Annotated in this window: 30 protein-coding genes (1 of these 30 cut by a window edge); 18 read left to right on the top strand and 12 right to left on the bottom strand. The window is 53.2% G+C overall.

Annotated elements, in window-relative coordinates:
- Window positions 1-241 precede the first annotated feature (241 nt).
- Entirely contained in the window at window positions 242-1,441 is a 1,200-nt protein-coding gene (locus AB1483_09925; protein MEW6412776.1) for an acyl-CoA dehydrogenase family protein, read from the bottom strand.
- Between the two features lie 170 nt (window positions 1,442-1,611).
- Here AB1483_09925 and AB1483_09920 point away from each other — a divergent pair, with 170 nt between their 5' ends.
- The 5 genes from AB1483_09920 to AB1483_09900 all read left to right on the top strand — a co-directional run bounded on the left by AB1483_09920 (window position 1,612) and on the right by AB1483_09900 (window position 5,076).
- Window positions 1,612-2,094, top strand: a complete 483-nt coding sequence (locus AB1483_09920) for a GNAT family N-acetyltransferase (GenBank protein MEW6412775.1) — start codon at window positions 1,612-1,614, stop codon at window positions 2,092-2,094.
- A 33-nt stretch (window positions 2,095-2,127) separates the two neighbouring features.
- Window positions 2,128-2,979: a 3-hydroxybutyryl-CoA dehydrogenase gene (locus AB1483_09915; GenBank protein ID MEW6412774.1), complete on the top strand. Its 852-nt coding sequence runs from the start codon at window positions 2,128-2,130 to the stop codon at window positions 2,977-2,979.
- 61 nt (window positions 2,980-3,040) lie between these two features.
- Window positions 3,041-3,826 carry an enoyl-CoA hydratase-related protein gene (locus tag AB1483_09910; protein ID MEW6412773.1) on the top strand — a complete coding sequence of 262 codons (786 nt, stop codon included), beginning with the start codon at window positions 3,041-3,043 and terminating at the stop codon, window positions 3,824-3,826.
- A gap of 127 nt (window positions 3,827-3,953) precedes the next feature.
- A complete protein-coding gene (locus tag AB1483_09905) occupies window positions 3,954-4,589 on the top strand; it encodes a LysE family transporter (protein MEW6412772.1) in 636 nt (211 codons plus the stop codon).
- A gap of 7 nt (window positions 4,590-4,596) precedes the next feature.
- On the top strand, window positions 4,597-5,076 hold the full coding sequence (locus AB1483_09900) for a GNAT family N-acetyltransferase (GenBank protein MEW6412771.1): 480 nt from the start codon (window positions 4,597-4,599) through the stop codon (window positions 5,074-5,076).
- Here the strand turns inward: AB1483_09900 and thpR are convergent.
- From thpR to pgsA, 4 genes are read right to left on the bottom strand one after another with little or no spacing between them, the layout of a single operon-like run.
- Window positions 5,068-5,628 carry an RNA 2',3'-cyclic phosphodiesterase gene (gene thpR, locus AB1483_09895; protein ID MEW6412770.1) on the bottom strand — a complete coding sequence of 187 codons (561 nt, stop codon included), beginning with the start codon at window positions 5,626-5,628 and terminating at the stop codon, window positions 5,068-5,070. The two genes, AB1483_09900 and thpR, sit on opposite strands and share 9 nt — an antisense overlap.
- Window positions 5,625-6,866, bottom strand: a complete 1,242-nt coding sequence (locus tag AB1483_09890) for a competence/damage-inducible protein A (protein ID MEW6412769.1) — start codon at window positions 6,864-6,866, stop codon at window positions 5,625-5,627. Before AB1483_09890 ends, thpR begins: the two co-directional genes overlap by 4 nt.
- 30 nt (window positions 6,867-6,896) lie before the next feature.
- Window positions 6,897-7,358: a phosphatidylglycerophosphatase A gene (locus tag AB1483_09885; GenBank protein ID MEW6412768.1), complete on the bottom strand. Its 462-nt coding sequence runs from the start codon at window positions 7,356-7,358 to the stop codon at window positions 6,897-6,899.
- A 13-nt stretch (window positions 7,359-7,371) separates the two neighbouring features.
- Entirely contained in the window at window positions 7,372-7,959 is a 588-nt protein-coding gene (pgsA, locus tag AB1483_09880) for a CDP-diacylglycerol--glycerol-3-phosphate 3-phosphatidyltransferase (protein MEW6412767.1), read from the bottom strand.
- An 833-nt stretch (window positions 7,960-8,792) separates the two neighbouring features.
- On the opposite strand from pgsA, the gene AB1483_09875 reads away from it, so the two are divergent.
- Window positions 8,793-12,443, top strand: coding sequence for a vitamin B12-dependent ribonucleotide reductase (locus tag AB1483_09875; GenBank protein ID MEW6412766.1), 3,651 nt, complete (start codon window positions 8,793-8,795; stop codon window positions 12,441-12,443).
- Window positions 12,444-12,592: 149 nt separating this feature from the next.
- Here the strand turns inward: AB1483_09875 and AB1483_09870 are convergent, their stop codons facing one another.
- A complete protein-coding gene (locus AB1483_09870) occupies window positions 12,593-13,066 on the bottom strand; it encodes a GNAT family N-acetyltransferase (GenBank protein ID MEW6412765.1) in 474 nt (157 codons plus the stop codon).
- Window positions 13,067-13,384: 318 nt separating this feature from the next.
- Between AB1483_09870 and AB1483_09865 the strand changes: the two genes are divergently transcribed.
- Genes AB1483_09865 through AB1483_09850 form a run of 4 tightly spaced genes read left to right on the top strand, consistent with a single transcriptional unit; the run spans window position 13,385 to window position 17,724 of the window.
- Entirely contained in the window at window positions 13,385-14,485 is a 1,101-nt protein-coding gene (locus tag AB1483_09865; GenBank protein MEW6412764.1) for an efflux RND transporter periplasmic adaptor subunit, read from the top strand.
- A 30-nt stretch (window positions 14,486-14,515) separates the two neighbouring features.
- Window positions 14,516-15,751, top strand: coding sequence for an ABC transporter permease (locus tag AB1483_09860; GenBank protein ID MEW6412763.1), 1,236 nt, complete (start codon window positions 14,516-14,518; stop codon window positions 15,749-15,751).
- A 5-nt stretch (window positions 15,752-15,756) separates the two neighbouring features.
- A complete protein-coding gene (locus AB1483_09855) occupies window positions 15,757-17,004 on the top strand; it encodes an ABC transporter permease (GenBank protein MEW6412762.1) in 1,248 nt (415 codons plus the stop codon).
- A 33-nt stretch (window positions 17,005-17,037) separates the two neighbouring features.
- The gene (locus tag AB1483_09850; protein MEW6412761.1) at window positions 17,038-17,724 is read left to right on the top strand and encodes an ABC transporter ATP-binding protein; all 687 of its coding nucleotides are present in this window, start codon (window positions 17,038-17,040) and stop codon (window positions 17,722-17,724) included.
- Window positions 17,725-17,818: 94 nt separating this feature from the next.
- Here AB1483_09850 and AB1483_09845 read toward each other — a convergent pair whose 3' ends face one another.
- The gene (locus AB1483_09845; GenBank protein MEW6412760.1) at window positions 17,819-19,300 is read right to left on the bottom strand and encodes a T9SS type A sorting domain-containing protein; all 1,482 of its coding nucleotides are present in this window, start codon (window positions 19,298-19,300) and stop codon (window positions 17,819-17,821) included.
- Window positions 19,301-19,611: 311 nt separating this feature from the next.
- Between AB1483_09845 and AB1483_09840 the strand changes: the two genes are divergently transcribed.
- The 8 genes from AB1483_09840 (at window position 19,612) to AB1483_09805 (ending at window position 27,244) form a co-directional block, all read left to right on the top strand.
- Window positions 19,612-20,142: a hypothetical protein gene (locus AB1483_09840; GenBank protein ID MEW6412759.1), complete on the top strand. Its 531-nt coding sequence runs from the start codon at window positions 19,612-19,614 to the stop codon at window positions 20,140-20,142.
- A gap of 215 nt (window positions 20,143-20,357) precedes the next feature.
- A complete protein-coding gene (locus tag AB1483_09835; protein ID MEW6412758.1) occupies window positions 20,358-20,837 on the top strand; it encodes a hypothetical protein in 480 nt (159 codons plus the stop codon).
- Window positions 20,838-20,907: 70 nt separating this feature from the next.
- Window positions 20,908-21,402, top strand: coding sequence for a hypothetical protein (locus AB1483_09830; protein ID MEW6412757.1), 495 nt, complete (start codon window positions 20,908-20,910; stop codon window positions 21,400-21,402).
- Window positions 21,403-21,571: 169 nt separating this feature from the next.
- Window positions 21,572-22,138, top strand: coding sequence for a hypothetical protein (locus AB1483_09825; GenBank protein ID MEW6412756.1), 567 nt, complete (start codon window positions 21,572-21,574; stop codon window positions 22,136-22,138).
- 330 nt (window positions 22,139-22,468) lie between these two features.
- Window positions 22,469-23,023, top strand: a complete 555-nt coding sequence (locus tag AB1483_09820; protein MEW6412755.1) for a hypothetical protein — start codon at window positions 22,469-22,471, stop codon at window positions 23,021-23,023.
- 24 nt (window positions 23,024-23,047) lie between these two features.
- Window positions 23,048-23,602, top strand: coding sequence for a hypothetical protein (locus AB1483_09815; protein ID MEW6412754.1), 555 nt, complete (start codon window positions 23,048-23,050; stop codon window positions 23,600-23,602).
- Window positions 23,603-23,791: 189 nt separating this feature from the next.
- Window positions 23,792-24,598: a hypothetical protein gene (locus AB1483_09810; GenBank protein ID MEW6412753.1), complete on the top strand. Its 807-nt coding sequence runs from the start codon at window positions 23,792-23,794 to the stop codon at window positions 24,596-24,598.
- A 45-nt stretch (window positions 24,599-24,643) separates the two neighbouring features.
- Window positions 24,644-27,244: a hypothetical protein gene (locus AB1483_09805; protein ID MEW6412752.1), complete on the top strand. Its 2,601-nt coding sequence runs from the start codon at window positions 24,644-24,646 to the stop codon at window positions 27,242-27,244.
- A gap of 71 nt (window positions 27,245-27,315) precedes the next feature.
- Here the strand turns inward: AB1483_09805 and AB1483_09800 are convergent, their stop codons facing one another.
- The 5 genes from AB1483_09800 to AB1483_09780 all read right to left on the bottom strand — a co-directional run.
- Window positions 27,316-28,740, bottom strand: coding sequence for a hypothetical protein (locus AB1483_09800; protein ID MEW6412751.1), 1,425 nt, complete (start codon window positions 28,738-28,740; stop codon window positions 27,316-27,318).
- Between the two features lie 365 nt (window positions 28,741-29,105).
- Window positions 29,106-32,528, bottom strand: coding sequence for a dockerin type I domain-containing protein (locus tag AB1483_09795; protein MEW6412750.1), 3,423 nt, complete (start codon window positions 32,526-32,528; stop codon window positions 29,106-29,108).
- Between the two features lie 713 nt (window positions 32,529-33,241).
- Complete coding sequence (locus AB1483_09790; protein MEW6412749.1) at window positions 33,242-34,840, bottom strand: FlgD immunoglobulin-like domain containing protein; 1,599 nt, start codon at window positions 34,838-34,840, stop codon at window positions 33,242-33,244.
- A 19-nt stretch (window positions 34,841-34,859) separates the two neighbouring features.
- Window positions 34,860-37,643, bottom strand: a complete 2,784-nt coding sequence (locus AB1483_09785; GenBank protein MEW6412748.1) for a FlgD immunoglobulin-like domain containing protein — start codon at window positions 37,641-37,643, stop codon at window positions 34,860-34,862.
- A 388-nt stretch (window positions 37,644-38,031) separates the two neighbouring features.
- Window positions 38,032-40,565, bottom strand: the 3' portion of a protein-coding gene (locus AB1483_09780) for a FlgD immunoglobulin-like domain containing protein (protein MEW6412747.1). 175 nt of this gene lie beyond the right edge of the window; only the last 2,534 of its 2,709 coding nucleotides appear in the window; its start codon lies beyond the right edge, outside the window; the stop codon is at window positions 38,032-38,034.

The raw sequence follows: 40,565 nt of genomic DNA, 5'->3' as shown, positions 1-40,565 counted from the left end.
CTACGACGAAAGGAAGAAAATGCTTATAAAACCAAAAGTCACGAGAAGGAAACAACATTGATCTTTAACCCAAAAAGTGTTACCCATGTGGTGAGTCTATTCTGTTACCTATCTAGTGAAACGTTCAGCGGTTTAGTCAATCCCACCTAAAAGGTGGGGCACCCTTTGCGAATTTGAAGGGGGATGATAACATTAAGGCGGGTTCGAAGACGGACCCGCCCTACAAGATATTTATGTCTGTCTACTGCTCGACTACCGGCAAATCGCGTTCGAGGTCTTTGTCGGAGCGGAAGCCGAGAGCATAGTCGGCCTGCATGAGCGTGTGCACCTCGCGGGTGCCCTCGTAAATCGATGCACCCTTCGAGTTGCGATAAAACCGCTCGACCGGGTACTCATCGGAGAAACCATAAGCGCCGTGCACCTGCACAGCATTGGCAGCGGAAGCTTCAGCCTCACGACAGGCAATCCATTTCGCCATTGATGTCGCCCTGGTCGAACGCTTGCCCTGGTTCTTGAGCCATCCGGCCTTCATCCACAAATAGGTCGAATACTCATACCCGGCTTCCATGTTGGCGATCATCTGCTTGACCAACTGGTGCTGCTCGATATTGACGCCGAAAGTCTGACGCTCCTTGGAATACTTCACGCAGGCATCGCGGCAGGCTTTGATAAGACCGCAGGAACCGGCGGCCACGGTGTACCGTCCCTGATCCAAACAGAACATGGCAATCTTGAACCCGGCGCCTTCTTTGTAGACCAGATTTTCAGCCGGGACCTTTACATCCTGGAAGGCGATATAGCCGGTGTTGCCGGCGCGGACGCCCAGTTTGCCATGGATCGTGCCGGTGGAGACACCCTCCCAGCCTTTCTCGACGATAAAGCAGGAGAGGCCGGTGTGGTCGCGTTTTTTCTTTTTGTCCAGATCGGTCCAGGCAAAGACAAGGAAATAGTCGGCGACATCGGCGAGCGAAATCCACATTTTTTCGCCGTTGAGAATATAATGTCCGCCGCTTTTGACCGCCGTGCACTGGATACCGACAGCATCACTTCCGGCAGCCGGTTCGGTCAGGCCGAAAGTGGCGATTTTCTCGCCTTTGGCGGCCGGGACGAGGTATTTCTGTTTTTGTCCTTCGTTGGCCCAGGTAAGCACCGGCAGGGAGAACAGGCCGATGTGGACCGAGAGGATAACGCGGGCGGCGGTGTCGCCGTATTCGAGCTCTTCGGAAGCCAGCCCGAGCGAAATATAGTCCATGCCAAGGCCGCCATACTGCTCAGGGATACAGAACCCCAGCAGGTTAGCCTCGGCCATGGCCGGAAGCAGTTTGGGGTTCATTTTCTGGGCGCGGTCGTACTCGATAATGTCGGGGATTACTATTTTTTGGGCTACTTCGCGGGCCATATCGCGGACGGCCAGATGGTTTTCAGTCAGTGAAAAATCTATCATGGAAGCTGCGCTCCTTTTTGTTTTCGGGGTTTCGGCAATATATAGCCAAATACGGGGTTAATGTCAATTCGAACTGGACCGGGGCGGGCGAAAATGTACTTTCGCATTCGCGGCAGTTGCCCGCAGGCGCAATATTGACTATATTGCCGGTCCTAAATTATGAGGATATGAGATTGAGCGGCCAGTCGCACTCCAAAGCGGACATCGTTCCATACACCAAAGAGTATTCGGCCACCGTTCGGGGTTGGATCGACTCGGCCGAGGTTTTTCGTGATGTTTGCCGGGGGAAAGAATTCCCGCCCCCTCAGGACATTGTCGATAGCTGGCAGCGCAAGGATGTAAGCTCGTATCTTCTTTTCCGCAGCGGGAAGCCGCTGGCCTACGCCGAGTTGTGGAACCGTCCCAACGACCTCGCCGTTGAAGTTGCCCACCTGATTGTCGATCCGGTCCGCCGCTCGGAGGGTTTCGGTACCCGCCTGGTCGAACTTTTGTACGAGCAGGGGGCGGCGAGAATGGATGTCGCCAAAGTTATGATCAACATGTACAACGAAAACGCGGCTGCTTTGTCGTGTTTTCTGAAGGCGGGGTTTGAGCTGACCGGGGTGACATCATACACCCAGGGTCTTAGGCTGATTCGCTTCGTAAGATAGCTGTAATCGTTAATATAAAACCGGGAGAGTCAGATGATAAAGAAAGTCGGTATTGTAGGGTTCGGACAGATGGGCTCCGGGATAGGACAGGTGTCCGCCGCGGCTGGTTATGAAGTGGTCGCGTGCGAAATTTCCGACGAAGTGTTCAAAAGAGGATTGGGATATATCACCAAGTCGCTGGACAAGGCTATCGAGAAGGGAAAAGCCACCGCTGAGCAAAAAGACGGCATTCTCGCGAAAATCAAAGGCACGGCGCATTTGAATGATCTGGCCGATTGTGATCTTATCTGTGAGGCTGTCGTTGAGAATATGCAGGTGAAAAAAGAAGTCTATGCCAAGCTGGACAAGATCTGTAAGCCGGAAGCTATTTTCGCCTCGAATACATCATCGCTCTCAATCGGCGACATGGCGGCCGTGACCGGTCGCCGGGATCGTTTTCTCGGGCTGCACTTTTTCAACCCGGTTCCGATCATGAAGCTTTGCGAGGTGGTCAAGACACTGGATACATCGGCAGCCACTTTCGACGCCGCATTCGCCTTCGCCGAATCTGTCGGCAAGACCTGTGTGACCGCGAAAGACTCACCGGGGTTTATCGTCAACGTTCTGCTGGTGCCATATCTTCTCGATGCTATTCGTCAGCTCGAACGCGGGCTGGCCACGCGCGATGATATCGATAACGGCATGATGCTGGGATGCGGGCATCCGATGGGTCCGCTGACGCTGACGGATTTTATCGGGCTGGATACGATTCTGTATATCGCGGATATCATGTTCGAGGAGTTCAAGGACTCGCATTATTCGGCCCCGCCGCTTTTGAGGCGGATGGTCAACGCCGGGTATCTTGGCCGTAAGGTCAAACGCGGTTTCTATGATTACAACAAATAGGCATTCGCGTTGGAACTGCACAATAGGATGTGTTAAATAGATTCGAGTAAAGGAAGATTTTATGGCTGATTATAAGAACCTCTTGGTGGAGAAGTCCGACTCGATTTTGGTCGTGAAGATCAACCGTGAGCGCGCTCTCAACGCTCTCAACCGGGAAGTAATCGCGGAGCTTCAGCAGCTTTTCAGCTTTTACTGGTCGGATGAGGCGATTCGGTGTGTCATTATCACCGGCGCGGGGGAGAAGGCATTCGTGGCCGGGGCCGATATTACCGAGCTGGCCGATGTTGACGTGCGCAGCGGGACCGAGCTTGCGGCTCGCGGGTTGTACCTGATGAAGACGATCCAGAATTTCCCGCGTCCTGTAATCGCCGCTATCAACGGCTTCGCGCTGGGCGGCGGATGTGAACTGGCGATGGCCTGCGATATTCGTCTGGCTTCGAAAAAAGCCAAAATGGGACAGCCCGAGGTCAACCTGGGGATTATCCCCGGCTATGGCGGCACGCAGCGTTTGCCGAGATTGGTCGGACGCGGCAAGGCGATGCAGATGATTTTCACCGGCGATATGGTCGATGCCGCCGAGGCGCACCGGATAGGGCTGGTTGATGAAGTCTATGAGCCGGAAGAGCTGATGGACAAGGCGATGGCAATGGCAAAGACGATTGCCAGTAAGGCGCCGATTGCCGTTTCGCTTGGCAAGGAATGCATCAACCGCGGACTCGATGGTACCCTTACGGCCGGCTGTGACCTGGAGAAGGCCAACTTTGGCCAGATCTGCGGAACCGGTGACAAGAACGAGGGCATGGAGGCTTTCTTAGAGAAGCGCAAACCCAATTTCACCGGTCATTGATAGGCCGGGTCTAATTTATTGATTATCCGTTAAGGGGTGTCGTTATCGGCACCCCTTTTGAACGATGGTCGCGATAGAAAATTCAGGCTTGGAACTTTGGGGTAATGGTTGCATTATATACGTTAGTATGGAACTGCCGCTTCTGTTTTTCAACTCGTTTATGGTCGGGTTTTCCGGCGCGATGATGCCCGGACCGCTTCTGGCGGTCGGTATTGCCGAGACACCCCGTCACGGCTGGCAGACCGGACCGATCATCTCAATCGGACATGCCATTGCCGAGATTTTCGTCGTGGTCGTCCTGTCGCTCGGACTGGCTGCCCTGGCGCAGGATCCAATGGTGGCGGCAATAATCGGAATTGTCGGGGGAGTGGCGCTGATTCTGATGGGTGTGCAGATGGCGTATGAGATCCTGAAAAAGAAGATCGATTACGAAATTGTAACATCAGACAAACAGTCGAGCCACAAACTGGCCGGTAAAGGAATCACGGCGACGCTCTCGAATCCGTACTGGTTTGTCTGGTGGGCGACGACGGGGCTGGCGTTTCTGGTCAAGTCGCTCAAGTTCGGGGTGATCGGACCGGTGGTTTTCTACTTCGGGCACATCCTTTCCGATTTCGTGTGGTACTCGGTGGTATCGGTACTTCTGTGGATGGGTAAGCGGATTATCATGGGGAAGGCCCTCAGGGTGCTGATAGTGGCGTGCGCGATTTTCCTCGTCTATCTCGGCGCGAGTTTCATCTACGACGGCGTGCGGGCCATATAGACTCATTATGGAATTATCAATTCATCCGGTAGAAGAAAAAGACAGCACCTACGTGCTCGAGGTCTTTCGCGGCTGGGGAGCGGATTTCGTGGTAAGCCGGGGACGGAAGGTATATCCGGACGATTTGGAGGGTTTTGTCGCGAGAGATGAATCAGGCAGGAATGTGGGGTTGGTTACTTACGAGATTGACGGTGACCAGTGCGAGATTGTAACGCTGGACGCGTTCACTAAGTTCTCCGGTATCGGCACGGCGCTCGTTGAGGCTGTAAAGGACAGGGTGAAGCAGACCTGTAAGCGGCTGTGGCTGATTACTACCAATGATAATCTTGACGCTATCCGGTTCTATCATCACCGCGGGTTCACGATCGCGGCGCTTTATCCGGGTGCGATTGAGAAGTCGCGAAAGTTGAAACCGACTATACCCATGGTCGGGTGTTATGGCATTGCTATTCGTGATGAGATCGAGTTCGAGACGATGTTAGACTAACAGCATCGCTTCGTGCAAGCGCTCGTATATGGGGCCTTGCGGGGTGAGGGTTGATTTGAAAAGGACAATCCGGTCAAAGTGCGCCGGGATTTCGTCGAGCTGATACTCCTGAAGATAACTGAATAAGTGTTCATTGCCGCGCGGCTCTCTGACTCTCGCGAGAGTGAGGTGGGCTTTGAACGGTTTGCTTTCTTTCTCGAAGCCAAGAGTGCGGATTTTCAGCTCCATCTGACGGGCCATTTTGGAAAGCGCTTCGATTTCTTTTCCTATGCCCACCCAAATCACACGAGGACGGCTAAGGTTGGGGAAGCCGCCGATGATGCTGATCGAGGTTGTCACGGGAGCATGACCGGATGCGACGGCATCGATCTCGGACTTTATTCTCGGAAGCAGTTTCTCATCGGTTTCGCCAAGAAAACGAAGAGTGAGATGCGTGTTGTCCGGTTTGACCCATTTGACCGAACCGCCTTTTGATTTGAGTTCGGCGATTATTTGGCCGAGGCGGTCTTTAACCGATTTCTCCAGAGGGAGAGCGATAAACAGGCGCATCATTTTATGTCCAGAATGTCTCTCCGCAACAGTTCAAGGGCGGCATAGGTGGCGCGGGCGCGGGTTGATTCGCGGGTGATACCGAGGACGAATTTGTGGGCGTAACAGTCGTGCGTCGACGCCAAACCGATGAACGTGGTGCCGACCGGTTTTTCCTCGGTGCCGCCATCGGGGCCGGCAATACCGGTTATCGAGAGGGCGTACTCGCTTTCGAATCTCTCGCGGCAACCCTTGGCCATCGCAATCGCGCACTCCTGCGATACAGCGCCGTGCTGTTCGATTATTTGCGGGTCGACGCCGAGGTCACGGATTTTGCTCTCGTTGGAATAGCTGGTGATGCCGCCGAGGAAGAAGGCCGATGAGCCGGGGATAGATGTTATTTGCATGCCGAGCTGACCGCCGGTGCACGATTCGGCGACCGCGAGGGTTTTGTCGTTATCTTTGAGGAGTTGGCCCACGACAGCTTCGAGAGTATCGCTGTTTTTCCCGTAGATGTATTTGCCGACTTTGGATTCCAGATACCGTTCGAGTCTCAGAGCGCGATCATCGGCCTCGGCCTGACTTTCGGCGGAGGCGAGGATGCGCAAATCGACGCCGCTGTAGGCGGGGAGGTAGGCGAGTCTGACGCCGGGTTCAAGAGCGAGATCAGAGACTATCATTTCCGCCAGTTTTGCTTCGACCACACCAGTGGTTCGCAGTTTGATGATCTTCATCGGCTGCCCGGTTTTCAGTCCCTGGACATACGGAAGAACCTCATCGACCATGATTTGTATCATTTCGCGCGGGACACCGGGAAGAGCTATGAAAATGCGCCCGTTTTCGCTTATGCAGATGCCGACAGCCGAGCCGGTCTTGTTGGGGAAGAAGGTAGCGCCCTGCGGCAGCAGAGCCTGATTCTGATTTATGGCGGGCATGACGATACCTCGGGCGGCATAGCGCTTTTTGAGGTCTTCGAGAATGTTGTCGTGGAAGATCAGGTTGCGTTTAAAGACCTTGACGATGGCCTTCTTGGTGATATCGTCATCGGTCGGCCCGAGGCCGCCGGTGGTTATAATCAGCCGGGCGCGCTTGAGCGCCAGGTGAAACGCTTCTTCCATGAGCTCCAGTGAGTCGCCCGTGGTGCTGATGTATTTCACGTCGAGTCCAATCTCGGTCAGTTTCTCGGCAATGAAGGCGGCATTGGAGTTCACCGTGTGACCGGTAAGAAGCTCATCACCTATGGAAATCAGTTCAACGTCCAATTGTCGTGTTCCTGTCCTTAAGGTTTTATCCTATGGCATGCCATATCTCGCCGAGGCCCAGATGATCATCTGGGTCAGGAGATTGGCGTAGACTCCGGCGGCGATATCATCCATGGTAACGCCCCATCCCCGTGGGAGTCTTTCGAACTGCGCCGCCGGGGGCAGCTTGATCACATCAAACGCTCTAAACGCCACGAAAGCAATACCATAATTCAACAGTGAGAACGGTACGAACAGAAGCGAGACGAACATGCCGGCCCATTCGTCCATAACGATCTTCCGGGCATCGTGTCCGAACAACTTTTCAGCCTCACCGGCCGACCATACCGAGAGGGCGAACGCCGCCACGGTGGCGATGGCGAGGATAAGCGGATTGTCTTTTATTAAAAAGAAGGCAATCAGCCAGGCCGGGATGGTTCCCCAGGTACCGGGGAATGGTTTGATGTATCCGGAGTAAAGGCCGGTTGCTATCATAGTGACGAGGTGCTTCATGGTTGTAGTCCGCTCATTTCAATACGGATTTTATCATATAGTAGTATTTCACGATATAGTCAATGCCTGTCCAGAGCGTTATGATGGCTGTTACCCAGAGGGCAAGGTTGAAATAATAGTAGTAGTCGAATTGGAAGAGGCTCAGTGACGGGCTGTTGTAATACTCGAGAGCATTTATCAGGGTGATATAGGCCAGAACGATGCCCACTATGCTCAGTTGCAGGAATGTTTTCACTTTGGCCCACCAGCTCGGGGATATAACCACGCCGCGATAGGCGGCCAGAAGGCGCAGTCCGGTTATGGAGAATTCGCGGCCGATTATCAGGATTACCGGCAGAGGGGAGAGATAGTCCAGAGCGATAAATGACACGAGGGCGGACGAAACCAGAATTTTGTCTGCCAGAGGGTCCATGAATTTTCCGAAGCCGGTGATGATGCCGTATTTCCTCGCATAGTGGCCATCGGCCAGATCAGTCAGCGCGGCTACGATGAATAGTCCCAGCGCGACCATGCGCATATGGAAATTATCGATGATGAAAAAGAACATGAAAAACGGCGCGATTATTATGCGGAGCAGGGTTAATTTGTTGGGAGTGTTCATTGCCCAACAAGTTACTCGACAGGTAAAAGCGTGTCAATCAGGAATTGGCCGCGGAGAAGGCGTCGATAATCCGATGCCGGTACAATTAAAAACCCAGACAGGTAATTGGCCTGCCTGGGCGGACGATATTAGGTAATCCACAGAAAGAGTAACACTTTCCGATTGCGTTTTAATGATAATCTCGGAAGTCCATTTTGTCAAGGGAAATCGATTTGGCAGCAATGAATGCGTCAGACAGAATGTCTGCGGGAAATGATCCGCATTGCCGCTTATTGCACGGTTGTCTGGTCATGGTTTGTTCTGGAAATTCTTCAGACGGGGCTTGATTTTCGGATTTGCCTGGGGCCGGCCGAAAATTCATTTATCAACAAGCATTGTGGATAATATGTTGACTCTGTGTTAGCTTCGTCGTAACCGACGATGTTTCAATGAATTGAAATATAATAATTTTTTATCGGACTCTAACTCGAAATCATTGAAAAGATTAGGGGTTATAAGCAGTTGTTTTTCAAGGGATTGTGAATATTAGTTTTTTATGAGTTAGGGTTACAGGTCATTTTGAAGTGTCGCGGTCCATGATAGGATAGCGATACCTTTTTGATTATCAAGGGCATACAAAAACCTTAAAAAAAACACTATTTTTGGTGGATGGGACTTTGCTGACCACTATATATTGTGCTCGCGCTTTGAGGGTCGGTTTGCTACTTACTGATACTGTCAGTTCCCCCTCAAATAAAATGTGAAGAGCGACAAAACAATCCGTAAGCCAGCAATTTTGTGTTAAAAGGGAATTTTTTGCGGCTGGATTATTTCAAATATACAGGAGGTAGACCTTGAAAGTCCAACGGTATTTCACTCGCCAGGGGGAGTCACCTTATGCCCGGATCAATTTTACCCGGCGGACATCGGAGATAAAGAATCCCGATGGTTCGACGGTGTTCAGGCTCGACAATGTCGAAGTTCCCGAGGGTTGGTCGCAGGTGGCGGTTGATATACTGGCTCAGAAGTACTTTCGCAAGGCAGGCGTACCTCAGAAGGATGAGAAGGGGAATTTTCTTGTCGGTGATGACGGCAAGCCGGTTACCGGCGGTGAAACGGATTCACGGCAGGTTTTCAATCGGTTGGCTTCGTGTTGGCGCCATTGGGGCGAAGAGTACGGCTATTTCGACAATGCCGAGCAGGCCCAGAGTTTCTACGATGAATTGTGCTTCATGCTGGCCAGTCAGATTGCGGCGCCGAACTCACCACAATGGTTCAACACCGGGTTGTATCACAGCTACGGTATAGGCGGCGTTTCCAACGGTCACTATTATGTCGACCCGGCCAATCACAATTTGACGGAAGCGAAAAACGCCTATGAGCATCCGCAGCCTCATGCCTGTTTTATTCAGTCGGTGTCGGATGATTTGGTCAATGACGGTGGTATCATGGATCTCTGGGTTCGTGAGGCCCGTCTGTTCAAATATGGCAGCGGTACCGGCTCCAACTTCTCGAACATAAGAGGCTGCAAGGAGCCTTTGTCGGGCGGCGGCAACTCCAGCGGATTGATGTCGTTTTTGCGCATCGGTGACCGCGCGGCGGGAGCGATAAAGTCCGGGGGAACGACTCGCCGGGCGGCCAAGATGGTCTGTCTTGATCTGGACCATCCTGATATTGTCGAGTTTATTGACTGGAAGGTAGTTGAGGAGCAGAAGGTAGCGGCCCTGGTTGCGGGTTCGAAAATTATCCGTCAACAACTTCGCGAGATTTTCGACGCGGCTCGTATCTCGGGTGAAAACGGCAACTCTCAGTATGAAACCGACCCGGAGAAAAACTCCAAGCTGAAACGCGTCATCAAGCATAGCCGTCAGCTTGGCGTACCGTCGTCATATATAAAGAAGGTTTTGGATCTGGCTGCCCAGGGGATCGATGAGTTTGATTTTGTCGAACTCGATACCAACTGGGAGAATGAGGCCTACCTGACAGTGTCGGGCCAGAACTCCAACAATTCGGTACGCATTCCCAACCAGTTTTTCGAGAAGTTGAAAAACGATGAGGACTGGGAGTTGAAACGTCGTATCGACGGAGCGATTTCGGAAAAAATTCCCGCAAGGGAGCTTTGGGACCGGATCTGTTTTTCGGCCTGGTCCTGCGCCGATCCCGGTGTGCAGTTTGACACTACCATTAATGAGTGGCATACCTGTCCCTCCGATGGTCGCATCAACGCTTCCAATCCGTGTTCCGAGTACATGTTCCTCGATGACACGGCGTGCAACCTGGCATCGATTAATCTGGTGAAATTCCTGGATGCTGAAGGCAGGTTCGATATCGAGGGGTATCTTCATGCTATTAGAATCTGGACAATCGTGCTGGAGATATCGGTGTTGATGGCGTCGTATCCATCGAAACCGATTGCCCAGAAGAGTTTCGATTATCGCACGCTGGGGCTGGGATACGCCAACTTGGGCACGCTTTTGATGCGGATGGGGATACCGTATGATTCGCCGGAAGGTTATGCCTGGTGTGGCGCGCTCAGCAGCATGTTGACCGGTGAGGCTTATGTTACCTCGGCCGAGATGTCAAAAGAGCTTGGCCCGTTCAGCGCTTATTATCGCAACCGCGAGAGCATGCTCAGGGTTATTCGCAACCACCGCCGGGCGGCCTACAATGCCGACAAGGGGGAGTATGAAGAATTGACGATCAAGCCTCACGGGATCAACCCCAACTATATCCCCGAGGAGATAGTGCAGGCGGCCCGTCTGGTCTGGGATCGGGCGCTGGAGCTTGGCGAGGTTTATGGATATCGCAACGCTCAGACGACGGTGATAGCGCCTACCGGAACGATCGGTCTGGTTATGGACTGTGATACGACCGGCATCGAGCCGGATTTCGCGCTGGTAAAATTCAAGAAACTGGCCGGTGGCGGTTACTTCAAGATTATCAACAATTCGGTGCCGATAGCTTTGAGAAGGCTGGGATATGCAGCGTCGGAGATCAACGACATCATATTGTACGCCACCGGTCGGAAAACATTGAAACAGGCGCCGTATATAAACCACGAGTCTCTCAAGGCGAAGGGTTTCGGCGAGGAAGAGCTCGATAAGATTGAAAGCGCCCTGGGCAATGTTTTCGACATTTCGTTTGCCTTTAACAAATTCACCCTCGGTGAGGAATTCTTCAAGGATACGCTGGGCATTTCCGAGGACCAGTATGATGATTGGGATTTCAATTTGCTTCGTGAGCTTGGTTTCACGAAGGAGCAGATTGAGCTGGCCAATGAGTTCTGCTGCGGGACAATGACGCTGGAGGGAGCGCCGCATCTCAAGGAGCAGCATCTGGCCATATTCGATTGCGCCAACCGTTGCGGTAAGAAGGGCAAGCGTTTTATCCGGTTTGAATCGCACATCAGGATGATGGGCGCGGCCCAGCCGTTTATTTCGGGGGCCATTTCCAAGACTATCAATATGCCTGCCGAGGCCTCGACCGAGGATGTCAAGAAGGCTTACCGGGTAGCATGGGAAACGATGAATAAGGCTATCGCGATCTATCGTGATGGTTCCAAGCTGAGTCAGCCGCTGACATCGTCGCTGTTCGACGAAGACGAGGAAGAGGACGGCCTGTCGGTGGACAATGTGTCGGAAAAAATGGCGCAGAAGATAGTGTATCGCTACCTGGCCAAGCGTCGCAAACTTCCGAACCGTCGCGGCGGCTACACTCAGAAAGCGGTGGTGGGCGGTCACAAGGTGTATTTGCGAACCGGCGAGTACAGTGATGGTTCGCTGGGCGAGATATTCCTCGATATGCACCGTGAGGGGGCGGCGTTCCGGTCGCTTATGAACAGTTTCGCGATTGCCGTATCGCTCGGTCTTCAGCACGGTGTACCGCTGGAAGAATTCGTCGAGGCGTTTTTGTTCAGCCGGTTCGAGCCGAATGGTTTGGTGCAGGGCAACCGGTCAATCAAACGGGCGACATCGATCATTGACTACATATTCAGGGAACTGGCGATTTCGTATCTCGGGCGTAACGATCTGGCCCATGTATCGGAGGAAGATTTGCTTGGCGACACGCTGGGTAAGCCGGCCGACGAGTCGATCGAGTTCGAGGCGGAGGAACCGGCCGATTCACGCATCACCGGGCAGGTGACGACGGCGAGCCGGACTTCGGATGATATCAATTCCAGCCATCTCAGGATAGATTTCGGTGGGAACGGAAAGAACGGAAATACCAAAGGGGAAACAGGAGGTTTCACGGGTGATGGTAAGTCGGTGGAGCATAAGGTTACGGCAGAGAAACCTGCGACCGCAAAGGCGACGCTTGAGTATGCCGCAGCGTCAGTCAAAAGGGTTGTTGATCAAACCGGGCAAAGGTTCTTTGAAGAAATCAGAGCCGCGAGATTAAAAGGATACGAGGGAGACATGTGCGGCGAGTGCGGTCAGTTCACGATGGTGCGCAACGGGACCTGTCTGAAGTGTGACACCTGTGGCGCGACCAGTGGCTGCAGTTGATGCCGCGATCGGGCTGACAGTAAGTATTTGTGTCATAAATCCGGCGCTCAGTCGCCGGTGAGAAGACTCTCTCCTCGAGAGTAATGGGGTCCGTGTGGTCAGTGGTGGCCTGCGGGCCTTTTTAACTGCAGTTCAACTTTTTCGCGGTGTCACGGTTTAACGAAATACCGCATGATGGGGCGGGTGGGGGAGCGTCTGGCTACCTCAACGAAGTCCTGCTCAAGATAGGCTGAAGCCAGGCCGGTCCACACGAACGGGTCGGGCATATCTTTCTTTTTTGGTTCGAACGGGTAGCCTTCGATAATCGTGGCGCCTCTACGGGCGGCGTGTTCCACGGCTGCTTTGAGCAATCGCGCGCTGACACCTTTGCGACGGTAGTTTTTGTCGATGAAAAGGCAGACGATTGACCAGACCTTGCGATCATCGACCGGTTTTAGGATTCGCGAGGTTTCGAACCTTATGTAATCGTCGCGGGGGCCGACAGCACACCATCCGACCGGCTGGCTCTTGTGGTAGGCGAGTATACCGGGAACGGAGTTTTTCAAGACCAAACTTTTCATCTGGGCGCGGTTGCGGTCTCCTTTTTGTTCATCAAAGTCGGCGTTTCTGAGTCGCCAGTACATGCACCAGCATCCTCCGCAGGCCCCGAGTTTTCCGAAAAGCTGCTCAAAGTCTTCCCAGCGGGAGGGGGTTAAGGGCTTAAAATTTAACGAAATAGACGCCATATCCGCGTTTCTCTAACGTAAAATTTTGAGTTACAGCTACATCTTACCGTGATGAGGTTAATGTATATACAATAATACGTTGGCCGTAAGCATAGTAGTAACGGCGACCATTCGGTCCAACAAAAATCCCGCCGGCTCGAAACAAAGGTTCCGTAAAGTCGTAATCTAATACTAATCAACGGTGATAACAGTAGGATGTAGATAGGAGAGCTGCCGATGTTTAAGAAAATAGCCATTATAGTCACAGTTGTAATAGTGATCGGAGCCGTCCTCTTTTTCGCGATGGATGGAGCTGCCAAGAAAGAGGAAGCTCATAAGACTGTCGCGGCCGAGCGGGGTTCGATAATTGACAAGGCTTTGGCGGTCGGGAAGATTGAGCCCAAGCTTGAAATCTCTGTCAAATCGAAGATTCCGGGCATTGTCCGCAAGATTTATGTCGAGGTTGGTGACCGCGTGAAAGTCGGCGACCCGTTGTTTGATATCGGTCCGGACCCGACGCCGATCGAGCTGACCGAAGCGGAGCGCGAGGTGGAAATCCGCAAGGTGTCTTACGACAACGACAAGCGGGAACTGGACCGTCTGAAGACACTGGCGGACAAAAACCTGATATCGCCGCAGGAGTATGACAATCAGGAAGCGGTATGCGAGGGTTCGAGGCTTCGCCTTCAGCTGGCGCAGGAGAAGCTGTCGCTTATCAAGTCGGGGAAATCCAATGACGCCAAGGGTAGTGTTGACAATATTATCAAGTCGCCGATAGCAGGCACGGTGCTTTCTCGTCTGGTTGAAGAGGGCGACCCGGTGGTGCCTCTCACGTCCTATCAGGCCGGAACGGATTTGATGACTCTGGCCCAGATGGATGACCTGATTTTCAGGGGAAATGTCGATGAGATCGATGTCGGCAAGCTTCGCGAGGGTATGTCCGCCGAGATAGAAGTTGGCGCCCTTTCATCCGAACAGCGGGTGACCGGGGTGTTGACGAAGATTTCTCCAAAGGCGCACAAGGAAGAGGGTTCGACGCTTTTCGAGGTCGAGATTACAATCACGGACGTTGGTTCGACATTCCTTCGGGCCGGTTACAGCGCCAACGCTGATGTGATTATCACGAAGAAAGAAGATATCATATTGATTCCCGAGCGCCTGGTACGCGCGAAGGATTCCTCTCACTTTGTGGAGATTCAGGACAGCTCGCTGGCCATCACGGAGCGTGAAATCGAGACCGGTCTTTCCGACGGCATTAATATCGAAGTAGTGTCGGGTGTTGATGAAGGAGAGTTGGTTGTTGAGCGTCCTCCCAAAGATATTGAGATCTGGGAATAGCACAAAGTAGTATTGTCTGGAGAGAGAGCCGTGATACCGCTGGTTACGATAAAACAATTTCTCAACGACATGCGTCGCCAGAAACTTCGGACGGCCATGACGATGTTCGGGATTTTCTGGGGCACCTGTTCGATTGTGCTGTTGTTTGGGTTCGGCAAGGGGATCACCGAGGCACAGTTGAAATCCCAGCGAGGTATGGGCGAGAATATCGCCATTTTCTGGGGCCAGCTTACGGCCAAGGAGTTCCAGGGGCTTCCGAAAGGACGTGCTATTCGTCCGACGGCTGAAGACGTGAGTCTCATTAAATCCAAGACGCAACATTTTCAGCGTATTTCGCCCGAGTACATCAACTGGAACGTGAATGTCAGATACGGCAAGCAGTCCACTCTCCGCTCGATCCATGGTATCTGGCCGGAATATGGCCCGATGCGCAATGTGAACCCGACCTTCGGTTCGCGCTTCATTAACGACCGCGATTTGGATGAAAGACGTCGCGTGTGCTTTATAGGCAATCTTCTCAAGGAGGATTTGTTCGGTGATGAAGATGCTGTCGGCAAAGAAATCTTAATCAACGGAATGCCGTTCACGGTCGTGGGACACATGGTGAAGAAGCAGCAGAACAGTTCATACAGTGGGCGCGACAGCAGGGCGATTTTCATTCCGTTGACTACGTTCGAATCGATGTATAGCCGTCGGTATGTCAACAATTTCGTCGGGCAGTGTTGGCCGAACGGTTCGATGGAAGAAGCCCGCAAGGAAGTTTTTGAGATTCTCGGCGCGAAATACCGGTTCGATCCGACTGATCGAGAGGCAATTTCGGTGTGGGACACCACGAAAGGGTTTGCGTTTTTGAAGAATTTCTTTATGGCGTTTTCGATGTTTCTTGTGGGAATCGGCGTGGCGACTCTCATCACCGGTGGTATCGGCGTGACGAATATCATGAATGTGGTGCTGGAGGAGCGCACGAAAGAGATTGGCATCAAGATGGCATTGGGAGCGCGCAAGAGCTTTATCCTGTGGCAGTTTGTCTTCGAGACCTTGCTCATAACCGGTGTGGGCGGTGTTCTTGGGTTCTTGTTCGCCTGGTTGATAATAGCGATATTTCCGAGTCTAAATCTTGGTGATTTCGTGGGTACGCCCAGCGTTGATTTCGGGGCGGCGGTAAGTACTATGGCGATTCTCGGATTGGTTGGTCTGGGAGCAGGAATATTTCCGGCGCGAAGGGCCGCTAATTTGCAGCCGGTGCAGGCACTTAAGTTGTTTTAGGCATTATGAGACTATCAATAATCTACAACGTTTTCATTCGCGATTTTCGCAAGCAGAAAAAGCGGATCACTCTGACTCTTATGGCCCTCGGTTGGGGTACGGTTTCAATCATGTTGCTTCTGGGATTCGGTGAGGGACTTCACCGGCAGCTCGGCACGCAGCAGAAGGGAATGGGGCAGAATATCGTCGTTCTCTGGGGCGGACAGACATCGGTGGCTTATCAGGGGATGGGAAAGGGCAGGAAGGTCTATCTGAAGCAGGAAGATATTGACTATATCAAAAACAAGATTCCCGAGATTGAGCGCGTTGGTGGCGAATATGACCGTTGGGGCCAGCGCGTGGAGTTCAAGGACGTTGTTTTGAGTGAACACGTGATCGGCGTGACTCCGAACTACGAGCAGATGCGCAACTACATTCCCGAGTGGGGCGGTCGCATGATTAATGACAAGGACATGGAGTTGAGGCGACGAGTGGCGTTTCTGGGATGGGAACTCAAGGATCGCATTTTTGGCAAGGAGAATGCGATAGGTGAGCAGGTGATGGTCAATTCCGTGCCGTTTACAGTCGTTGGCGTCATGAAGGAAAAACGAGTGATGGGCAACTACTCCGGGATGGATGAGGACAAGCTGGTGATTCCGCTGACGACTTTTGAGGCTATGTATGGCGATCCCTATCTGGATGACATTGTGTATCAGCTTCGTGATGCGAATCAAAACGAAGCAGTGGAAAAGAAGCTGTTTGAGGCGATGGGGGCGAAGTACAAGTTTGATCCCAAGGACGATCGGGCTCTCTCGCTCTGGGACACGGTAGCCTCAAGTAAGGAATTTACCAACGTTCTGGTCGGGATAAAGATATTTCTTGGTATTATCGGCGGATTGACGCTGCTGATCGCCGGTGTCGGCGTGGCGAATATCATGTATGTATCCATCAAGGAAAGAACCCGTGAGATAGGTATCAAGATGGCCATGGGCGCGCGCAGATCGTACATACTGATACAGTTTTTGATCGAGGCTCTGATTATCACGTTCTTCGGCGGGTTTGGGGGAATGGCGATCAGTTACATTATGACTGAGGCTTTCAAGCGTGTCCCGATAGAATCGGATGTGCTGGAGATGATGGGTCGGCCGACTATCTCGCTGGAGATTGGCGTAATTGTCATTATCATCCTCGGGATTATGGGAATTCTCTCCGGGCTGTTTCCGGCCATGAAGGCGGCTTCGGTAAGCCCGGTGGAGTCGTTGAGATATGAGTAAAGGACCAGGCGGGAGATAGAGCGCGGACGGGAGATGAATATGCTGATAGATTTGAAGAAAGTCGAGAAGGCTTATATAACGGGAAGCGTGGAGTTCAAGGCCCTCAAGGGCATAGATTTTCAGGTGCGAAAAGGTGAATACGTAGCCGTGGTAGGACCATCGGGTTCGGGCAAGTCGACACTGATGAATATCGTAGGCTGTCTTGATGTACCGACGGCGGGCGATTATTTGCTGGACGGTCAGCCGGTAAACAGTATGACTTCGAATCAACTGGCTGATATTCGCAATCAGAAGATAGGTTTCGTGTTTCAGGCGTTCAATTTGTTGCCATACGCGACCGCTTTTGAAAACGTGGAACTTCCCCTGCTGTTTTCCCGCACCAACGGCAAGAATCGCCGCAGGCGGGTGCTGGATCTGCTGGCGCGAGTCGGGTTGGCCGATAAGCTCAATAATAAGCCAACGGAAATGTCGGGCGGTGAGATGCAGCGCGTGGCTATCGCGCGGGCGCTGGCGAACGAACCGGACATAATCCTCGCCGATGAACCGACCGGTAATCTCGACAGTAAATCGGGCGGTGAAATCGTTAAGATTTTCGACGAACTTCGTGAAATGGGCAAGACGATCATCATTATCACGCACGACATGAATATCGCCAAACGGACCGAGAGAATCATCAAACTCAAAGACGGTCTGATTGACACCAACGGGAATTTGCTGTAAGAATTCCCTTGTGGAGCTAGTGCTGATAAAAAAGTCGGGACTTTTTGGTCCCGACTTTTTTCGTGGAGAATGACAATGTATTCACATGGTTGTCTTATTTCAGTAAAATCATTTTTCTGGACTCGCTGAACACGCCGGCCTCGAGGTGATAGAAATAAACGCCTGATGCCACGGTGTTGCCGGACTCGGATTGGCCGTCCCACTCGTATCGGTAAATGCCGGCGGCCAGCGATGGCTCCGACCATTGTTTCACTCTCTGCCCAAGGACATTGTATATGGAGAGCGTTACCGGGCTTCGTGAATTGAGCGAGAACTCGATAGCCGTTGACAGGTTAAACGGATTCGGATAGTTCTGGGCCAGCTCGGCGATGGCGGGAAGCTCTCCGGGGAGCTGTTCGAAGACATCGGTAGCGGGGTCGCCAAGTATTTTTAGCACATAGAGGTCGGATCCGCCGGAGGTGTAGGAGTAGGAGCGTCCGACCAGAATGTAGTTGTTATCTTTGTCGCGGAGGATCATTTCGCAGTAGTCGGATTCCACGCCTCCGTAATTTCGGGACCAGATTGCCTCGCCAACGGGATTGGTTTTGACCAGATAGACGTTAAAGGTGGAGCTGAACGAAAGGGTGCTTCCTGCCAGTATAAAGTCACCGGCGGGTGTCTCCTTCACGGAATAGGCGCGATCATCATCGGCGCCGCCATAGGTTCGTTGCCATTCAACATAGCCGCTCGGATCGGTTTTTATCAGGTAAGCATCGGAGGAGCCCGCTCCGAACGAGGCGGTAGCGCCCGCGATTATTATGCCGCCATCCATCGCTGTTTCCACCGAGTAACCGTAGTCGGCTTTCAGTCCCCCATAGGTGGCGGCCCACATGGAGTCGCCGGCCTGACTGACGCGAACCGCATAGATGCTGCTGTAGCCATCGCCGAAGGACCCGGTGGAACCCACCGCGATATATCCACCATCGGGCGTTTGGCGTACAGCCGCGGCGGATTCTCCGCCCGCGCCCCCGAACGTTTCCTGCCAGACGAGATTGCCGTACTGATCTGTTTTGATGAGGTAGACATCCTGATAGCCGGCGCCGAATGAGAAGGTGCCGCCGGCGATGATGAAGCCGTCATCGGTAGTCTGTCTGACCGATCGACCCTCGTCATCGGCGACACCGCCGTAGGTGCGGCTCCATTGAAGGTCACCGTCGGCATTGATTTTGAGCAGATAAACATCCTTTTCACCTGCCCCATACGATTTGGTGCTTCCGACAATGACGAAACCGCCATCGGTCGTCATGCGCAAGTCGTAACCGTATTCGGAGAGAGCGCCGCCATATGTTCTGGCGAACAGTCGATTTCCGAGCGAATCGGTTTTTACAAGGTAGATATCGAAGCCGTTGGTAGCGTCGGAGTAGGTGGTGCCAAGAAAATAGAAGTCGCCGTTGGCGTCCTGCTGGCAGGAGTTGCCGAATTCGTTGTATGGCCCGCCGTAGTTTTTGTACCACAGCAGGTCCTGGCAGAGGACCGGCGATGCACTGATTGCCAGTGCCACCAGAATTTTTGGAGCATATCCCATATGCCTAAACATGGCGTGGTCGTCCTTGAATTATCCTATTTCAAGTGCGCTGTTTAATTTTTGAACAGTCGCTTCACTGCATTTAATCGGAAAGGCGTGGCAATACTTTAGGGCCTCCCCAAAATATTTTGGCGGGTAAGGGCTTAAGTGGTCAGGTGTGGGGATTTTCCCTCACTGCGGGATGTTCCGACAAAGGCTGTCAGGCAGACGTGCTAACGGCATCAGACTGAACGACAAGGGGTTGGCTGTAAGAGGCGCTACGGCATCGGCCTTGCACTTTCAGTGTTTCAGAGAACTTGGAAACCTGAAACAAGGAGGTTGCTTTGGCCAGAACAATAGGCCGGGCCCTGTTTGGAGTACTTGTTTGTCTGCTTTTGTTGACAGCCCTGTCGCAAGCGCAGGAGCGGGGAACCATCCAGGCTCTAGCAACAGTAGTGTCAACTCTGAATGTCGTCGGTACCAACAACCTTCAGTTCGGAACGGTGACGCCCGGAGTGAATAAGTCGGTTAATAAGGCGACGGTGGGCTTTGCCGGTGAGTGGACCGTGACCGGTACGAGCAATGCCGAGGTTTCGGTCGACTTTGAGCTTCCGGACTCGCTCGTAACGTCGGATTCACTGGCTTACCTGCGGGTCATATTCAACAACACCGATGCTTCGTACGACGACGGCACCGGAGCCGGGCAGACATCCCCGGCCGGTGTATTGGATCCCAACGGACCGGCTACGCTCAATATCGGAGCGGGCGCGACGCTGATGATCTGGATTGGCGGAACGGTGCTTCCGACAGTGTCCCAGACCGGCGGCGACTACGCCAGCGATGTTGTGTTGACGGTTGCTTATACGGGAAGTTGACGATAGCGGATAGGGCGGGCTTCATCCGCTATTGTCATCGTTTGATCCGGGGGAGAGGGCATTGTTCTGCCCGTGTTTTCCATTGCAGCCGTATGCTCTGATTTCTGTGGATGATACGGGTCCACTTTAATTTTGGCTGTCGACAATCTCATTGACAAATTCGGTTTTTTCGGTATCTTGATGGTGTACACACCATTTGTTAATCAGGTACTGACATGGGACTTGGTCGGCTGCTTAGAATCATTTTATCAACAGCGGTGATTTTCGCGATTTCATTCGCGCCCGGGGTGGCGGAGATGTTCATCGGTCGGGCATCGGCTTCGATTTCGGCCACGGCTACAGTCGTGCCGGCGATCGGGATTGTGTCGCCGGAAGACACTCTTTTGACAATGAGTCCGCAAACGCAAATCGGTATGACGATGGCATCATGGGGCGAAAGCAGCGAAGAATCCCTGCGGCTCGATAATCTGTTTTTGCGTTCTCCGTCTGTCGGGTCGGTGCTGATTGAAGTGTCCTCGGATGATGATACGCAGGGACGATTTTCGGGTCCGGCAGTGCGGCACCTTCGGTTCGCATCCGTTTCGGCCGATCCCTATCAACCGGGAAATGCCCTTCTTGATCTGAATGAAGTCATAGGCAGTCTATCGGCGGACTGCGGCAGTTGTACGATCACTCTCATTTATACTGAAAATTGAGTATCTTCCGAGCGGTTCGGGTCTTCAGTTAAAAGTTGACGTGGGAGTCATCTTCTCATAGTTTTTTCCCATGAGATCATCATTCGGTTTCGTTATTGCGAGGGGTTTAAGCTTCGCGGCACTTGCGATACTTCTTTTCGCGGGAGGGAGCTCGTTCGCGCAGAATGTGACTATCAACAACGATCTCGCGTTCGGAGCGGTGTTCCCCGGCATACCCAAGGCTATCGACAAAGCCACACCCGGATCGGCCTGTGAGTTTCAGATCACCGGCACTGCCGGTGACGAAATTTCGATAAACTTCACGCTGCCGACATACATGAACGCCGGTGGTTTCAATATGCAGATGATTTTCAACGAGACGGATTGCGCTATTGATACGACTGCCAGCCCTGATCAATCTGATCCCGAGTTCGATGATCTCGATCCCTGGCACACGCTGACTTATCGGCTCGGTTCGAACGGGCTGACGATATGGCTCGGCGGGACCGTTATTCCAGGTATCCGTCAGCAACAGGGAAGCTATAACGCTTCGATTGTCATCACGGTGCAATACACCGGAAATTAGGGTATTCTCCCCATAGTTTGCTTAGATTTGATACAGCCTTTGGCGGTGGCGCCGGTATTATTACCGCAGAGGTAATTACATGCGTGCACGATGGCGATTTTATCTATAGAATATGCGCCGTCATAGCGGCGGGACGCGGGAAAATATTCTCTATAAGCAGGAGTCGTTCATGAATACCTATAAACATCGCGCACGCTCACTCGGGAGTATTTTTGTTATCGTCGGTATAATCGTGCTGACCCTGTCGAATCCGGTAGTCGGTCAGGAAGTAGCCCACGGGCTGGCAATAGCCAACGTTCTCACGGGTTTGTCGGTCGTTTCCGTGCAGGACCTTGATTTCGGAGATGTCCTGCAGGGGGTAGCCAAGACAGTCGGCAATAACGATGCTCTCAATTCAGGTATTTTCATGATTTCCGGTCTGGGTGGGGCCGGGATATCGGTTTATATTTCTTTGCCGGAATACCTTGCGACAGCCAGCGGTGACGACCGGATGGTTGTCGGGTTTGGGGCGACTGATTGCTCGGTAGATTCGACCGGCAATATTGATCCATCGGCGTTCGGAGATGGCTGGCCGGATGTTAATCCTTACAACTTGCCGACCAGCCTGGTGGTTGGTTCGGCCGGTCCAAACATAACGGCCATCTTTCTTGGCGGACGCGTAACTCCTTCTGTTGACCAAACTTCGGGGCCTTACAGCGCCGACATTACCGTAACCGTGGCCTACACCGGAACATAGCCGGCCGGTCATTCGCGACGAATACGCAGGAGAGCTCAGCTCTCCTTTTTTGTTCCCCCCCAAAAAAGCGACATATCATATTGTCTAACAGCGCTTTGCGTTGCCATGGCGGCTTGTCTTCCCTTTCATTTTTTTCAGCATGTTTTTGATTTGAAACAGGGATGTTGTAAGTGGTCTATGGCGGAATGCGAAAAGCTGAAAGGGAGCATTGCAAATCGCAAAAATTTTTCTAAAGGGTTGTTAAGAAAGTGAACTGTATGACGATTAAACATACAAAAGGACTCGAAAAACGGATATGTCAAAATAATGAACAACGGATGGGAGTTAAACATGAGTAGACTAAGACGATGCCTGGAGTATTCCAAGATTGTCATCGTGGGTCTGGTTGTGGTAGTTCTTCTGATTCCTCTGACGGCGCCGGCACAGGAAGTTGCGGTCGGTCAGGCCACTGCCACCGTCCAGGCTGTACTTGCCGTTACTTCGGTTCAGGATCTGAACTTCGGTAACGTACTCCAGGGTGTCCCGAGTTCTGCGGATATTGACGTGGTAGCTGAGGCCGCGGATTTCAGTGTCACCGGTTCGGGTGGCGCCGAGGTCGCGCTGTATCTTCAGTTGCCGGAGTATTTGTGGAATTCAACGAACACGGACCGGATGATCATTTCGTTTTCATCGACGGACTGTGAGATCGACGCCAACATTGGAACCGCTGCTACGAAAGTAGCGCCGGTCGTGGCCGATCCTTATGCTCTTCCGGCCACCAATCTCCACGCGACCGATAATATCCTTCACGTCTATCTGGCGGGTTCGGTATTTCCGGCGGTGGATCAGGCGGTGGGTTCCTACACGGCTGATATCGTGCTGACTGCGGCTTACACAGGAAATTAGAATAACGTAACCAGGAGATAAACAATGCTATTCAAATCACACAAGAAATTCGCTTCACCGCTTATCGCGGTTGCGCTGTTTGTTCTGATGTTCGCGGCTGCGAACACTCAGGCTCAGGAAGTGGCCACAGGCGGCGCCAATGCTACGGTATTGGCCGTTCTGGCGGTAACTTCGGTTCAAGACCTTAACTTCGGTAGCGTGCTTCAGGGCGTCCCGACTTCAGCCGACATCGATGTCGTGGCTGAAGCCGCCGACTTCCAGGTCGCCGGTGCCGGCGGTAGTGAAGTTGCTCTTTACTTTCAGCTTCCCGAGTACCTTTGGAATTCCACTAACACCGACCGTATGATCATTTCGTTCGGGGCCACCGATTGCGAAATCGATCCGTTCCTGGCCGGTGATGCCGCCACCAAGAGTGGTTCGGAGACGGTAGAGGATCCATACAACCTGACCGCCACCACGCTCGGCGCTGACAATGGTTTGCATGTGTACCTGGTCGGTACCGTTTATCCGGCGGTTGACCAGGCGGTGGGCGCTTATTCGGGCGATATCGTTCTGACGGCTGCCTATACCGGTAACTGATGACTGTTAAAAATTGACGATTTAAAGTCGCTCCGGTTAAGTTTCCCTTGGATGGGATGAGGCCGCGATGGATTTGCGGTTCTCACGGCGACTTTAACACAAGCATAGGATGTAGACAAGATGACTGATTTGAAATTGAATCCCCTGTCGTTAAAAAGGGTATTTCGGCAGGGGATATTTTGTGCATTAATGCTGGTCCTTCTGCCGCTGGCAGATATTCTGGCGGGTGTTCTGGTAGCTCCTCCGGTAGTGTTTATCTCCGAAAAAGGCCGGACGGGGCGGCTCACTGTTCAGAATCCGACCAACGCTCCCAAGGAAGTCACGATTGACTTCGCCTTCGGCATTCCCGAATCCGACAGTCTCGGTAATGTCAGTATTGATCTTCAGGACTCGGCCGTGACCGATCCCCGGTCGGCGATGGGATGGGTGAAGGCGTTTCCGCGCAAGTTGATCATTCCCGCCAACGGTTCTCAGATTGTGAGATTCGTGGCGGATCCGCCGAAAGACCTGGCTGACGGCGAATACTGGGCGAGGGTCGTGGTTCAGGCGCAAGAGGGAACAACCACGATACCGACTCCCGAAGACGACAACAAGATTACCACCAAGCTGAATATGATCATGCGCACAGCGATTATGCTCAAGTATCGCAAGGGGGATTGTGTCGCCAATGTTGAGTTGACAAATTCCGAAACTCAGGTCACGGACTCCAATGTGTACGCGGTTGTTGACCTGGTGAATCGCGGTAATGTCTCATACGTGGGACTTCTGAGCTGCCGTTTGCTGGATGCCGACGGCAAGGAAATCAGTAAGAGCGAGATTCATCTGGCGGTCTATCACGACCTGCGCCGGCGCGTGGAACTTCCCATTGTGGCAGGGGATTTCAAGCGGCCGTTTACCGTTGAGGTTAATGTAACAAATAAGGGCCGCAAGGACCTTCCGCAGGAAGAGATGATATTCGGCAACGATATTCTTTTCACCATGAACGTGGAGGAATAAGCGGGTACGGGAACATTCGCCGGCTTATCAGGTGAGCATATGGATATGCTTCGTAGAACATGCCGATATATTCCTTGCGGGGTTCTGTTAGGTGTAATTCTGACCGCCGCGTCAGTGTCGGCCCAGATAAACGCCAGTCAGAGCAGAAATTTCGAAGAGATCGTAATCAGTTTCGAGGTCCCCAAGCTGGTTCAGCAGGATCTTTTCGTGCAGTACGACGGTCACACCGTGTACCTTCCGCTGGTCAAGGTCTTCAGCCTCCTCGACATTAATATAGAAGCCGATCTGGAGAAGAAGAGGTTTCAGGGCTTTTTCATTTCCAAGGATCAGCATTATGAGTTCGATCTTGCCAATTTCCGGATTAAGGCGCTGGGGAAGGAGTATCCTTACCTGGCCTCGGATTACTATGTCGGTGGAGATGATCTGTATGTGCGGGTGGAGTTGTTGGCCAACCTGTTCAACCTGCGTATGAGTTTCGATTTCACGATGCTGCGCGTGTATGTTCCGCTGGACGAGGATTTTCCGGCTTACCAGAAACTGAAGCGCAAGATTGCGAGGGAGAAGCTCAGCCAGCGGATGGCGTCGCTGAAGGATGTGGTTGATCTGGGGCATGAGCGACGCTACCTGAGCGGCGCGGCGGTTGACTGGTCGATTTCGGCTAACCCGATTGGCGGAAGAAACAATCATTATTACAGCCTGACCACCGGCGGGATTCTCCTGGGCGGGGATTTTGAGATGACAACCGGCGGCAGCAACGAAGAGCCGTTTGACGCGGATCAGTTCACCTACGGCTGGCACTATTTCCTGTCCGATAACAAGTATCTCAGCCAGGCCACAGTTGGCAAGGTCAACGCCGGCGGCGCGCTGGGGCGAGGTCTCGATGGCGCCATGATTACCAACAAGCCACAGCAGCGGCGGGAATATTTTCAGACTATCCATCTGAGAGATTATATCGGAGAAGGCTGGGAGGTTGAACTGTGGGTAGACAACAAGTTGACTGATTATGTTTTCACCGGTTTCGATGGATTCTATGATTTTAACGCGGATGTGTATTACGGCGCTTCGAACATTGAAATTAAGATGTTCGGCCCCAGCGGCGAGATGCGAACCAATCAACAGGTGATTCGGGTTCCGTACACGCTGCTTCCCAAGGGGGAGTTTGAGTATAACCTGGCCGGTGGGTCTCTTCAGTTCAATCAGCAGAAGAGAACATATGCCCAAGCGAATGCTTACTATGGTGTTCTGAGCGGTTTGACGTTCGGTCTCAGCTATGATTTGCCGGTAGGGGCGGACGATGGCGAGAAGTCGGTGGTGGCGGCCGACGCGACCTATCAATTGTTCGGCAGCATGACAGTGAACGGAGCGCACGCTTTCAATTATGAGTCGAAGGCGAGTCTGAGCTTCAGCCGGCCATCGTCGATTAATGTCGCGGCCGGATACACGAAATACTATGAAAATGCCATTCGCAATCCGCTCGACCAGCTCTCGAAAATAAATTTTTCGGTGTCGATGCCGATCCGGCTGGGTGGCAACTATATCGGTCTGCGTTATAACATATCCGCTGATGAGTATCCTACGCTGAGGTCGATGAACATGAACTTCGGATTCAACGCTTCGGTATTCCCGGTCCATCTTACATATATGGGTAAGTATAAGAGCACGGCGTATTCGAACAAGACGGTTGAGAGCATGTCCAGCCAGCTCATGCTGTCATCGAGGCTCTTGAGATTTTTAAGCCCGCAGTTCCAGATAGACTATGACCACGTGCAGAACAAGCCGTCGAAATATGGCGTCCATCTCGCGAAGAGGATATTCAGAACGAGCCAGATAACGCTTTCGATGGAGCACAACGCGCTCACCAAGAGCAATACTATTATGGCCACCTTCAATCTGCTGACGCCTTTCGCGGACTTTACGTCGCGCGTGATGCACACTTCGAAGCGCACGACAATGAACCAGGTGCAGCGGGGTTCCATCCGCTACAACAAGGAGACGCACGGCGTTCAGTTCGATCGAAGGAACGCCGTTGGCACCGGGTCGGCGGTGGTCCGTCCGTTCCATGACGTAAATTACAATGGGGTGATGGATGACGGCGAGGAATATCTGTCGGGTCTCAGGGCGAGAATCGCCGGCGGACATGTGAGTATCAGGGGAGCGGACAGGCAATACTATTATGATGGTCTCCGTCCCTACGAAGAGTACACCGTGCAGATTGACCAGTACAGCCTGGATAACCCGCTTTTGAAGCCCAGCTATGACAATTATAAGGTCAAGGTCAATCCGAATGAGGTTACAGCGATCAAGGTTCCGATTGTTACTACCAGTGAAATATCGGGACGGGTTGACAGGCATGTGGGCGCGGCGCTGAGAGGTGTGGGCGGCACGAAAATTATTCTGATGAATCTTTCCAAAGAGACGCTGATCGAGTTGACATCGTTTACCAGCGGCGATTTCTATTATCTTGGGCTTATTCCCGGTTCTTACAAAGCGTACATTGATCCCGAGCAGCTCAAGCAGTTTGGTTATGTTTCCCAGCCGGCGCAGATTGAGTTCGAGATAAAACCGGTCGAGGGGGGCACGATGATAGAGGGGGTCAATTTCCTTCTGGTGCCGGTGAATTCCGACGAGACAGTTTCCACTCAGTGATTTTCCCCAAATAATGAAGCCACCCGCTTTGGGGCGGATGGCTCTTTTTTGTTACTCTACTTTGCCAAGTCTTACGGGCAGGGAGGACCGCCGATGTCTTCCCAACATTCCTCCTGGCAGGCGTTACAGGGATTCAGCCAACCTTTCCACAACCAGCCGACGTAGAAGCCCACGTCATTTGGGTCAATGTGACAATCGCAATTGAGATCTGCTGAAGCACAGCACACTGGACCTGGACCGCCTTTCCAGAGCCAGTTGACCATATAGGTGTCGAGAGGATCGGCGGCGCCATCTCCGTTAAGATCGCCTGCGATCTCGCAGCAGGTGCCGGTGCAGAGATCGATCCGACCGTTCCCATCGACGTCGGTAAATATGTCCATACCGCCGTGAGATTGATACCATGCCTTGCCGGCGTCGATCGCTGCCTGAAGATCGGCAAGTGATCCCTCGTGTACTGTCGCGAGGATATTAACTACCTCGAAGTAATCATCGGCGCCGATATCGAGATTGGGATGATAGCACACGACTGATATCAGATCCTCGACCGAGTCTGTTGCCATGAAACCGGCTTGAATCATGTTCGCGAAAAGGCCGCCGGCATCGAGGTCATCGAGCCCGGTCAGAGAGTCGAACTCACCTACGAAGCCGCTGTAGGGAACGGGGCTAAAGACGGTACCGTTCAAGAAAGACTGCGCGAAGGCGATACCCGCGAAACGGTAATCGTTTTGCTGGCAGTCTGCGTCTTGTTCGTCGTCATCCCAGGTGGCTTCGTAGCCCTGCTGATACACCAGGTTTCTGGGTACGTCAAGGCCTCCGTAGTTGACGCAGTAGTGATATTCATCATCCTCGAGGAAATCCCAGGGCACATCCCAATCGACAACTTCGCCGATCATGATGTCATCGTGGGCCGCGCCGTCGAAGGAGTAAACCCGCGTATACTCGATTATAAATGGACAGTTGTTCTGAGGGGCAATGTAAACGCGGTTAAGGGCGATACTTGAGTCTGTAGTTGTGAAGGTGCCGGTGTGATAGACCTCGGCATTTAGTGCGATGCAGTATGCTGTCTGTTTTGTACCGCCCTGTGGCAGGAAGCCAACTTCGTCAAACCAGGTGGCGTCGTAGATAGCCGAGTTGAAGACAGTGTCGTCACCGATTATGCGACCGATTACCGGTGAGCCATCGTACATATAGACCTGAGCCGTTGTGTCGCAGTCCTCGGGGTAGTAATCCATGTTGACTTTGCCGAATCCCTGACGTCCCATGTTACCGTGGGGGCTGCAGGTCAGGGCGAGGCAGGAGGTTTGTACGGTGTCCCAGACCAGGAAGACATCGGGTTCGGCCGGGATGGCGTAGGCTTGCGCGTTGGTTCGGACGAGCGCGGGTTTGCCAACCTGTTTAGAGGCGGTTTTCTTGTCGATACCGGCTTGTGCCGTCAGACCGGCGAGCAAGAAAATTGACAGGGCGAGCGAGAGTGACGTTGAGAATGGACTTTTCATCTGATCCCTCCGTTTAGATTTGCTTTGCGGACAGACTACCATGTTTTGTCGCGACACACATAAAACGAGCTGTTTTTTCTAACGTAAGCGAGAAGAACTTAAGGGCCGTGAGGTGCAGTAAGCAATTTCTGCCCTCCCGGAAACTGTTTGAGAAACTGAGCACTCCCTTGTGCAATGTTAGTATAAGTCTTGCGGTGGGTTGTGTCAAGACAAAAGGGATTGTGGGCTCTATGTTACTCGGTTCGGTTTTGGGAAGCTACTCTGTTTTGAGGAGTTGGGATAGGAGCGTTAATGGGGAGGGCGGCTCAACGTGGGGTTGAGCCGCCCTTTGGATAAAGGCATTGTGTCAGTTCAAAAGATGTTGTTTAATCGCATGACCCGGTGCATGTCAGCCAGCAAGACATATCACAGGAACTGGCCGGCGGCAAACCGCCTTTCCAGATGTAATTGACCATTGCAGTCAGGTCGAGCGGGTCGGTAAAGCAGTCTCCGTTGATGTCGGCTTCCGCGCAACAGCTCGGCGCGGGGCCTCCCTTCCATAGCCAGTTGACATAGAAGGTGACATCAAGCGGGTCCAGGTAATCGTCGCCGTTTAGATCGCCGACAAGTTCGCAGCAGCCCTGGCACATATCGATACCGCCGGCGCCATCGACATCGGCGAACATGGCGATGCCGCCATTGTTTGTATACCAGGTCTTACCGGCGTCGACTGCGGCCTGCAGGTCGGCCAGGGTGCCCTGGTGTACCGTAGCCAGGACCGTGACGACCTCGTAATAGTCAGTCGCGCCGAGGTCGAGGCTCGGGTCAAAGCACATTGCCGTGTGCAGATCTTCGATCGAGTCGGTAGCCTTGAAGCCGGTACCCATGAGTTCGTAGTAGAGCTTACCTTCAAACCAGCCGTCGGTTTCCTGCAACGAGTCGTTCTCCTGAACGAATGCGCTGTAGGGTCCACCGGCCGCGAACGAGCCGTTGAAGTACGAAGCTACAAAGGCGTTACCGCCATAGCGCTCGTTATTGAGCTGGCAGTCGAAAGGATACAGGGTATCCCAGTCGCCCGAAGCTTCGTAACCCTGCTGGTAAACGAGAGCTCTCGGGGCGTCGAAACCGCCGTAGTTGTTGACGTCCCAGTAGTCGCCGGCCGTATCATCATCGCGGTAATCCCAGGGAATATCCCAGTCGATAGCCTCACCGACCAGCAGGCCGGAGTGAGCGAGACCGTCGTAGGAATATACCTTCAGGTACTCAATAATGAACGGGCAGTCATCGAGCGGGGCCACGACGACTTTCTCCATAGCGATGGTCGAGTCGTTAGAGGAGAAGACACCGGAATGAAATACCTCGGCATTGAGGTTGTCGCACACCTTGGTGGCGATCATGCCGCCCTGAGGCAACAGACCCTCTTCGTTAGCCCAGTTTCCACCCCACATGTAGTAGTTCACTACAGTGTCATCGCCGTTGACCCATCCGATCAGCGGAGAGCCTTCGAACATATAGTTGAGGGCAGTGGTATCACAGTCACCGTCGCGGATATAGTCCATAGTGACGCCGGGATAGCCATTGCCGCCAACGTTACCGTTGTTGCCGCAGATCAGAGCGATACAGCTGGTATGAACGGTATCGTAGTCGGGGAAGATGAGAGTATCGGCAACGAGGAACTCGATATCGATAACGGTCGGTGTTTCGATTTCGGTACAGCTGAAGGTTACTCGTCCGGTAAGAATGACCGCGTAGTCGACAATTCCGCCCTGGTTGATGACGATGGCTCCGGTTTCGACATTGTCCAAACCGGAGGGGCATGTACCCGAGAGTCCGGATACGCCCAGCCAGCCGGCGGTGCCGTTGTCTTCCTCGAACGACACGGTATAATTGTAGTTGGCGTTACCGACGTTTTCGATCAGGAGCAGGGTATCGAATTCCACGCCCGGTTTCTCCCATGCCGGGAAGCCGATAGAAGACAGAGAAAATACAGGAATGGGGTTGGGGACCGGCTCCACGCAAGGCATTCTGAACCACTTGATGGGGTTGTTGGTGAATTCGCCTTCGTAGTCGTCGGTGCTGATGGCTCGTCCGGCCTCGAGATCGTTGACATACTGTATGTCAAGATACCAGTTGGTCGGTGATGATCCACCTGACGGGTCGACGATATCGGCGGCAGACCAGTCTTCCCCTGCCTGGACCTGACGGCCCCAGCGAGACATAGAGGCCCAGTAATCGCTCTGGCAGTCCTCGCCGATCTCGGGATCGCAGTACGGAGTATAAGAGTTGGTCAGGTTACGCTGACGATCCCAGGTGAGTCCGCCGTCGTCGGAGACAGACACCCAGATTTCGGCGTTGGCTCCGCCCCAATAGTAGTTGTTCCAGTCATCCCAGCGCCAGTCGGCACAGTCGTCGATGATACCTCCGGGGACATCATTGAACTGCGACCAGATAGCGTACAGTTTGCCGTCGCACTCAGACAGAGTGGGTTTGGCAACTGTCATGGCCCAGCCGGGCGAACCGCAGCTGTCGCTCGGGTCATAGGTGTGATCGCAAATTGTTCTGAGGTATGGTACGTTTTCGGACCAGTGCATCAGGCGGGATTTATCAGGCCAGAAGAATCCATCGCCGCCCCAGTTCATGGTGAGGTCAGGATCTGAGGGCCACGGGTGGGCGTGCCAGATGACGTGCAGATAACCCTCCTGATCGAGCAAAATAGAGTTATCGCAATATCCTTTAAGGGCTGCTTCGCCAATCGGCACCTTGGTCAGGTTCTGTTTGGGTTCCCAATTGGCACCCTGATCGTTGGACACCTGCACATAGACGTCGTTATCCATCTGGCCGACTCCCCAGTCGAGATAGGCGGTCGGAGTGTTGCCCGAGCAGGTATCGCACCATGGCTCCTCATATGGAGGGTGGGCCATCCAGGTGATACCCACGCGGTCGTCCATTCTCTGGGCAGTGATATCATAGGCAATATCGCGAACCGTGTCGAAAACATAGGGCGGATAATCCCAGATACCCTGTCCTTCGTATCCGACGCAGCGGAAATACATGAGGGACATATAATAGGCGCCGTAATCATTGCCGGCCACGACATGGAGCACGGTATCGGTACCGAACTGCAGGAAGAACTTGGGCCAGGTAGCCTCGGTATTGCCGCCTTCCTGCCCATAAACGGCCAGAGAATCAGGCAGGCGTGTAAAAGCCGCGAAATCTTCGCACGTTGAGCAATCATCGAAATGCATTTGCGGCTGATATTTCACGAGGCCGTGAACATCGGTGTGGCCACCGACGATACCACGGTTATCCGGGGTTACATCGATATTGACATATCCGGAGTATTCCCAGGAGTGCAACACATAAGCGCCGGCATACTGATGAGTACCACTGATGTATGCATTATAGGCATATGAACGTTCCTCGATGGTAGCATCGGGAGAGTACATCCAGCTGAAGTGGACGGTTGTTGCGCCCGTCTGTCCGGAGTGAGGACCGGTTTCGATCATGCGACCCATCGAGCCGTTATGCTGCTGGTCGTACCAGGTATCGCCGACCGTTCGGCCTGGCGAGATAGCCGCCGAGGAATAGGCGACGGCCCCGATCGGGATCCGTCCCTGCTGAAGCGCGCCGGTGGCGCCGGCCGGCCTTTCATCGGTGAACGAGTACGCCAGGGCGTTGGCAGAAGCTTTAATCCGCGCGCTCGGCGAGAGTGTGCCTTTGCTCTTGGATTGTGCGGCAAAAGCTGAAGTCGCCAAAAGCACGAACATCAGAAGCGAAACAATGAGGATTGTAGAAGTCTTTTTCAACATTCACCCCTCCTTTCGAGAGTGAAAGACGTGTCACTTATCCTTACGGATAAGTCTCATTTTGTTCCCTTCGGAAAGTTGTCGTATCCTCTTCGACCTATCGTCGGAGCCTCGAGGAATACACACAGTTACCCTTTACCGCAGACGACCCGGTTTCAGTAACCACAATCGGTCCATCGCGGGCGCACTTCAGGGCACACGTTTTGAGGCTCGAAGCAAGTGTTCAGGAAAAACAATTCGCCCGGTTTTTCCGATTCACTCTTCGTCTATCTTCAGACGCAATCTACGTCGGGGGGTAACCAGCACGGAGTTGAAGCTGATTCTCCAGCGGCTACCACCGCAACAGAATCTTCTCAATTTGATACAGAACCACGCTACAAATTCAACTGGCGGTTTTGGCGGTTTTGGCGAGTCGCTACGCTCGATGAAGCGTTTGGGAACGCGGGGATGTTGATGTGTGAGGTTTTTTCAATCGCATAGAAAACTGGCGGTTGCGCAATTAAGGACTTCTCCCAAAAAGGCTCTGCCCTCTTGCTTACTGCAAGAGTAGTATACACGCTTGACAGCAAGGTGTCAAGTCGAAAAATGCTAAATCAATCCATGTTTGGTATTGTTTCCCCTGCTCCGTAACGATTATCGAGAAAGTCTGTCTCAAAGAAAAGAGCCAACCCCTCAATTTTGAGTCGGCTCTTTCGTGTCATGTTTGTCAAACAGTCTTACTTCAGGAGTAACATTTTCTTAGTATCGATCAACTCACCGGCGCTTACCCTATAGAAGTAGAAGCCACTCGATACGGGTGCTCCCGATTGATCCCTGCCATCCCAAACGGCAGTGTGAGTTCCGGCCGGTTGTTCGGAATCGACGATGGTCGTCACGCGTTGCCCGAGAATATTGTAAATACTGATATTAACCTGAGCGCGGGCAGGCAGGGAATATTCAATGATGGTGACAGGGTTGAAGGGGTTGGGGTAGTTCTGTTTGACGATAAAGCTCGAAGGCAGTGTGCGCGACTGGACAGGGGGAGCGTCGAGCGGGAAGTCAGTAATCTGGTTGAGGATGTTTATCGCGACGGTTATTGAGTTCTTGTAGTCGGTCCCTTGGCCGCAGGCTAGAGCGACCAGCACATATTGACTATCACCGGGGTTGAAGTTGAACGGACCGCAGCAGCCGAGCATGGCGCGGTCGCCCGGACCCAGATCATAGGAACCTTCCTCTTCGATAGGATCTCCGGGTACGTCCCAGGTGCCGCCGATGACAAGAGGGGAGCCATCCTTGAGAAGTCCGCGCATGATATTGTAAGTCTCGGAGCTGTCGGTGGGTCCATCCGCGGTGCCGTATCGCCTGAAGGATTCCAGGCGGAGGTTTTTGCAATCCGGAATCAAGTATCCATCGAAGTAGGCCGTGTCGTTTACGGAAGGGACGATTGGCCCTTTGAGAATTTTGTAGGCCATAGCGGGCGGATTTGAACCGTACTGAGCGTCGGTGCTGTAGCCGTTATAGGCATAGAAGATATCGCTGGTTGTGTCGCAGCCAGTCAGGTCATCGGAGGAGTTGCCAATATCAGGGTCGGCCCAGATGCCGACATAGCAATCGGTCAGAGTGTTCGGACCGCGATTGTAGAGCTTATAGCGAAGGAACACGACATAACCTCGATAGTCGGTACGATCGTAGGCGTAGGTGGTATGCCGGATTTCGACAGCGAGCGGCGGAGTTTTTCCCCCGGTCACGGTGTGACGGGCGGGATTGGCGTCGTTGAAAACCGACCAGAGCATCTGGTCGCCGAGCATAACCGGATTACCCAGAGCGTCGACTGGCGCCCCCTGACCTTCGGGCCAGTTGGTATAGTCGCTGTTGGGATTGCCTTCGAGGCTGTCGGAGTAGAGTTTGTAGACTTTGTAGGCCGGGTCATCGGGGACGAAAGAGCTGTCGGCCATCGGGCCGGGAGTGTATTCATCGGTGTTTTGCGAGCAGATAGCCACTTTGATATCGGCGCCATCCACACCCGCTATCCACAGACCGGCGGCATATTGGGGCGAATGCTCACCCGCGCCGTTGAGGTTATCGGCAATAGCCGCTGTATCTCCGGTGTAGGGGAACCAGGTGCCATAGCTATATCCGAATACATTGGCGAGGTCACGGCCGAATTGACCGTGATTGGTGATGAACATCAGGATATTGTTAGCGTCGATAAATACGTTGTTATCGTATTCCAGAATAACGGCGGGTGTCGGTTGCTCCGCTTCACCGGGCGGCGGTGCGGCCGCAGCGATCGCGGCAAAAACGACAAGAATGGCGGTTAGGTATGTACCCCTCACAGATACTCCTTTCTCAATGTTATTTCAACAGTATCATTTTTCTGGACTCTTGAAAGTCTCCCGTTGTCATGCGGTAGAAATAAAGTCCGGTCGCTACGGGCTGGTTGGTTTCGTTTCTTCCGTCCCACACAACGGTGTGAGTCCCGGCTGGCTGGGTTTCATCCACTAATCTGCGGACTTTCTGTCCGAGGATGTTGTAAATATCCAAAGTCACCTTCGCCCGTTCAGGCAGCGCGTATTGAATGGTCGTGGTCGGATTGAATGGGTTGGGGTAGTTCTGGCTGACGGAGAATTTCCGAGGAAGAGGCTCCGGGCCGCCGGCGATAACATCGGTGAGCGGATCGAACGGTTCATTGAGGATGGCTTTGACCTCGGTGATTGAATTCAGGTTGCTGGTTCCTTGTCCCACGGCCATTTTTATCAGCACGAATTGGCTGTCACCGGGTCGAAAATCGAACGGTCCGCTGACCCCAAGCATTCTGCGATCGGCGGGGGCGATATCAAGGTCGCCGACTCCGGTTACCGGGTCGCCGCTGAATATGTAAGTGAGAGTATCGCCGTCGTAAGTGTATGGCTCACCCGATTTTGTCAGGCCTTGCAGAAAGCCGTAAGTTTGCGAGTAACTGTCCGGGTCCTCTCCTCCGATGAACTTCACGAACGCGGTTAATCCGAGGTTTTCGAAATCAGCCATAGGTTGGCCGTCAAAATAGGCCGTTTGACCGGCGGCAGGGACCACCGGACCATAGAGCACCTTGAATCCGAGGACCGGCGGAGCAGGGCCGTAATAGGTATCATCGTTGTCGTAGTTATAACAGAACCATATGTTGTTGAGCGTATCGCATCCGACGAAATCATCGCCGCCCTGGCCGAGGTCCGGATCACTCCAGTAGCCCAGATACATATCCTTAATGACCCTATTGCCTCTGTTGTAGAGCTTGTATTTGATATAAACCGACGAACCCTCGAGCGTGGTGACGTAATAGGGGGGGGTGTCCGCGGTGAATGTAAAGGTATCGGGAGGGGTGAATGGCTTGGTGGTCGTAATTCTGAAAACCGTCCCTTGTTCGGGATAATCCATAGCGAAGGGTGGCTCTTTGCCGGCGTTGAGGCCGACGAGCACAGTGCGCGCCATTAGTTCGGCGCCATAGTGGTCTCCGTAATTATCGACAAAAGTCCCGGCCAGCATGTCAGTCTCGGCGGCGAGGTAGCCGGACTCGCCCGGGGAGTCATCGACCGGCCTTATCCAGTAGATCCAGTCGGTGAACGGGTCATCATCGCCATCGGAGACAGAGTGCTCGCAATCGCCCGAGCAAGTACCGTCGGCTGTCGAGCCCCAGCTTTCGAGGCCGTAGGCATCGTTGCCGGTCCAGGAATCGGTGTAATCATCAATGACGAACATAATGAGGCGGACGTCATCGCTCGGGTCCTCGGGGGTGCCGACACCGGTTTGCCACAGTTCGAACGGTACCCAGAAGACGTTGTCATCGTTGTAAAATTCTATGACGTAGCTGCCATTGACACCGGGGTTGTCATAAGAGCCGGTGAAGCGCATTTCGTAGTCATAATAGCCGCGTGCTGAGTCGTTGTTGCCATCACGGGTGACGCGCGATATGAAGGCGTCGAAATCGGCTCTGGTGCCGCCGCCGCTGGTGCCGCCATTGTCGGAGGTATGGAACAGCCAGATAGCATCGCCGACCTGCTGGTCGGAACCGGGATCAACGTCACCGGGCGTGGGAAAGCCCATTGATGCCATGGCGCCCGGCAACGGAGATGGCAGTGAACCTGACGCGTTGGCTACAACTTCGAAACCGGAGAACCCACCCGGCGCGGAGCTTACCCTGACTCTGAATCCATCTACAACTTCCGAAAGGCTGTCCGGATACTGCCACTCAAGAACGCGCTGTGCGGTGGTGATGTTTTCCAGATGCCAGGCGTAGTAGTAGAGGGTGTCGATGATGGTGCCTTCGACGGGATCGATGGTGGTATCGGCCAGGATAGTGTCTTCGAAAACTACCCGGTAATCATCGCCTGTGAGAGCCGCGCGGTCCGCAATGTAGGCGGTTACCTGCACACCGGAGGTGCCAATCTGGGTTACATCAAACACGGTATTGTAGTAAATGGTGTCTTCACCGAGTTCATCGCCGGCCCAGAATGTCTGCTGGACTTCTACGCCGAGAGGCGCTGTTTCTCCGGCATCGTTGGTGTGAGCCGAAGGGTCGGCGTCGTTGTAAACAGACCAGAGCATCTGTCGTCCGAGCATATAGGGATTGCCCATGTCATCGAGCGGGGCGCCCTGGTCAATCGGCCAACTGAGGTAGTCGGTGTTGGGATTGGTTTCGAGGCTGTCGATGTATAGTTTGTAGTTTCTGAAGGCCGGTTCATCGGGCAGGAATGTACCGCCCACCATTGGGCCGGGGACATACTCACTGGAATACTCGGATATTACCACACGTGTCTCTCCAGTGGCAGAGTCGATACCGCCCATCCATAGACCCGCGGCATACAGGGGTGATTTGTAGGCGATACTGTCTATGTTGGCTCTTATCAAAGATGTATCCCCTGTATATGGCCACCAGGTCCCGACGCCGTAGAGATAGCCAAAGACGCCGGAGATGTCTCTGCCGAAAGCGCCGTGATTGGTGACGAACATGAGGATCTGGTTGGCATCGATGAAAGTCGTGTTGTCTATGGTGAGGGTTGCGGTTGAGGATATAGTGAGGTTTTTGTCATCCGGCGGAGCCGCTGTTGCTGAGATTGTCAATGTGAGAAGCCAGATGTAAGTGATTAAGTTAACGAGTTTCATTGTCCCTCCTGAATTGCCTCAAATATTGTGTTGTTATGTTTTGTCTTATCTGTTTTGTGAGCACGGGAGTTTTGTTTCTCCAACTGTTCGATCGTTTATATAACCAATAACGTGGCGGTTTTAGGTGGGGAGGAGGTTTTCGCAGGGTGCACGGCACTGGTGTTTGAAGGTCACGTGTTTTCCCTCCACTCCACGTGAAAATCGAGACTAAGCCCTCTCAATTAAGATACGTTTCAAAAACCCATTGTCAAACAACTAAATATGAGCAGGGGTGTTCTGAAATTGTGGTGCGGTGGCCGCGTAGATTTGCTTATGGTCTTGTCTGACAAGCGAATGGCCGATCGGCTTGCGCAGACCGGCCAAAACGTAGCGAATTTGCCGAGGTAACTTATTTCACCAGCAACATCTTTTTATTGTCGATAAAATCTCCGGCTTTGACGCGGTAGAAGTACATACCGGTAGCCACACCGTTACCGCCTTCGTCGTTGCCATCCCATAAGACCGTGTGTTCACCCGCCGTCTGCATTTCATCGACCAGTTGACGGACTTTCTGGCCGAGCAGGTTGTAGATGTCGATAGTCACATGTGTTCTCTCGGGCAGAGAGTATTGAATCGTGGTTGATGGGTTGAAGGGGTTGGGATAGTTCTGTTTGACAGCGAACTTATCCGGAAGTTGGCCGGGCGTTTCTCCGGGAACATCGGTCATCAAATCCACCGGCAGGTTGAGCACTCTCTTTAGCTCGGTGATAGCGTTGAGATAATCGGTGCCGTGTTTAGCTGTCATGCGGATCAGCATATACAGGCTGTCACCCGGTCGGAACGTAAACGGCCCGGAATTGCCCATCATTCTGCGGTCGGCCGGATACATGTCAAGATCGCCGGTTGCTGCTACCGGGTCACCCGAGTGCATATACATCAAGACGTGTCCGTCGTATATGTATGGATCGCCGCCCTTGGTGATGGTTTGCATGGATTGGTATGTTTCCGAGAAATTGTCCGGATCTGTGCCGTTGAAGTATTTTATGAAACCGGTCATGCCGATATCTTTGTGATTGATCAGGGGCTCGCCATAGAAATCCGCCGTTTCTCCCTGCCAGGGAACCAGCGGTCCGACGAGGTACTTGAATCCCATCGCAGGCGGATTGGTTCCATAGTCGGTATCATCATCGTCGGCGTTGTAACAGAAGAAGAGGTTATTAAGTGAATCACAGCCGACCAAGTCATCGCCTGCGCCGCCCAGGTCGGGATCCGACCAGAGAGAGATGTACGAGTTGTTGAGAGTTCTTCCACCTTTATTGTGAACCCAGTACTCGAGGTAGATATTCAGGCCTTCGTCGCCGGTGGTAATATCCGGCATGGCCGTGGCGGTGAAGGTGAAGGTATCGCGAGGCTGTTCTTTGGTAGTGCAGATTCTGAAGATCGTTCCCTGTTCGGGAAGATCCATAGTAAATGGCGGTATCACGCCGCCGTTCCAGTTGATCAATACGATCCGCGCCAGAATCTCGGTGGCGTAGTGACTGTCGACGTTCGTGCCAAAAGTGCCGGCCAGCATATCGGTTTCGGCCGCGAGGTAGCCGGCTTCACCGGGGGAGCTATCCACCGGTCGAATCCAGTAGGTCCAGTCAGTAAAGGGATCATCGTCGCCGCCCGAGGCGGAGTGTTCGCAGCCAGCCGCGCAGGTAAGGTCGAGGGAAGAGCCATAGCTCTCCAGATTGTATGTATCATCGTCGCCGTCATCAATGACGATTGGTATCAGCCTCACATCATCGCTGGGGTCATCGGGTGTACCTATTCCTATTTGCCAGAGTTCGAACGGTACCCAGAAGACGTTTTCGTCGTTGTACCACTCGAACACGTAGCTGCCATTGGTACCGTAGTTATCGTACGATCCGGTGAAGCGCATTTCGTAATCGTAGCAACCAATCGCTTCGTAATTGGCTCCGGTGCGGGTGACCCGGTCCAGAAAGGCGTCGTAGGAGCCGCGAGTCCCGCCGCCGCTGGTGCCGCCGTTGTCATCGGTGTGAATAGCCCATTGACCGTCGTCAGTGGATTGCTGGCGATCGCTTATGTAGCCGCTGGGGTCATATTCGGTTGGTACCGGGAAACCGGCAAACGCCAAAGCGCCGGGCTCCGGTGGGTCCAGAACTCCCGCGGCGTTGGCTACGACCTCGAAACTGGAGAAGGCGGAAACACCGAGATCGACTGATATTTCCAATCCAAGAACTGTGTCCACGACGGTGACGGGGATATTTTCACGGACCGTAAGTGCCGTGGTTTGGTCAATCAGGTGCCACACCGGGCCGAGCGTTTCGCTGCTGTCGATTACTACCATGTAGTCATGGCCTGTCAGTGACATTGGGTCCACAACTCTGACTGTCACACCGGCGGTCGTGGTGCCGACCTGGGTAACGGCTAACTCGTCGGTCCCGGGTATGACTTCGACACCGGGTTCGTCCATCGCCCACGCCATCAGGCGTACCTCGATGCCCAGCGGGTTGGTGTCACCGGCGTCGTTAGTGTGCTTGGCGGGGTCGGCGTCGTTGAAGACAGTCCAGAGGGTCTGATGACCGCGCATCAGCGGGCGGCCGTACTCATCGACCGGCGCTCCCTGATCGACCGGCCAGTTGAGATAATCGGAATTCGGATTGGTCTGAAGGCTGTCGTGGTAGAGCTTGTAGACTTGGAATTCCGGACAATCCGGTTGGAACGTGCCTGCCTCCATCGGTCCCGGCGTATACTCGCTGCCGTATTCCGAAATGACAACCCTTGTCTCGCCGGTGGCTGAGTCGATAGCCCCGAACCACAGTCCGGCGGCATAAAGGGGAGAGGCTATCAGACGGCCATCTTCGATGTATTCGGTGCCGATGTACGGATAAAATGTTCCATAGTCATGGCCGAACACAGCATCAAGATCACGACCGA

This window comes from Candidatus Zixiibacteriota bacterium, from assembly GCA_040756055.1.
GTDB lineage: Bacteria > Zixibacteria > MSB-5A5 > GN15 > FEB-12.
Note: the sequence above shows the minus strand (reverse complement) of the source record. Positions and strands in the feature narration are given on the sequence as shown.

Excerpts from the sequence above, each read along its gene's own strand:
- AB1483_09920 (MEW6412775.1), top strand. The coding sequence starts at position 1,612 with ATGAGATTGAGCGGCCAGTCGCACTCCAAAGCGGACATCGTTCCATAC.
- AB1483_09915 (MEW6412774.1), top strand. The coding sequence starts at position 2,128 with ATGATAAAGAAAGTCGGTATTGTAGGGTTCGGACAGATGGGCTCCGGG.
- AB1483_09910 (MEW6412773.1), top strand. The coding sequence starts at position 3,041 with ATGGCTGATTATAAGAACCTCTTGGTGGAGAAGTCCGACTCGATTTTG.
- AB1483_09905 (MEW6412772.1), top strand. The coding sequence starts at position 3,954 with ATGGAACTGCCGCTTCTGTTTTTCAACTCGTTTATGGTCGGGTTTTCC.
- AB1483_09900 (MEW6412771.1), top strand. The coding sequence starts at position 4,597 with ATGGAATTATCAATTCATCCGGTAGAAGAAAAAGACAGCACCTACGTG.
- thpR (MEW6412770.1), bottom strand. The coding sequence starts at position 5,628 with ATGATGCGCCTGTTTATCGCTCTCCCTCTGGAGAAATCGGTTAAAGAC.
- AB1483_09885 (MEW6412768.1), bottom strand. The coding sequence starts at position 7,358 with ATGAAGCACCTCGTCACTATGATAGCAACCGGCCTTTACTCCGGATAC.
- pgsA (MEW6412767.1), bottom strand. The coding sequence starts at position 7,959 with ATGAACACTCCCAACAAATTAACCCTGCTCCGCATAATAATCGCGCCG.
- AB1483_09870 (MEW6412765.1), bottom strand. The coding sequence starts at position 13,066 with ATGTACTGGCGACTCAGAAACGCCGACTTTGATGAACAAAAAGGAGAC.
- AB1483_09865 (MEW6412764.1), top strand. The coding sequence starts at position 13,385 with ATGTTTAAGAAAATAGCCATTATAGTCACAGTTGTAATAGTGATCGGA.
- AB1483_09855 (MEW6412762.1), top strand. The coding sequence starts at position 15,757 with ATGAGACTATCAATAATCTACAACGTTTTCATTCGCGATTTTCGCAAG.
- AB1483_09850 (MEW6412761.1), top strand. The coding sequence starts at position 17,038 with ATGAATATGCTGATAGATTTGAAGAAAGTCGAGAAGGCTTATATAACG.
- AB1483_09845 (MEW6412760.1), bottom strand. The coding sequence starts at position 19,300 with ATGTTTAGGCATATGGGATATGCTCCAAAAATTCTGGTGGCACTGGCA.
- AB1483_09835 (MEW6412758.1), top strand. The coding sequence starts at position 20,358 with ATGGGACTTGGTCGGCTGCTTAGAATCATTTTATCAACAGCGGTGATT.
- AB1483_09830 (MEW6412757.1), top strand. The coding sequence starts at position 20,908 with ATGAGATCATCATTCGGTTTCGTTATTGCGAGGGGTTTAAGCTTCGCG.
- AB1483_09825 (MEW6412756.1), top strand. The coding sequence starts at position 21,572 with ATGAATACCTATAAACATCGCGCACGCTCACTCGGGAGTATTTTTGTT.
- AB1483_09820 (MEW6412755.1), top strand. The coding sequence starts at position 22,469 with ATGAGTAGACTAAGACGATGCCTGGAGTATTCCAAGATTGTCATCGTG.
- AB1483_09815 (MEW6412754.1), top strand. The coding sequence starts at position 23,048 with ATGCTATTCAAATCACACAAGAAATTCGCTTCACCGCTTATCGCGGTT.
- AB1483_09810 (MEW6412753.1), top strand. The coding sequence starts at position 23,792 with ATGCTGGTCCTTCTGCCGCTGGCAGATATTCTGGCGGGTGTTCTGGTA.
- AB1483_09805 (MEW6412752.1), top strand. The coding sequence starts at position 24,644 with ATGCTTCGTAGAACATGCCGATATATTCCTTGCGGGGTTCTGTTAGGT.
- AB1483_09800 (MEW6412751.1), bottom strand. The coding sequence starts at position 28,740 with ATGAAAAGTCCATTCTCAACGTCACTCTCGCTCGCCCTGTCAATTTTC.
- AB1483_09795 (MEW6412750.1), bottom strand. The coding sequence starts at position 32,528 with ATGTTGAAAAAGACTTCTACAATCCTCATTGTTTCGCTTCTGATGTTC.
- AB1483_09785 (MEW6412748.1), bottom strand. The coding sequence starts at position 37,643 with ATGAAACTCGTTAACTTAATCACTTACATCTGGCTTCTCACATTGACA.